The following is a 53,189-nucleotide window of genomic DNA, read 5'->3' on the forward strand; positions in this document are numbered from 1 at the left end:
TCCTCTGGCTCGCCTCGATCGTGTTCATCCCGTTCGCCACCAACCTCGTCTCGGCCATCGGCGGCGACCGCGGCGACGTGGATGCGGTCTACATCGGGAACATGGTCGTCGCGACCGTCGCCATGCTGCTCATCGAGCTGCATCTGCAGCGGCATCCGACGCTGCTCCGTGAGGACGCGCGGGGCAGCATCGACCTGCTCCGCGGGCTGACGCCCGCGCTGCTGCTGGTCGTGGCGCTCGTGCTCGCCGTGCTGGTCCCGACGGTCGGGCTGTTCTGGCTGCTGGTGCTCTTCCTCGGTAGGCCGCTGCACGCGCTGCTGGTGCTGGTGTTCCGGGCGCGGGGTTCACAGAGCGGTCGGTGAGGGCTACCGTCGGCGCCACGACTAGGCAGGAGAACCGATGCGTCCCAAGTTTCTGATCATCCTCGTGATCGCCGGCATCGCGTACGTCCTCGGCGCGCGCGCCGGGCGTGAGCGCTACGAGCAGATCACCACGGCCGTCACCTCGTTCTGGAACGACCCCAACGTGAAGAAGGCGCGCCACGAGGCCAAGAAGAACGTCGACAAGGCCCGCAAAGCAGCCCAGAAAAAGCTCCGCTAGCGCGCGCCGCCGCGCCGCCGCGCCGCTAGCGCGCGCCGCCAGCGCCCGCGCTTCGTGCAAAACGTGCGGTCCCGCTCGCCGGAACCGCACGTTTCGCACGACTAGTGCGCGCCAGACTCGTGCGAAAGACGCGGTGCGGTCGCGCTGCACCGCACGTTTCGCACGACTCGTGCGCGCGGCGCGGCGCGCGCACGAGTCAGCGGTCGCGTTCGGTGTAGTCGCCCTGCTCTTCTTCGGTGGTCGCCTCCTGCACCTCGTCGGTGTCGGTGTAGCTGCCCTTGATGTCCGGGTCGGGGCCCACGCCCTCTTCCTCGGTGTACTGGCCGTGGACCGTACGCTCGGTCGGACCCTCGCCGTCCACCTCGGTGTACGTGCCCTCGAGGTCGTCCCGGTCGGCCGGTTCGCGCTCTGGCTGCTCGTTCGTGCTCATCCTGGCTCCTTCCGCCGACGGCACAGCAGACCTCGCTCACCGTCGGCACGCTGTCGTGAGGCAGAGCCTACGCCCGAGCAGGTTGTGCGGCTAGGGATGCGCGGCGCACGTTCGTGCAGCATCCGGCGCCGCCGACATCCCCGGGTCCACCGCGCACCCGGCGTGCACAGAACGGTAGACGACAAAACCTCATTCGGAGTAGTGTTCGCCCGTCACCAACGACGGGGTGGGCACCATGACGGACAGCACCACAGGAAGCGCCGACGGCGGGCTGCAGCAGCCCCACCACATCCTCGAGTTGCGCATCCACGGGATCAAGAACACGCCACCGGCCGAGATGCTCGGCGTCGACAAGGCCGACCTGCGCCAGTACCAGGGGGATGAGAACGGCGGCTTCTGGCTGCCGACCCGCCTGCCGGAACCAGACCCGGACGACGACACCCCGAACCCCGCCGTCCCTCCGCCGGATGTGCGGCGCGAGGCGTACTCGTGGGGCGCGATGGCCAGGTACGGCGGGGGAGCGCTCGTCATCATCGGCCAGTTCTTCGTGCAGATCGCGTGGCTGCTGCTGCTCCCGTTCGGGCTGACGAACAGCGCGTACTGGACCAGGCGCATCCCGAACCAGCGAGCGGGCGGCGAGTGGCGCGGAGGTGTGGGCGTGACCTCGCTGCGGGTCTTCGCGCTCGGCCTGACGCTGCTGTACGTGTGCGCGCTCGGCTCGGTGAGCCTCGACCTGATCGGCACCCAGTGCCTCGGCGGCGCCGCCTGTCCCGCGCTGCCGTCCGGCGTCGTCGACTTCCTCGCCTCCGAGTTCCTCGCCGAGCGCGGACGGCAGCTCGCCGTGCTCTCGCTCCTGCCCGTGGCCGGTGTGGTCGTGCTCTACCTCGTCTCGCACAGCGCGCGCACCCGCTACGAGGCCGGGATCTTCAACACCGTGCGGCGGATGCGCACGGCGGACACCCCCGGCCGCGCCACCGAGCGCAGGCCGCTCAGCGTCGAGGGCTTCTGGCAGCAGTCCCGCGTCGGCTCTCCGACCGAGTGGCTGCACCTGGCCGGTGCGCTCTGCCTGATCTCGCTGCTGCTCGTCTGGGATCGCGTGTTCGCCGGCGCGCCAGGCTGCGGTGAACTGCAGTCCTTCGGGCCGAGTGGATGCGTCTCCCGCCTCTTCGGGCCGGGCGGCGGCCTCTGGTACTTCACCGTCGCCGGCATCGTGTCGGCGGCCGGCCTGGTCTGGATCGTCGTGCGCATCGTGCGCTCCTCCGACACGATCAACCACTCCGGCGAACGCCTCGACGCGTTCCTGCGCGACGAGCAACGGCGCAGGGAGTCCGTCGCCGCGACGACGCTCGCCGTCTCGGTGGTGCTGTACCTGCTGGTGGGGGTCGCCCTCTTCCTCAACGGCGCTTACCACCGCTCCCCGTCGTTCGCGTTCCTCGGCCTGGTGTCCGCTCCTTCGATCATCCTCGGCGTGCTGGTCGCCATCTGCCTCTCGGCGCTCGGCTGGCGCCGCGGCGTGCCTCACATCCTCTCCATCGCGCTGATGACCGTCTCCGGGCTCACCTTCCTCATCGGGGTGTCGATGAACCCGGCGAGGCTCGGCGGGCAGCCAGGCGCACTCCAGTGGGTGTTCTACCTGATCGCGGGGCTGTTCCTCGTGGCGCAGCTCGTGCTCGTGGGGGTGTGGCCGCGCATCCACGGCACACGGGACCGGTTCCGCACGGAAGGGTGGGCCGGGATGGGTCCAGGCGTGTGGATGCTGCTGTCACTCGGCGCTGCGATGATCCTGTCCACCCTGCTCGTGCTCGGCGTGCAGAGCTGGCTCGGCAGCGGCACCCCGGCCTGTGGGTGCGCCGCCCCGGTCGGCCGCGCACTGGAAGCGCCGATCGCGTACAGCAACTTCGGCGACGTCATCCCGATGATCGCGGTGCTGCTCCTGCTGTTCGTGGCCGGCATGGTGGTGCTCCGGATGCTCTGGGTCCCCAAGCTGACCACCCCGCCCACTCCGGGCGGCACGCGCCCGCTGCTCGAACCAGTCGACGCTTACAAGGACGGCGTGATCGAACGGGGAAGGACCACGGACCGCCTCGCGATGAAGATGCTGCGCGCTCGCCGCTTCGCCGCCCTCTTCCACCGCGGCGAGCCGATCCTCGGGGTGCTGGCCGGGTTGCTCGCGGTCGGGTTCGTGGCGGCGCTCGCTGTGTCGAAGACGCAGTTCTTCGCGTGGATCGACGGGTTCGTCGCCCCGGCGCTCGGCCTGATCGCGGTGAGCGCGGTGGTGATGATCGCCGAGAATGCGATCACCACCAAAGAGCGCCCGATCGGGGTGATGTGGGACCTGATGTGCTTCCTCCCGCGGGCAGGGCATCCATTCGGTCCTCCCTGCTACGCCGAGCGGGTGGTGCCTGAGCTGCGCGACCGCGTCGTCGACTGGCTCACCCACGACCTGAAACCGCCGCCCGGTCTGACCGTCGCCGAGCAACTCGCCTGGAAGGAGGAGCAGGAGGAGGACGCGCTCGCCCGCGACCGGCCGTACCGGGTGATCCTCAGCGCGCACAGCCTCGGTGCCGTGCTTGCTGTCTCCTGCCTGTTCACGCTGCGCCCCGACCAGCAGGATGCGCTCCGCAACGTCGGCCTCCTCACCTACGGCACGCAGTTGCGCACCTACTTCGGGAGGTTCTTCCCCGAGCTGTTCGGTCCTGGCCCGCTCGGCACGCCCACCCAGCTCACGCCGTCGCTGCGCCGCGCCGACCCCTGGTACACGCAGGTGCAGGCCGACCACGGCGGCACCGATGTGCCGCCTCCGCCGCCGGACACCACCGACCCGACCCTGGTCGGCCTGCTGACGCAGCCGGACGGCGCGATCGCCTGGTTCAACCTGTGGCGCCGCACCGACTACCTCGGGTTCCCGGTCTACAGCCACCGCGCGAACCCGGTCGACGGCGGTGCGGACGAGTTCGGCCCCCCGCGCTACCTCGTGAAGGTCGCCACCCACCCCAACTACCAGGCCACCCCCCAGTACACCGCCAACCTCTCCCGCATGATCGCCCTCCTCTCCCGCTCCCGCTGACCCCCAGCAATCGAGCCCAGGGTTATTCACCGCAAAACCCGTTCTTAAGGTGAAAAAGCCTGGGCTCGATTGCTTCGAAACCGAGCAGTGTATGGTATTCGCAGCGACAGATCAGCCGTTCGAAGGAGAAACATGGTCAGCTTGCCCCGTGCATCCGAACTGAGCACCGAAGAGAAAGCCGCTCTCACCAGCGGGAAGAGCTTCTGGGAGTCCGAAGGCGTCGAGCGCGTCGGCATCCCGTCCATCTACCTCACCGACGGCCCGCACGGCGTGCGCAAGCAGGCGCAGGGCGGCGACCATCTCGGCATCGGCGACAGCGTTCCCGCCACCTGCTTCCCTCCCGCCGTCGCGCTCGGCTCGTCGTGGGATGCGGAACTCCTGGAACGGGTCGGCGCCGCGCTCGGCGAAGAGGCGAAGGCGGAGGGAGTCGGTGTGCTCCTCGGCCCCGGCATCAACATCAAGCGCTCTCCGCTCTGCGGCCGCAACTTCGAGTACCTGTCGGAAGACCCCATCCTGAGCGGTCGGCTGGGCGCCGCCCTCGTGAACGGCCTGCAGTCGCAGGGCGTCGGCGGCTCGCTCAAGCACTTCGCCGCGAACAACCAGGAGACAGACCGCTTGCGCGTCAGCGCCGACATCGACGAGCGCCCGCTGCGTGAGATCTACCTGCGCGGCTTCCAGCACGTCGTCCGCACCGCGAAGCCGTGGACCGTCATGTGCTCGTACAACCGCATCAACGGCGTCTACGCCAGCGAAGACCCGTGGCTGCTCACCCGCGTGCTCCGCGACGAGTGGGGCTTCGACGGCGTCGTCGTCTCCGACTGGGGCGCTGTCAACAACCGGGTGGATGCGCTGGTCGCCGGCCTCGACCTGGAGATGCCGTCGAGCGACGGCGTCACCGACGCGCAGCTCGTCGCCGCCGTCGGGGACGGCTCGCTGGACGAGTCCGTGCTCACCACCGCCGCCGACCGCGTCATCGACCTCGTGCAGAAGGCTGTCGACCACGCAGACCCCTCCGCGACCTACGACAGGGATGCGCACCACGCGCTCGCCCGCGAGGTGGCAGGGCGCAGCGTGGTGCTGCTCAAGAACGAGGGCGTGCTGCCGCTCGCTGCGGCCTCCGGGCGCAGCATCGCCGTGATCGGCGAGTTCGCGCGCACCCCGCGCTACCAGGGCGCCGGCTCGTCGCAGATCGTGCCGACGCGCCTCGACAACGCGCTGGACGAGATCCGCGCCATCGCGGGCGAAAGCGCCGTGACCTTCTCAGCCGGTTACGCGCTCGGCGACGCCGGCTCGGACGCCGGCTCGGACGCCGGCCCGGACGCCTCCGCGCTCACCGCCGAGGCCGTCGCCGCCGCGCAGGCCGCCGACGACGTGCTGGTCTTCCTCGGCCTCCCCGGCGAGGACGAGTCCGAGGGCTTCGACCGCGAGCACCTCGAACTGCCCGCCGCGCAGACCGCCCTCCTGGATGCGGTCATCGCGACCGGCGCGCGCGTCACCGTCGTCCTCTCCAACGGCGGGGTCGTCCGCGTCTCCGGCTGGGCGGACAGGGTGGCCGCGATCGTCGAAGGCTGGCTGCTCGGGCAGGCGGGCGGCGGCGCTGTCGCTGACGTGCTGTTCGGGGTGGTGAACCCGTCCGGGCGTCTGGCCGAGAGCATCCCACTGCGGCTGGAGGACACCGCGTCCTTCCTCAACTTCCCCGGCGAGAAGGGGCACGTGCGTTACGGCGAGGGCCTGTTCGTCGGCTACCGCGACTTCGACGCACGGGATGCGGACGTCAGCTTCCCGTTCGGTCACGGTCTCTCGTACACCTCGTTCGCCTTCTCCGGCCTGACGGTCGCCGCCGCCGAGGACGGCGACGGCATCGAGGTGTCTGTCGACGTCGTCAACACGGGAGACAGGGACGGCCGCGAGGTCGTGCAGGTCTACGTGTCCGTTCCCGGCTCGTCGGTGCAGCGCCCGGTGCGCGAGCTCAAGGGCTTCGCGAACGTCGCGGTGGGGGCCGGTGCGACCGAGCGGGCGACCGTGCGCATCCCGAACGAGGACCTGGCGTTCTACGACACGGCGCAGGAGCGCTGGACCGTGGAGGCCGGGGAGTACGAGGTCACGGTCGGGGCATCCTCGCGCGATCTGCGCGGTTCGGCGACGGTGACCCTCGCTGGTGACGCCGGGCTGCCGTTGCTCGCGTTCGACTCGACGATCGGCGAGTGGCTCGCCCACCCGATCGGAAGTCAGATCCTGATGGGCGCGCTCGCCCAGTCGGGCGGAGGCGCGGTCGCCGGGATGCTCGACGACCCCGGCCTGCGCCGCATGGCCGAGTCGATGCCGCTGAACCGCGTTGCCGCCTTCCCCGGCAGCCCGGTGACCGCCGAGCAGATCCAGCAGCTCGTGGCGGCGGCGAACGCGGCGACCGCGGCCAACCAGCCGGCGTAACCTACACCGCTGCCGTACCCGTCTGAACCCCCTTGCGAGAGCGAGGGGGTTCAGCGTTTGGTGGAGGGGAACCGAGGCGAGAGGAGCACCGGATGAGCGACACCAGCGGACTGCCCAACACCGACAGCGAGGGCGTGCCAGTGGAGGAGGACACGAGCCGCTTCGAGAGCGGGAACGGGAGCGGGAACAGCGCCGACGCCGACCGTGACGCGCAGACAGAGGAGCCCACCGAGACCGCGGACTCGCCCGGCGCGGGCGCGGGCGGCGACAGTGGCTCCGCCGACAGTGGCTCCGGCGACAGTGGCTCCGCCGACTCGGGCGCCCAAGCAGAGCCCGACCCCACCACCGGGACCGCCGCATCCACCGGCGTCGACGGCGCAGAACCGCCGCCCGCCGAACTCGACCCGGCGCAGAACCCCTCCAACCCCGACCTCGTCGACACCACAGAGGCCCCCGACTGACCCCACCCCCGCCCCCAGCAATCGAGCCCGCAATTAATCACGCTTTCGGCGACGTTTAGCGTGAATAACTGCGGGCTCGATTGCTGGGGCTCGATTGCTGGGGTCAGCGGGGGAGGCGCGTCCAGCGGTGGATGACCACGGCTCCGGCGACGCCGAGTGCAGCGGCGCAGAGCGCCCCGGCGAACACCAGGCCGACGCCGAGTCTGCTCAGCCCGGTGTCCGTGGCGAACTGGGGGCGCGTGGCGGCCAGCGCGAGCGCCGCCGCGAACAGGAACAGCATGAAGCTGGCGAGGTACCCGGTGAGCGCGTCGCTGCGGGCACGGAAACGGGTGCTGCGGTCGCTCAGTTCGCTCAGATCGCTCAGCTCGCTCATCGGGCCAGCAGCCCGTCGATGACGTCCGCGATGCCGACCCCGTCGTCGTCGGCGCGCCGCAGCAACTCGGCGTAGGCCTCCCCGGAGACGCCGATCAGTTCCTCGTCGCGCTCGGGGCTCACCCTCACCCGGTTCGGTACGGGCAACTGCAGCAGACGCCGCTCCCGCAGGAACACCAGATTGTCCGCGACCACGATCCCCATGCCGCCTTCGCGCTTCACCAGGGTGAGCCGTCCGCCCTCGACCGCGTCCATGAGTTCGGGGTAGCGCATCCCGCACATCTGCAGCAGGTCGGAGACGAACAGGAACTCGGGCAGCTTGTCGAGGTACTCCTGCAACACTGCGGCCCGCAGTCGCCGCAGCCCGGGACGCGGTTTGCCGCCCCCTGTACCGCCGACGAGGGTGAGGTGCCGTGCTGCCGTGGGTTTCGCCGCCATCGGTCAGAGCCCCAACGGCGAGAGCGTGTCGACGAGGAGCTTGCCGTACAGCGCGTCCAGCAGGGCCAGGCTCCCCAGCAACCCGCCGACGAGCACGACGCTCGCCACCGCGCACACCACCACGATGGAAACGAGTGGATGCGGTCCCCGCGGTGCGCGGACATCGTCGAGCATGGTCATGGCCGGTCTCCTCTGTGGTCTGAACCGTGGGTGGGGCCCGACCGGCCCCACCCACGAAGGACGCCGACACACCCGGTTCGGACGCCCGTGAGAGACCGCTGAGGCGAGCACCTCGCGCGATGGGATGTCTCTCACGAGATGAGACGCGGCTCTGTCGAGATCCTGACGCGGGAGCGGGAGAAAATTTCAGGGAGCGGCGGGGGATGAGCCCGAGCGATCAGCGCGTGCGATCAGCGCGTGCGAACAGCCCGAGCGATCACCGCGTGCGAACAGCCCGAGCGGTCAAGGCCGCTGCTGCCGGGAGAGGTACAGCCACGCGGCGCCGATCGCCAGCCCGACGATGCACAGAGCGACGCCCGTCACCAGCACGGGCGAGCTTCCGCCGACGCGCGGCAGGACGAGGCCGAGGACGAAAGCGACCACGCCGACGTTGATGAGCACGGCCGCCACCCAGCCGAGAGTCGTGCGCAGCGTCGCTTTCACGTTCGTATCGTAGGCCAGGGCAGCGCCGGCCTGGCGGGGGCGCGCATCCCGAGTGCGGCGATTCGCGGCGCGGGCGCCCGGGTTCAGGCTTCGCCCTGATTGCCTGTCGCGCCCGGAGCCGGTTCGAGGGCTTCGTTGATGAGCGACGCGACCAGCATCTTCCAGTCCGACCCCTCGTGCAGCGTCTCGACGTGGCCCGGCGGGATCGCGCCGAAGACGGGCTCGTGCTCCTCGCCCTCTCTGGAGACCCTGATCAGCACGCCGAGTTCGGCGTGGGAGTCGTCGAGCACGACCCACCGTCCTGGCGCCTGCTTCTCCACGTGGAAGATGCGGCTGCGGTACGGGAATCGCGTGCTGGACATTTCGAGCTCACTGGCGGACATGGCGTGCCCCTCTCGTCGGATGCCTCAGGCAGCATCCAACGCCCGCGCGGCCCGCGGCGCAAGAGTTTTGTACCAGCGGACGTATGTTTGGTGCCATGACCGAAACCGTCCACAACCTCGACGACGCCATCGCAGCCATCGCAGAGCACTGGCAGCCGCACCGGCTGACGAGCGTCAACGACTACGACGTGAAGGTCGTGAAGCTGCTCGGCGAGTTCGTCTGGCACACCCACCCGGACACCGACGAGCTGTTCCTCGTGCTCTCCGGCAGGCTCACCATCCAGCTCCGCGACGGGGATGTGCACCTCGGCCCGAACGACGTGTTCGTCGTGCCGCGCGGGGTCGAGCACTGCCCGCTCGCCGACGAGGAGGTGCGCGCTGTGCTGTTCGAGCCGAAGGGCACGGTGAACACCGGGGACGCCGGCGGCGAGCGGACGAGCCCGCTGCGGGAGCTGCCGCTCTAGCTCGCGGGGTCGTACATGAACTCGCGGAGCTCCTGCGAGCACCGGCACGACACCGCGATCCGCCTGGCCCACTCCACGGCGTCCTCGCGCGTCGCCAGTTCCAGCACGGTGAAGCCGCCGGTGAGGCTGCTGCCGGGGTAGAGCTCTGTGCTCACGGAGCCGTCCGCGGAGACCAGCACGGGACCGACGTCTTCCGCGATCCCGCCGCCGAACACGTAGACACCCGCGGCCTTGGCCTGCTCGATGACGGCGTGGGAGTCGGCCGCGACCGTCGGCAACTCGTCGGCGGTGACCTGCATCGCGTCACCGGGGAAGGAGATGAGGTATTTGGTCATGCGTCGATGGTGCTCCCGGACGGGCCGGGCGGCAAGTGGGGCCGGGCGGCAAGAGGGGCCGGGCGGCAAGCGGGCCGCTACAGCCCGCCCGTCACCCGGATGGTCGTCCCCGTCGCGTACGACGCGTCAGGCGAGAGCAGCCACGCCACCGCGCCGGCGACCTCCTCCGGCTGGCCGCCGCGACCGAGCGGAACGGTCGGCGCGACGATGTCCGGCCGGCCGGGCTCCGGGTGGAAGTCGGTCCAGATCGTCCCCGGCGCGACGCCGTTGACCCGGATGCCGAGCGAGGCGACCTCTTTGGAGAGGCCGACGGTGACCGCATCCACTGCCGCCTTCGCCGCCGCGTAGTGGATGTACCTGCCTGGGCTGCCGAGGTAGGCGGAGGCCGACGAGATGTTCACGATCGCGCCCCCGTCGGCGCCGGGTGCGCTCATCGCGCGCACGGCGTGCTTCGCGCAGATCAGCACGCCCACCAGGTCGACGTCGATGTCGCGCCTCACCGCCGCGATGTCCGCGTCGGCCAGCGGCCCGAAGGCGCTCGCCGACCCGGCGTTGTTCACGAGTCCTGTCACCGTGCCAAGCTCGGCGGCGGCCGCGAAGACGGCCTCGACCTGGGCTTCGTCCGTGGTGTCGACCGCGCAGGTGATCGCGCGCCGGCCGGATGCGCGCACCGCCGCGGCGACCGCCTCCGCGGCGGAGGCGTCGCTGCGGTAGCAGACAACGATGTCGTGACCGTCGGCGGCGAGGCGGCGGCTGATCGCGGCGCCGATGCCGCGACTCGCCCCGGTGACGACGGTGAGAGGGGCGGCGGTGCTGGACGGGTCGGCGGTGCTGGGTGCGGCGGCGGACATGCTTTCAGAGTATTGCGTCGAGGTTCTCCAGCAGCGCGGCCGGGTCGTCGAACACGGCGAACGCTCCGGCGTCGGTGAGTTCCCGCGCGCCGACGCCGCCGCTGAGCACGCCGACCGAACGCACGTGCGCGCGCGCCGCCGCGGTCAGATCCCACACCGAGTCGCCGACCATGATCGCGTCGGACGGCGTCGCGCCCGCCCGGTCGAGGGCGACCTCCAGGATGCCCGGGTCGGGCTTGGCCGTCTGCACGTCGTCGCTGGAGGTGGTGGCGTGGATCGCATCCGGAGCGTCGATGGTGTCGAGCAGCAGCTCCAGCTCGTCGTCCGGTGCGGAGGTCGCGAGCACCACGGCGATCCCGCGGGACGCGATGGCGCGCAGCAGCTCCTGCACCCTGTCGAAAGCGCGCAGCCGCGGCGCAAGCTCGTTGTAGTAGCGGGAGTGCAGGTCGGAGGCGTCGCGCATCCACTGGTCGTCGTGGTCGCCCGCCACAGAGCGGAGCAGGCGGTCGGAGTCCTGCCCGATGGAGCGGTGGATGCGCCAGGCGTCGGTGGGCGATCCCAGCTCGGCGAGCGCACGCTGCCAGGCGTCGACGTGCAGGAAGTTGGAGTCGACGAGCGTTCCATCGATGTCGAAGAGCACTGCGGTGACGGTCATGATCCCTGTCTACTCGCCGCTGGACGGCGCACAAGCCCGGGCGTGCTCCGCCGTCAGGCAGGCAGGCGCTCGCGTGCGGTGCGCAACCGCTTCTGCAGGCCGGGCACCGCATCCGTTGGGAGTGCGTCGAGCTCGAACCACTCGACCGCCTCGCTCTCGTCGCTGACGATCGGCACCGCATCCCGTGCCGTCTCCGCGGCGAACAGCAGATCCAGGTGGATGTCGCACCCGTTGAAGCGCTCGCCGAGCTGCTGCGCCTGCAGGTCCACGGCATCGTCCGACAGCATCCGGAACGACTCCAGCCCGCTCTCCTCGCTCACCTCGCGCGCGGCCGCCGCCGCGATGTCCGCATCCCCCTGCTCGAGGTGGCCGCCGAACTGCACCCAGAACCGCCCTTTGCGGTGGAACGCCAGCAGCACGCGCGTGCGCTCCTGGTCGAACACGACGCAGCTCGCGGTGACGTGCACGGGGCCGCCCTTGAACAGCAACTCTTCCCCGCCCCGGATGCGCGTGGCCACCGAGTCGAACAGCGTCCGCTCCGGCCGCCCGAACCAGGGCGGCGCCGTGGTGAAAAACGTGGTGGCAGTCTCGCGGTCCACGGTCCTCCTCGGTGCGACGCTCTCTGGGGCGGCTCTCGGTTGCCTCCGAGAGTAGCGCTCCGCGCGCCCCGCCGATACAGTTCCGCCGCCTCGGATGGCAGGGGGTGAGGAAGCCACGGGGCGGCGAAACTATGGCGTTCGGCGACGCCACTCCGACGCTACGCGCCGCCCGCATCCACACCACCCGCTTGACGCGGCCACGAGATACCAGTAACTGTCGCGCGCACCGGGCGTGTCGCGACAGTTACTGGTATCTCGTGGCCTCGAACGTGCTCAGCCACACCGTGGGTTCACCCTGGGCGTCGAGCCAGGCGACGAGCGTCGCGACTGCGGCCGTTGCCAGACCGCGGCCCCTCCCTTCCGGTTTGAGCGCGTAGAACACCTCGAAGCCGTGCTCGCCGTGGCCGAAGCCAGCGGTCCCCAGCGCGACACCGTGCTCGTCGAGCACGTACCGGATACCCGAACCGGCCTCCGCGCGCTCCACGTTACGTGTCGCGCGGCTTCGAGCCTGCTCCTCGGTGAGGTCGGCCGGGTACAGGGTCCACGTGGGCACGTCCGGCACCCTGGCGAGTTCCAGCTCGATCGCCCAGTCGTCCGGCTTCAGCTTCCGCAGCACCACACCAGGTCGCGACTCGACCTCGAACACCTCGGGAAACGCATCCACAAGCCCAACGGTAGCGGCCGCGAACCGTCGGCGACGGCCGCGCAGCGCTCGTCGCGCGCGACCGTCGCCGGCAAACTCGCCCGCGCTACACCGCGGCCAGGGACGGAACCTCCGCGACCGCTCGCGTGCGGGCGGACTCGTACGCGCCGAGGATGATCCCCAGCACCTCGATGCCCTCCTTCTGCGTGTGGATGGGGCGGGTGCCGTTCAGGATGCTCGTGGCGAAGTGGCCGAGTTCCTCGCCGAACTGGTCGACGGGGTCCAGGGCGAGCACCACCGGTTCGCTGCCGCGCAGGTGGTAGCTGAGCGTCGTCCCGTCGCTGGTGAGGCTGCCGAGCGAGCCGACGGCCGAGAAGCGCTCTGTGCTGTCCGCCGCGTCGTATGCCCAGCTCGTGACGACGGTGCCGATCACCCCGTTGTCGAACCGGACCACCACGGTCGCCGAGTCCTCGCCCTCCATGAAGCCGAGGCGGTGCGTCGCGAGCATCGCCGTCACCTCCACGGGCGCGCCGCCCGCGAGGTGCAGCAGCAGATAGGTGGGGTGGTATCCGGTGTCGATGAGTTCGCCGCCGCCGCTTGTGGCCGCGTGGGCGCGCCAGCCCATCGTGGACGGGTCGAAGTCGTTGTAGAAGCTGTCGGTGGTGCGCACCTCGTAGACCGTGCCGAGCGTGCCGGACTCGATCAGCTCTTTCGCGGCTGCCACGGCGGGGAGGAAGAGCTGGTTGTGGGCGCACATCAGCGTCACCCCGGCCTCCGACACCGCCTCGGAGACCTCGCGGGCCTCCTCGGGGGTGAGGCAGAGCGGCTTCTCGCACAGGATGTGCTTGCCGGCGCGGGCGGCCGCGACGATCGCGTCCTTGTGCAGGTGGTGCGGCAGGCAGATGTCGACGGCGTCGATGTCGGCGTCGGCGAGCATGTCGCGGTAGTCCGCGAAGATGACGGCGCCGGTGTCGCCTGCGCGCGCCTCCGCGTTCTCGCGCACGGGGTCGGCGACGGCGGCGAACGTGATCGTGTCCGGGTTGAGTGCGTAGCCGGCGACGTGCGCGCCTGCGATGCCGCCCGCGCCGATCAGGCCGATGCGGACGGTGGATGCGTTGCTGGAAGTCATGATGAGTCCTTCTGGAAAGTGGGTCGAAAAAGTGTGCGGGGTCGCCGAAGCGACAGTGAACGAGTGGATGCGCGGGGCCGGCTCAGCCCGCGCTGCGCACCGCGCGCCCGGCGACCGGAACCGCGGCGCCGCTCGCAGCGGACGCGTTCGACGCCGCGACGATCCGCGTCAGCGCCAGCGCGTGGTCGAGGATGGCGTCCGCCGTCGTGCCGGTGCGGATGCGTTCCACCCACTCCGCGAATGCGCCGTCGAGCGCATCCGGGATGGGCAGCTCCTGCCACCCGTCGCCGTACGTGCCGCCGGTGACCAGCAGCTTCTCGCCACCGAACCCGTAGATCGCCACGCCCTCTGTGCCGCGCAGTTCGATCGTGAACTGGCCGGGCGCCGAGGCGACGCTTGCTTCGAACACCCCGAGCGCTCCGCCGGGGAACGACGCCGTCACGACCGCGTTGTCCTCGACCGGATGACCGGTGACCGACCCGTACACCGCGCTCACCGCGAGCGGTTCGGCACGGTGGAACAGCCTGGTGAGGTATGCCGGGTGGCAGCCCAGGTCGGTGAGCGCCCCGCCGATCGCCTCCGCGGGGTTGCCGAACCGGTCCGGCAGCCATCCGGCCACCCAGCCGTCGTGCGCCAGCCGCACGCGCGAGTGCGTGAGCGTGCCGAGCGCGCCGGAGTCGACGATGGCGGTGAGCGCCTGCGTGTATCCGTCGTAAAGGCGGGGCAGCGAGACCACCAGAGCGACACCGGCTGCTTCGGCGGCGGCGACGATGTCCTCCGCCTCGTCGGCGGTGGGGGCGAGAACCTTCTCCGTGAAGATGTGCTTGCCGGCTGCCGCCGCGCGCAGCATCACGTCGTGGTGCTGGTCGGTGGAGGTGGTGATGGTGACCGCATCCAGGGTGTCGCGGGCGAGCAGCTCGTCGAGGTCGGCGACGAACTCCACGCCGAACGTTTCGGCGGCGGCGCGGCCGCGTGCTTCGTCGTCGTCCCAGACGGCGACGAGCTGCGTGTCCGGATGCTGTTGCGCGGCTTCCGCGTAGTCTCCGGCGTGCACGTGCCAGAAGCCGATCGCGGCGACGGTGAGGGGTTGGGGCATTGCAGTAGGCCTCCCTGCCTGTATTCGTTGCGCGCGAACGCATCCAGCCTAGCCAGTTCCGCCCGCTGTTCGTCAACTTTTGCCAGACACCGGGCGAAAGTCGTGGGCCGCGGTGACGGCGGCGCGCCGCGTTCGTTCACGAGGCGTTCAGACTGCGGTGGTGGGATGGGTCCCGTGAACACGCGAATCGCGGAGTACCCACGACCGGACCACTTCCTGGTCCACATCAGCGACACTCACCTCCTGGCGGGGGGTGAGAAGCTTTACGGCTCCGTCGACAGCACGCACCACCTCCGGTCGCTGCTCTCCGAGCTGGAAGCGTCCGGCGGGCGACCGGAGGCGATCGTCTTCACGGGCGACATCGCCGACAAGGGGCAACCGGATGCGTACGCCACCATCCGTGAGATCGTCGACCCTGTCGCGGCCCGGCTCGGCGCGCGGGTGGTCTGGGTGATGGGCAACCACGACGAGCGTGGAGCGTTCCGGTACGGCCTGCGCGACGAACTGCCCGCCGTCGAACCGGTCGACGACGTGTTCTGGTTCGGCGGCCTGCGCGTGATCGCCCTCGACTCGAGCGTGCCCGGCCACCACTACGGTGAGGTCACGGACGCGCAACTCGACTGGCTCGCCGCCGAACTCGCCTCCCCCGCGCCAGAGGGCACGATCCTCGCCATGCACCACCCGCCCGTCCCCAGCGTCCTCGACCTGGCGGTCTCCGTCGAGCTGCGCGACCAGTCCGGACTCGCCGAGGTGCTCGACGGCAGCGACGTGCGGAGCATCCTGGCCGGCCACCTGCACTACTCCTCGATGGCGACGTTCGCGGGCATCCCGGTGTCTGTCGCGTCGGCGAGCTGCTACACCCAAGACCTCAACGTGCCGGTCGGCGGCACCCGCGGACGCGACGGCGCCCGCGCGTTCAACCTCGTGCACGTGTACCCGACCACCGTGCTGCACTCCGTTGTTCCGCTCGGCTCACACCCCGCGCTCGACTACATCGACCCCGACGAGAGCGCTCGCCGCCTCGCCGCGGACGGCATCCGCATCCCGCCCGCACTGGTGGATGCGCGGGGCCAGGCCGCTTCGCGGGTCCAGGTGGATGGGGCGCAGCGCAACGACCCGTCGCCCACCACGCCGATCCAGGTCATGGCCTGACCGACGAGCGCGCGCCGTCTCCGTCTCAGTCCTCCGCACGCTCCCACGGCGCAGGGAACGGGAAGTAGCGCTCCAGGAAGTCGGTGACCGACCTGGTTCGCTCTTCCACGCTGATCTCCGGCTTCGAGCCGTCGTTGAGGCAGAACATGTCCTGGTCGCGGCGCTTGAGCAGCCGGCGCATCTTCTCGGACGCCTCGTGCAGCGTGGTCTCGATGTACTGCACCCTCGCCTGGGTCTGAACCACCGCTCGCCCGCTCATCAGCGCGAAGTAGTGGTAGAGCGAGTTCGTCACGGAGATGTCGGTGGCTGAGCGGAACGGGCTCGCCGCCGTGCGCGCGAAGTCGTCGGGGAACTCCCGCTCCATCTCGTTGAGCACGCTCACGCGCAGCGGAGCCGCGCAGTGCTCCAGGTGGCGGGTGGTGACCGCGCCGAAGCGCTCCCAGAGCAGCCGTCGGTTCACGCGGGCCGCGTTCTCGAATCCGCTGCGGGCAGGGTCGCTCTCGCCGAGGCCGATGCGCGTCCCCGCCTCCACGAACTTGGTCACGCCGCCAGGCGAGAAGAACAGGTCGGGGGAGATCGGACGGCCGATGAACATGTCGTCGTTCGAGTACAGGAAGTGCTCTGCGATCCCCGGGATGTGGTGGAGCTGGCTCTCGACGGCGTGCGAGTTGTGCGTCGGCAGCGTGGAGGTGTCGACGAAGAAGTCCTCGCTGCGCATGATGTGCACGTTCGGGTGCGGCACCAGCCACTCCGGCAGCGGCGAGTCCGTCGCGATGTAGATGTTGCGCACCCACGGCGCGAACATGTGCACGCTGCGCATCGCGTACTTGAGCTCGTCGATCTGCCGGTAGCGCGCCTCGTTGTCGTCGCCGTCGCCGACCACGTATGCGGCCTGCTGCGCCGCCCGCTTCCGCTGGAACTCGGCGCTCGACCCGTCGACCCAGGAGAACACGATGTCGATGTCGAACGCGATGTCGCTCGCCAGCGGGTCGAACATGTGCTCCAGCGTGCGCCAGGTGCGGCCGTAGAGTTCCACGGCCGCCTCGATCGCCTCGTTGCGCGGGAGGCGGGTGCGCATCAGGGCGTTGGGGCGCGGCGCTTCGATCTCCTCGTCGCCGAACCGCCAGAACTCGAGTTGCATGGCGGTGTCCGCGCCGTAGCGCAGGCGGCCGATCGGTTCGAGGCGCGGGCGGTAGACGCGGAGGACGGATGCCTTCCTGCTGGAGAGCCTGCCATCGGCGATCAGCGCATCCACACCGTCCACATCCACGGGCCTGGCGTAGAAGGGCTCGTCGGCGAACGCGGTCGCGAGCGCGGTGGTGACTTCCTTGCGGCGGCGGCGGTCGACCGCGATCACCCGGCGGTCGTCGTCGCCGCGCACCAGCAGGTGCTCGATGCCGGCAGCATCCAGTGCATCCCGCACCGCCAGCAGGTCTTCCACCATGGATTCACGCGGCGTGAACGGGCCGGACACGAGGGTGAGGACGCCCTTGCGCATCACCACATCGCCTCGGCGCAGAGTGGGGATGCTCGTGCGGGAGTCGCCGGAGACGACGACGGGTTCTGGCTGGTCGGACAGGGCTGGAGACGGGTGTTCTGCCATATGGTTGCCACTCTATGTCGTCCGGCGCGAAGTTCCAGTGCCAGGGATGCTCCGGGTTGCGCCGACGGGCAGGGGTGCGCGATCGCATATCGACTTTGGCGGGTCCGGTCAATCCCCCTGGTCGGGAAAGTTTTCTGCGCCGGGAATAGTGGACAATGGCGGTATGGGAAAACTGGTCTATGGCTCCGGACAGGAGTACGACCTCGACGATCGCGTGCTGAGTCACGTCAAGCTCGCCATCGTGGCGAAGCTTCGTCGACACGAGAGCTTTCTCCTCAACTGGGACGTGCCCGTCGAGCAGGGCTCCGGACGCGTCTCGCTCTGGATCAGCCGTGAGGTGCCGCTGTCCTTCCAGTTCAGCGGCAGCCGTCCTCCCGCGATCAACCCGCAGTGGCTCGAGGCGCTCATGCACACCTCGCAGCGAACCGGCGGGATGGTCGTGATGAGCGAGGACACGGTGGAGCAGCACCTCCCGGCGTGAGGCCGGGTGCGCGTGGCTTCTGGTCAGTCGCGGGCGGCCCGCAATGCCTTCTCCGCATCTCGGAGCGCTGACTGCGCCTGCGTGATCCTGCGGCGCAGCTCGCGCTCTGCCGCCCGTGATTCCGCGAGTTCGTCCTGGGTGCGTTCGAGTCGGCGGGCGAGCGCATCCCGTTCGGCTTCGAGGTCGGTGCGCCTGTCCACTTCCCCGTCGAGTTCGTCGTCGAGGGCGTCGGCGTCGGTTCGCGCGCGTTCCAGGGCCTTCTCCGCTGTCCGGATGCGGCGCTCCCTCTCCCTGCGCTCGCTCGCGGACTCGGCGGGCTCGGCGGCGGATGCGGCGCCGCGCTTGGACGGGGTTGCGGACGGAGACGTCGCCGTTCGCGGCGCGCGCGCCGGCGGCGGCGCATCCACGTCGACGGGGAGTGCGACCGCATCCGACACGTCCACCTGATCGACGCCGGTCGACTCCAGCGACCGCACCAGCAGCCCGCTGCGCACGGCGGCCGCCGCTGCCGCGTCGATGACGGCGGCCTGCAGGGTGTCCTCCACTTCGCGCAGCACGGCGGCGCTCGCGGCCCCCGCCGTGCGGGTCGCCTTCTGCAGGAGACGCTGCCGCTCGCCGGTGAGTTCGCGGATCGCGGCGCGGTCCCGCTCGGCGAACGCCTCCCGCATCCGGTCGCCGACCTCCAGGATCGCGTCGACAACATCCGGATGCTCGCGCACCAGTGCGTTCACGGCCGCCGCAGACGCCGACGGCTTCCTGAGCCCGCGGATCTCCGCCGCCAGCGGCTTGCCGGCTCTGCCCGCCGCAGCGTTCCGCGACGCGGTGAACTCGGCCGCTGGCAGGGCGTACAGCTCGTCGGCCACCTCGCGCAGGTCCATGCCGTGAGTGTACGACGCCGCGCCCTCTCGGTCAGTGGTTGCGGAGGGCGCTGATCAGTTCCTTCTTGTTCTTCCTGGAGTATCCGCTGAGGCCCAGCTCCTTGGCGCGCTTCTTGAGGTCGGGAACGGTCCAGTCGTCGTACGACCCAGACTCGCCGCCCTTCTTCCCCACCGACGAGCGTCCGCGCGCCGCGGCGGCGTTGGAGATACGTGCCGACTTCTCTTTCGAGTTGCCCTCCGTGCGGAGTTCTTCGTACAGCTTCTGGTCTTTCAGTTCCGGTTCGCTGCGCCCTGGCATCGGCGGCTCCTTCCGTTCGCCCGGCACGGTACGCCGTTGTCCGCGGACGTGGAACCGGGGGAAGCGCAGGAGAACGCGCGCGCCACGCCGTGCGCATCTCCGTCCGGAAGGAGAACCCGGCTGGATGCGCGGTCGACTCCGTCCGGAAGGAGAAGCCGGCTGGATGCGCGGTCGACTCCGTCCGGAAGGAGAACCCGGGTGGATGCGCGGCCATCTCCGTTCGGAAGGAGAAGCCGGGTGGATGCGCGGTTGATCTCCGTTCGGAAGGAGCCGCAGTCAGGGGCGGGTGGGGCCGCTGGCGGCGCGCACCTGCGCGAGCAGGCTCGCTGCGACCGTGTCGAAGGCCTCGGTGTCGCCGGTGGCGCGGGAGAGCAGGACGGCTCCCTCGGAGGCGGCGAGCAGCAGGGTGGCGAACCGGGGCGCGTCTTCGGCGGAGAGGCCGCCACGGAGGAGGAGGGCGGCCAGGTGGTCCTGCCAGGTGCGGAACGCCGTCGCCGTGCGAGTGCGGAGGTCGGCGGAGTCCGTGTCGACCGTGACCGCGACCAGCGCGCATCCCGCCGCGAAGCCGGAGCGGGTGAGCAGGAGGCGCCAGGAGTCGAGGAACAGCTCGGCCACCCGCTCGGCCGATTCGCCCGCGCGCTGGTCGAGCAGGGTCACCGCGTTCTCCGCCGAGCGGTCGATCGCCGCAGCGACGAGCTCGTCCTTGCCTCCGGGGAAGTGGTGGTAGATGGAGCCGCGCGGGGTCCCGGTGAGGTCGATCACGCTGGAGAACGACGTGCCGGCGACGCCGCGGGTGGCGAGAAGGCGGATCGCTCCATCGACCATCCTCGTGCGCACATCGGTGGTCACGGGCACTCCCTCCTTGACTATGACGCTCGTCATAATCTATCGTCTATGCACACCATCATAATTTCGCGAGGAGCATCCCATGCCCATGATCGACGTCTACACACCAGCCGACCTCTTCCCCGCCGACGCGGATGAGCAGCTCGGCCACGAACTCACCCACGCCGTGCTCCGGGCGGAAGGCGTCGCCCAGCCCGGCCCGTTCCACCTCGACAACACCGCCGCGTTCATCCACCGGCTGCCCGGCACGGCCGTCTCGACCGCGAACACGCCGTCGGCGCGCACCGTGCGCATCCAGGTCATCACCCCGCCCGGTTCCCTCGACCGCGACGGCCAGAAGCAGCTCGTGCGCGAGGCGACGGAGATCGCCACCCGGTTCGCTGGCGACGAGACGCAGGCGGCGCGCACCTGGGTCATCCTGCAGGAGGCGGCCGAGGGCGGCTGGGGACTCGCGGGCACCGCGTTCGGCGTCGAGGAGTTCACCGCCCTGGCGAAGGCCGCGGCAGCCGCGCGCGGCTGACCGGACCCGCGTCCAGAACGGAGAAGGGCCCCGGATGCACGTGCATCCGGGGCCCTTTGACGTCCGAGTCGTTCTAAACGGAGCGCCGACCACTGATCATGCGTACCAGCCACACGATGATGGCGAACACCAGGAGGATGATTCCCACCCAGAGCAGCCAGTTGAGGGCCTGCACGAATCCGCCGGTGAACAGGAGCACGATCGCGACGATCGCGATCACGATGAGCAGAATGTTCATTTTCCGTTACCTGCTTTCTTTTCCGGTCGACCATGACGACGACCGGCGCCCACACTAGACCGGGTATCGCAGAGTGTGAAGTCCCTCTGTCGAACTAACCGCGCGGATCGGTTCCGGCGAGCTCAGGTGCGGGGCGCGCGCGACGCCTTCACCGCAGCGAAGTACTCGGATGCGGGCCGCAGCCAGATCAGGATGGTCGCCACGATCGCAGCGATCACCTGGATGCCGCCGATGAAATAGAGGGTCGCGAGGTTCAGGAACGAGATCACGGTGAGAACCGTCAGCACGATGCGCGCCCAGTTGCGGCCGCGTCGCATGAAGACGGCGAACAGCACGAACACGAGCGCCCAGAAGATCAGAGTCACGATCGCCCACACGATGCCGAAGGTGACCGCGGCGTCCGCGAGCGAGTTCGCGTCGAGTTTGGTGCCGTTGGTCTGCGCGTTCTTCAGGCTGTCGGTGACCTGCTGGAGGATGATCGCGCGGTTCGCCGACACCGAGATGGCGGTGGCGATGCCGCTGATGACGCTGAGCACGGCAGCGGCGATGTACAGCCAGAACGCGATCGTCACCTGCTGCGGCGGCCTAGTGGGAGCGGCGACGGGTGCTGCGGGCGGCGTCGCGCCGTACGCGGGGAAACCGCCGGTCGCGGACGCGGGCGGGTAGCCGGGCGCTGCGGACGGCGCCGCGAACGCTGGCGGCTCCGGCGCGGAGGGCGCGGCGGGCGCCGAGGGCGCGACAGGCGGCTCCGGCGCGGCGGGCGGCGGGGTGACGGGCTCCGCGGCGGCCGGGGGCTCGGTCGGCTCAGTGGGCGGAACGGGCGGGACGGCCCCTCCGGCGTCCGGCACAGGGGGAACGTTACCGCCGGTGGGCTGTTCCGGCTTGCTGTCGTCGTTGGGAATAGTCATGCCGCGACCCTACTGCGGGACAGACCGCCGTGACTACTCCCCGGCAGGCGCAGCAGGCGCGGCGGCCGGGGCGGAGAGCGCTGGCGCGCCGGTCACGCTGGCGTCGGCGTGCCGTCGAGGTCGGCGAGCGCGGCCGTCGCCGGGCCTTCGAGCACGGTGCCGTCCGGAGCGAACCGCGAGCCGTGGAGCGGGCAGTCCCAGGACCGTTCGGCGTCGTTCCACCTCACCACGCCGCCCAGATGGGTGCAGACCGCCGAGAGCGCACAGGTCGCGCCGTCCACCGTCGAGACCGCCACCGGCACCGCACCGCGATGACCGACGACGCCCGTTCCTTCGGCGGGAGGGGGTGCATCCACCGGGAGCTGCTGCCCCGTCTCCGCACCGGCCCACTTCGTCAGCGCCGCCTTGCCGACGCCCGCGCCGAACGCTGCGCCCGTGGCGATGTCGATCGGATGCGTGACCCTGTGGTGCAGCACGCGCGCCCACTCGATGGTCTCGCCGGTGAGATCGGCCGTGAGGCTGAGCGCGGCGGCGACCGCGTTGGTCATGCCCCACTTGTTGTAGCCGGTCGCGAGGAACACCCGGCCACGGCCGCGCGGCAGCCAGCCGACGAACGGCACCTGGTTGGCCGACCGGTAGTCCTGGGCGGACCACCAGTGCGTGCGGACCGCGCCTGGGAAGGTCGTCTCGGTCCAGGCGGTGAGGTCGGCGACCAGCTCGGCGGGGGAGTCGGCGCGCCCCGAGATGTGACCATTACCGCCGACCACGAGCAGTTCGCCGTCCGGCGTGGTCGCTGTCCTGAGCGAACGCGCCGGCGACTCCGCCGACAGGTACATCCCGCGCGGAAGCTCGCCGGGCACCCGGAACGCCGCGACATAGGAGCGCAGCGGCTCCGTCTTGGCGAAGTACAGGCCGCGATCGAGGATCGGCGTGCCGCTCGCGAGGATGACGTTGGCGGCGCGCGTGGTCCCCGAGGTGCTGGTCACCACGGCAGGCTCGGACGCCGACACCGCTGACACGCGTTCGCCCTCCACGATCACGCCGCCGAGCGCGCGCAGGTCGGCGGCCAGGGAGGCGAGCAGCGGCAGCGGGTCGAGCTGTGCCTGCGCAGGCAGTCGCAGGGCGGCCTCGACGGCGAACGGCAGCTCGCAGCCGCGTTCCTCCGTCGCGCCCAGCCCGGCGATGCGTGCGGCGGCGAGCTCGGCGTCGAGCCGGTCGCGGCCATCCAGCGTCGTGGCGTACGTGTAAGCGTCTCGCACCTCGTACGGGATGCCCCGCGCATCCAGGTAGTCGAGCAGCCAGCCCTGTCCTGCCGTGTTCGCGTCCACGTACGCGCACATCACCCTGTCCGTGGTGTGACGGCGCATCTGCGACAGCGTCGTGCCCTGCAGCAGGCTCACCTTGCCGGTGGTGTTGCCGGTGGTCACGGCGCCGACCGTGCGGGCTTCGAGCACGGCGACGCGCATCCCGTGCCTGGCCAGCATGAACGCGGTGCTGAGCCCGGTGAGCCCGGCGCCGACGACCACCGCGTCGTACTCGGCGTGCGGCTGGAACGGGTCGGTCGGGATCGGGTCGGCGAGGTCGAGCCAGAGCGAGGTCATGTCGAGCCGGGTCAGGTCAGTTCAGGGAGTCGAAGTCGAACCAGAAGGCGTCGTCGTCGTCCGACCCGCCGTCGCCGGGGTCGCGCGGGATCGTCGCCGTCTCGATCCTGACTTTCGTCTGACTGGTGACGAACACCTCGCTCGGCGGCCTGCTCGATTGCGTTATCTGCACGAAGTCCCCATCGGAGCGGCTGGCCTTCACGACGTTGCTCTTCAGCTCTTCAACGGGAGCGCGGTCGACAAAGGTGAACCGAAGGTCGTCGATGTAGACGTGGAACACCTGCATACCCTCTCCCGTATCCTCTGCTGTCTCGTCGCGATAGTACGCGGCCATTCGGGATGCACCAGTGCAACGGACGAACTTTCAGCACCCGTCCGTGCGGTGCATCACAGAAGGTCCAGATCCAGACCGTCTGATTCTTCGGTGCCGCTGGTCACGAATCCCGCCTTGCTTCCGAGCGCGGCCACCTTCCGTTCGAGGGACTCGACGAATCCGTCGTCGACCAGTTCCTCGATGCCCGGCGCGTTCTCGGCGAGGATCTGGCTCGCCGGACCGAGGACAAGCATCACCTCGGTCACGTTTCCCGCCTCCGCCACAGCGGGGGCCGACACCTCGGCGGCCGTGCGATTCGACGCCAAGGCTGCGGCATAACGCAACAGCACGTCGGCGATCGCGTCACCGGTCAGCAAGGACCCGCTCGCGTAGTGGATGCGTTTCATGAACCATCCATACCGCCTCAGGGGAGGAGGTCAAGGGCCTTGAGGATTGTGGAGGCCTGGACGTCCCGGCCGGGCAGGGCCCGTCGGGTGCGTCGGGGGCGCTACCATGACCCCCGTGATCACCTCAGCGTCCGACCCGGACCCGGCTGTCGTCGCGCGGCTGCGCGCGGCCGGCTGCGTGTTCGCGGAGGACGAGGCGCTCCTCATCGCCGAGGCGGCGTCGAGTCCGGAGGAGCTGGAAGACCTCGTCGCCAAGCGCACGTCCGGCCTGCCGCTGGAGCCGCTGATCGGCTGGGCCGAGTTCTGCGGGCTGCGCATCCGCGTCGCGCCTGGAGTGTTCGTGCCGCGACATCGCACAGAGTTCCTCGTGGAGCAGGCCGTGGCGCTCGCCGCTCCGGATGCGGTGGTGCTCGATCTGTGCTGCGGCGCCGGTGCGATCGGGGTGGCGATCGCATCCAGGGTCGGCGCTGGCGTGGAACTGGTCGCGTGCGACGTGGAGCCCGCTGCTGTGCGCTGTGCGCGTCAGAACATCGAGCCTGCTGGAAGCGTCTACGAGGGCGACCTGTACGACGCTCTTCCCGCATCCCTGCGCGGCCGGGTGGATGTGCTCGCCGTGAACGCCCCGTACGTCCCGACGGACGCGATCGCGCTCATGCCCCCTGAGGCGCGCCTCTACGAACCGGCGGTCGCCCTCGACGGGGGAGGCGACGGCCTGGACGTGCAGCGCCGCGTCGCCGCGGGAGCAGTCGACTGGCTCGCGCCGGGTGGCTCGCTGCTGATCGAGACGAGCGGTGAGCAGGCGGCGGAGACGGCAGCCCTGTTCGAGCGGGAGGGCTTGAGCGTCCGGGTCGCGACCTCGGACGAGTTCGACACCACGGTCGTGATCGCCACCGCGTGACCTCTCTTCCACACCAACGAGTGGTCCCGAATTGCCGTAAGCGCAGGCGGGGACACGGCGCGTCGGGACCACTCATTCCTCGCGCCCGCCGTTGATGTCTAGCCCGGCTAGGCATATCGTGTGCGGCATGACCTCCACCGCAGCGGCCACCTCCGTCGCCACCCGCCCTGTCGCCGCCGATCGGGTGCGGCAGGTCGCGGTGCTCGTCGCCGCCGTGCTCGCGCTGGTCGGAGCGTTCGTCGGCTCGGGAGCGGCGGGCGGAACCCCGATCGCGAAGGCCGCCGGCGGCGCGCTCAGCGCGGACGCCACGATGCTCTCGCCGGCGGGACCGGCCTTCGCCATCTGGACGGTCATCTATCTCGGCCTCGTCGGCTACGCGATCTGGCAGGCGTTCCCGTCGCAGGCGGCGAAGCCGCGACAGCGCAGCGTCGGCTACTGGATGCTCGCCTCCCTGCTCCTCAACGCCGCCTGGATACTCAGCGTCCAGTTCGGGATGCTCGCTCTCTCCGCCGTCCTCATCGCGGCGCTGCTCGTGGTGCTGATCGTGGCGTTCGTGCTGCTTCAGCGCATCCACGGCGGGTCGACGGCCGACGCGATCCTGTTCGACGGGACGACGGGCCTCTACCTCGGCTGGGTGATGGTGGCGACCGTAGCGAACGTGACGAGCCTGCTCGTCGTGGCCGGATTCGACGGTTTCGGCTGGAGCCAGCACGCCTGGGGGATCGCGCTGGTCGTGGTTGCGGCGATCCTCGGCGCCGCGCTCGCGATCTGGGACAGGGGGCGCCTGACGCCCGCCATCGCCAGCGCGTGGGGCCTCGCCTGGATCGGGGTGTCCCGCCTGACGGGCACGCTCGTCTCCGCCCCCGTCGCCATCGCGGCCATCGCCGCAGCGGTGGTGCTGCTGATGATCGCGCTCGCCGTGCGGGTGGGCGGTCGGGGGAGGACCCCGGCGAGGTCGTGGACTTCGGCGAGACCGTGACTCCGGCTAGATCGTGACTCCGACTAGATCGTGATCCAGCCTGCCGCGAGCGCCACGATGGCCGCGACGGCCAGCAGCACGGCGACCACGCACAGCACGGCCTCGAACGGACGGAACACGCGCAGCCCCCTCTCCCGCCTCGCCGCGACGAACAGCAGCGTGCCCGGCGCATAGATGATGAACGTCAACAGCAGATAGCCCGGCCCGGCCGCGACGATCAGGAACAGTGTGTAGACGGTCGCGATGATCGCCACCGTCAGGCCGCGCCTGCTGCGCCCGCCGGGGTCGTCGCCCGCGCGGGTCTCGAGCTTGAGCGCATAGCCGGCTGTCAGCACGTACGGGATGAGGGCGAGCGAGCTGCACAGGCTCAGCATGAACTGGAAGGCGTTCTCCGAGAACAGGGTCACCACGAGCAGCGCCTGCACCAGCAGCGTCGTCAGCACCAGCGCAGCCACCGGGACGTTCCGCTTGCTGACCGCGGCGAGGAACCGAGGGGCGTCCTCGTTCCTTGCCGAGGTGAACAGCACCTCCGACGCCATCAGAGTCCAGGACAGGTATGCGCCGAGCACCGAGACGACGAGGCCGACGCTGATGAGCGTGTACCCCCACGGCCCGACGATCACCTGCAGCACGCTGGCGACCGAAGGCTCCCGCATCCCGCCGATCTCCGCCCGCGGGGCGACGCCGAACGACAGCACCGTGATCAGCACGAACAGGCACAGCACGCTGAGGAAGCCGAGCAGTGTCGCGCGCCCGACGTCGCGGCGGCTCTTCGCATACCGGGAGTAGACAGACGCGCCCTCGACGCCGAGGAACACGAACACCGTGAGCAGCATCGTCTGCTGGATCTGCCCGAACAGCGACGACACGTCCGGGCTGCCGGTGCCCCACAGGTTGAGGGTGAACGTGTGCCAGTTGAAGCCGACGGCCACGACGATCACCAGGAACACCACCAGCGGCACCACCTTGGCGACAGCGACGATGGTGTTGATGAACGCCGCCTGCGGCACCCCGCGCCTGATCAGCAGGAAGAACCCCCACACGCCCACCGTCGACACGGCGACGGCGAGCACGGTGTTCCCCGCGCCGAACGCGGGGAACAGGGCGCCGATGGTCGAGCCGATCAGGACCCAGTACGTGACGTTCCCCGCGCATCCACTGGCCCAGTAGCCGAACGCGGAGAAGAACCCGACATAGTCGCCGAACCCTGCCTTGGCGTACGCGTAGATGCCGGAGTCGAGCGCGGGCTTGCGCACGGCCAGCCTCTGGAACACGAAGACGAGGGTGAGCATCCCCGCCCCGGCGATGGCCCAGGCGACGATCGCGCCGATCGCTCCTGTCGCACCGGCGAACGTTCCCGGCAGCGAGAACACGCCGGCCCCGACCATGGAGCCGACGACCATGCCCACGAGGACGAGAACGGGAAGCTTGCGCGTTTCAGTCACGTGCATACATATTACGTTTGTCGGCGCCCCCATCCCAACGGAGCCCGCGCGCCGGCCCCCGGCCCCCACGCGCCCCACGCCCCCCGCGCTCCCCCACGCCCGGAATCTCCTTCCGAACGGAGTCCTCGCGCCCGCGCGCCGGATTCTCCTTCCGAACGGAGCCCCGGACGGCGTGTCGTCCGCGACCTCCTGCATTGCGGCTGTGGCGCGTTGTCGCAGGAGACCCCGGTCGACACGCCGCCTGCCACTCCGTCCGGAAGGAGATCATGGTCGGTGAGGCTCCTCACTCCTTCCGAACGGAGCGGGTGCGGCCGGGGCCGTAGGCTGGGACGATGGGCGGAGTGGTGATCGGGTTCGCGATCATCGCGTTCGTGATCGCCGTCGGCTACGTGGCGGGGCGCGCGGGGATCGGCGGCCCGCAGGCCGCATTCGTGCTCAATAGGATCGCCTTCTTCGTCACCAACCCGGCCCTGCTGTTCGTCACCCTGGCGAAGGCCGACCTGCACGTGGTCTTCTCCGCCCAGCTCGTCGTCTCCGCGGTCGCAGCTCTCGCATCGGCCGGGCTGTTCGTGCTGCTGTCGCGGCTGTTCTTCAAACGGAAGGCGGCGGAGACCACCATCGGCGCGCTGGGAGCCGGGTACGTCAACGCCAACAACATCGGGCTGCCCGTCGCCGTGTATGTGCTCGGCAGCGCATCGTTCGTCGCGCCCGTGCTGCTGTTGCAGCTCATCGTGTTCGCGCCGATCGCTCTCACGGTGCTAGACGTCACCTCGCGCGGGTCGGTCTCTGTGCGGTCGATCCTCACCCAGCCGATCCGCAACCCGATGATCATCGCATCCGTGCTCGGCATCCTCGTAGACCTCAGCGGGATCACACTCCCGGATGCGGTCTTCCAGCCGTTCGTGCTGCTCGGCGGTGCCGCGGTGCCGCTGGTGCTGATGGCGTTCGGCATGTCGCTGCACGGCTCCCGGCCCCTCAACGCCGACCACGGACGCGTCGAAATCCTCACGGCCTCCGTCATCAAGGCGGCGGTCATGCCGCTGATCGCGTTCCTCGTCGCCTGGCTCGGCTTCGGGATGCACGGGCACGCGCTGTTCGCGGCGGTCGCGCTCGCCGCGTTGCCCACCGCGCAGAACGTCTACAACTTCGCCGCCCGCTACGAGCGCGGGATGCCCGTGGCGCGCGACATAGTGCTGCTCACGACGCTGTTCGCGGTGCCGGCGCTGCTCCTGATCGCGGCGCTGCTCGCATAACGCGGCCGCCGCACCCGCCCGCGCACGAGCCGCCCGTGCCGCCCCTCCGCGCGAGTCGCGCCGCGCGCGCACGGTTCGTGCGGAACGTGCGCTCCGCGCTGCCGCGACCGCGCTTTTCGCACGAGTCGAGCGTGTCGCCCTCCGCGCGAGTCGCGCCGCCCGCCCGCGCACGAGTCGTGCGGAACGTGCGCTCCGCGTTGCCGCGACCGCGCTTTTCGCACGAGTCGAGCGTGTCGCCCTCCGCACGAGTCGCCCCGCCCGCGCACGAGTCGCCCCGCCCGCGCACGAGTCGCCCCGCCCGCGCACGAGTCGTGCGGAACGTGCGCTCCGCGCCGCCGTGACCGCGCTTTTCGCACGAGTCGCCCCGCCCGACCGCGCACGAGTCGTGCGGAATGTGCGCTCCGCGCCGCCGCGACCGCGCTTTTCGCACGAGTCGAGCGAGTCGCACTCCGCGCGAGTCGCCGCGCCCGCCCGCGCACGAGTCGAGCGAGTCGTGCGGATGCGGGCCAGCCCGGCGCGCGACGCCGCGCGGCGGCGTCAGCCGCGGTCGAGCGAGTGCAGGTACTCCGCGTTGCCGCGGATCGCCGCCTCGTACCGCAGCAGGTCCTCGGTGCGGATGTGGTCGACCGCCAGTTCCATCAGCGACGCCACCGCCGCGTCGCTGCGTCCGGCAGCGTGCAGCGACAGCGCGTGCCACATGCGCACCGACTCCGACTTCGGGTACAGCGCGAGTGCCTGGTCGAGCGCTGCCAGCGACTCGTCGTACCGGCCCAGGTTGCGCAGCGTGCTGCCGTACTGGAGGAGGCAGCGGCGCAGCGTGTCGCCGGTGAGGCCCGCATCCATCGCCTGCTCGTAGTAGCCGAGCGCCGTCTCCTCCTCGCCCGCCGTGTCGTACGATCCGCCCACGTCGTAGAGAACGTAGGCGTTGCCGGGGTTCTCGGCCAGCACCTCGAGGAAGGCGTCGATGGTCGGCTGCATGTTCTGCCGGTCGCGTCGGTCGAAGATGTCGCGCAGACGCTGCTCGAGGTGCGGGGTGACGTGGGCGACCATCGGAGTTCCTGTTCCTGTCGGGTTGAGGCCACGATACCCGCGGGATGCGCGGCCCCGGTCAGCCGCGCGCGAGCAGCCCGAGAAGCGGTCCGGGCACCCGTTCGGCGGGCACGGCGAGCACCAGCGCGCGGCCGTAGTGCTCCTTGCGGCCGGAGGTTGTGCCGAGGAACCGGTGCAACTGCTGCTCGACCGTCCGCAGCCGTTGCGCCGGCTGTTGCTGGAACATCCGGAACAGCCGCAGATCCCCCTCCTCGTCGAGCACCGCCTCGACGCCGGCCGGCCCGAGCGCCAGGATGAGTTCCCCTTCGAGATCCGGACGGCACACGTGCACATCCGTGGCGCGCATCCCCGCTATCTCGAAGTACCGCACCTCGGCCGCGTCGCAGAGCCCGCGCAGTGCGACGCCGAGCCCGTCGGGGCCGAGCAGGCCGACGAAGCGGCGGACGCTCATCGCGCCGCCCATCGGGAGCACAGCCCAGCCTTCCGCCGCCAGGTCGCGTCCCTGCGTTTCGGCCAGCGCCTCCACGGCCGCGCGGTCGCTCGCGCCCTCGACGAGGACGGCGACGCGGACGGCGGCCGGGGGTGCAGGGGCGGCGGCGTCCCTGGCCGCCCACGCCGCGACGGCGTGCTCGAAGGTACGCACCTCTGCGCGGTTCCCGCTCTGCGAGCGGCGGACGCTCGACGGCTCCGACACGCAGCCATTCTGGCACCGGGTCGACGCCGCTGTCCGGGGGCCGCCCCGGCTGGGCTCGGATGCGCCACGGCTGCCTGCGGCCGCTGCCCCGCTTGCAGGCCGGGGCTTGCGGCCCGGGCCGGGCCCCCTGTCGCATCGGGGAGGGCGCGGGTACGGTGCGTGCAACAGACCACCATCGAGAGGACAACGATGAAATTCATCATCTTCCTGGCAGGAGCGGCCGTCGGCTTCGTGCTCGGTTCGCGTTCCGGCCGCAAGACTTACGACACCATCAAGCGCCAGGTCAGTGGCTTCACCCACTCAGAACCCGTCCAGCAGGTGAAGGACGCCGCAGGCGACCTCGCCAGCAAAGCCGCGAGCGAACTGGGCGACAGGGTGAGCGACGCCGTCGACAAGGCGAGCGGCAAGCTCGACGACCTCACCGGCAAGAGCACCAGCTAGAGCGGCGTCACGCCCCGAGCGGAGGGTCGGCCAGCAGGCCGACCCGCTCCGCGAGGTACGCCTCCAACGGAACGGCCGCATCCGGAGTCGCGGCGTTCCACCGCACGAACGCCCGCCCGTCGCGCACGAAGACGGGACCAGTGGGTGCGCGCAGACCGTCCGCATCCACCTCGATGACCTCGGCGTCGTAGTTCACGGTCTCCCCGGCAGGGAAATGCCCGCGCTGCGCTGCCGCCCGGTATGCGCGCCGCGTCTCGGCCGACAGCGACTGGTACGCGGGCCTGCCCGGTTCGGTCGCCCGCACGATCGAGCCCGTCGCCCGCAGCACCCCGTCGCGGTCGAGCAGCAGCACGCCCAGCCGCCACACCCGGCCGACCGGGCGCAGCACAGGCTCCCTGGTGATGAGCATCCGGCGTTGCCGCGGGACGAACACGGCCAGCGCCTCGTCGCGGGCGCCAGCAGCGGTAAGCCGCCCCACTGCATCGGCGAGAGCCAAGTGGATGCGCGCGACAGCGTCCGCGTCCGCGTCCGCGCCTTCCCGCGCCCCGCCGTCCTGCCCTGCGTCTCCTGCCTCGCTCACGCAACGAGGATACCCAGCGCACTCAGCCCAGAGGCCAGAGCTCCCGCACCTCGATCCGCCCGAACCGCGCCATCGGATGACGCGAGGCCAGGTCGACGGCGTCGTCCATCGAGTCGCAGTCGATGACGTCGTACCCGGCCACCCACTCCTTCGCCTCGCTGAACGGCCCGTCCACCACGTCGAGGCGCCCGTGCCGAACCCGAACGGTCTTCGCCTCCTCGATGGGCCGCAGACGATCCCCGTCCGCGTCCCGGCCGCGTGCATCCACCTCGGCGATCCACTCGCCGATGTTGTCCTCGCTCTCGCGGTACGGCTCGCCGTCGAGTGCGGTCTGAATCAAAAACAAATAGCGCATTCCGTGCCTCCTGAAGGGTGACGTTACGGTAATACGTCGAACGGGCCGTCGTGGTTTCGACTAAGCCCGAATGCGTCCGGCGATCACGCCCTCACGCCCGCACCCTCGCACCCGCACCCTCACGCCGTCAGCGCGTGCGCATCCCGTGTCGCATCCACCGCGTCCTCCAGACGGATGGAGAACGCGTTGTCGTCGCGCACCAGCAGCAGCTCGACGCCGTGCGCGTGCCGCAGCACCACGAGGGCGGAGGTGTCTGTCTCGAGCACGCGTTCCACCTGGCGGAGGAAGATGCGCGCCATCTCGTCGCTCACCCGGAACTCGCGACCGAGGGCGTGCACGATGTAGCCGGGGGCTGCCGCCGGGCGGGCTTCCAGGTGGGTCTCCGCGCGGAAGCGGTCGCACGCGTGCTGGTCAGCGTGGGAAATCGTCATGGTTCCTCCGTCGGGTCGGATCACGAACGGTAGACCGTTCCCCGAGGGGGTACAGGGGTTGCGCGAGGAGGTCAGTCATGCATCCGGGCGGCGAGGGAGGGGATGAGCGCAGAATAGGGCCATGAAGACTTTCACCCTGCCGAACACCACCGTCGAAACCTCGAACATCATCCTCGGCCTCATGCGGATCACGCCGCTGGACGACGAGCAGATTCGCACCCTGGTGCGCTCGGCTCGGGATGCCGGCATCACCATGTTCGACCACGCCGACATCTACGGCGACGTGCGCCACGGCTGCGAGACGCGGTTCGGCGACGCGGGCGCGATCCCCGCCTCGGAGCGCGACCAGGTGCAGATCCAGTCGAAGGTGGGCATCAGGGACGGCTACTTCGATTTCTCCCGCGAGCACATCCTGACCACGGTCGACGAATCGCTGGCCGCGCTCAAGACCGACTACCTCGACCTGCTGCTCCTGCACCGCCCGGACACCCTGGTCGAGCCGGATGAGGTCGCTGCGGCGTTCGACGAGCTGTTCGAGTCCGGCAAGGTCCGCAACTTCGGTGTCTCCAACCAGACGCCGGGGCAGGTCGAGCTGCTGAAGCGTTCCGTCCGTCAGCCGATCGTGGTCAACCAGGTGCAGCTCAGCATCACCCACTCGCCGATCATCGCGCAGGGCATAGCGGCGAACATGGCCGCCCTCGACCAGTCCATCGACCGAGACAACGGCATCCTCGACTACAGCCGCCTCAACGGCATCACGCTGCAGGCCTGGTCGCCGTTCCAGAAGGGCTTCTTCGACGGCGTGTTCCTCGGCGACCGCGAGAACTACCGCGAACTGAACGACGTGATCGACGCGCTCGCCGCGAAGTACGACGTCCAGCCCGCCGCGATCGCCGTCGCCTGGATCACCCGTCACCCCGCCAACATCCAGGTCGTCCTCGGCACCACGAACATCCACCACCTGCTCGACTCCGCGGCCGGCAGCGATGTGCCCCTCACCCGCGAGGAGTGGTACCGCCTCTTCACCACCGCGGGCCACATCCTCCCGTAGCGCGCCGTCCGCGCCGCCCGCTCCGCCCGCCCCGCCGCAATCGAGCCCAGGGTTCTTCACGGTATTCGACCCGCATACCGTGAAAAAGCCTGGGCTCGATCGCGTCGGACGTGGGAGGATCGGGGCGTGACCGGGCGAACGATGCTTCTGGACAGTGCCTCCCTGTATTTCCGCGGGTTCTACGGGGTTCCGGATACGGTGCGCGCTCCCGACGGCACACCGGTGAACGCCGTGCGGGGGTTCCTCGACATCATCGCCAAGCTCGTCACCGACTTCGGGCCGGACGAACTCGTGGCGTGCTGGGACGACGACTGGCGTCCGCGGTGGCGGGTGGACCTCATCCCGAGCTACAAGGCGCACCGTGTCGCCGAGGAGAATCCGGGCGGCGTGGATGTGGAGGAGACGCCGGAGGCGCTGGTGCGGCAGGTCCCGATCATCCGGGAGGTGCTCGGCGCCATCGGCATCCCCATCGTCGGTGCGGCGCAGCACGAGGCGGATGACGTGATCGGCACGCTCGCGACCGGGGCGTCGCATCCCGTGGATGTCGTCACCGGCGACCGCGACCTGTTCCAGCTCGTCGACGACGCCGCCGATGTGCGCGTCATCTACACCGCGCGCGGCATGAGCAACCTGGAGACGCTGACCGAGTCCGTCGTCGTCGGAAAGTACGGTGTGCGGCCGCAGCAGTACGCCGACTTCGCCGTGATGCGCGGCGACAGCTCGGACGGACTGCCGGGCGTCGCCGGCATCGGCGAGAAGACGGCGACCGCGCTCCTCACCGAATACGGCGACCTCGACGGCATCCTTGCCGCCGCAGCCGACCCGGACAGCACGATGAAGGCGCCGATGCGCGCCAGATTCGAAGCGGCGTCCGCCTATCTGGAGGTCGCGCCGCGCGTGGTCGAAGTGGTGCGCGACCTCGACCTGCCGACAGTGGATGCGCGCATCCCGACCCCCGACGACGACCGGCGCGCGAGGCTCAGCGACCTCGGGGAGAAGTGGGGCCTCGGCGGTTCGCTCGACCGCGTCCTGCTGGCTCTCAAGAAGGACCGCTAGGCTCAGGGGTAGCGTCCGGCGATTTTCTGGCCGTTTCTTCGCAGCGATCCGCTGCCGAACGGACACTCACCGCACTATCCCGCCCCTCAGGTTCCGCGCTGCAACTGCCGCCGACCGCATCCAGGGGCTCCCAACTCGCGCGCACCGCCGAACGGTTCGCGCAGCAACGTCCGCGTCTCGAAAGGCGTGGTCGACGGGTCGCATCGCGTGGCCCGCAACACGAATAAAGGAATGACGATATGGCCACCGGCACCGTCAAATGGTTCAACTCCGAAAAGGGATTCGGGTTCATCGCACCCGATGACGGAACGAAGGATGTCTTCGCGCACCACAGCGCGATCGTCGGCGGCGACGCCGGCCACCGCAACCTCGAAGAGAACCAGAAGGTCGAGTTCGACACCGCCAACGGCCCCAAGGGCCCGCAGGCGGAGAACATTCGCGCCCTCTAGGGATCGCTTTGTCTGACGGGCAGGGTGGCTGAGCCGCCCTGCCCGTTTCTTGTGCCAGGGCCGCGTGCGCTACTGGTCGCCGGGCTCCCAGCGCCACAGCTCCCGCTGAGCCAGCAGCGCCAGTTCGCGGAGCACGTCGAGATCCGTCTCCGACTCCGTCGGGTCGCGGGCCGTGCGGCCGAACACGCAGATCGCGCCGATCCGGGTGCCGTCCGGCGCCTCCACGGGATACCCGGCATAGAACCGCAGGTGTGCGGGACCGGTGACCATCGCGTTCTCCGAGAAGCGAGGGTCGTCTTCGGCGTTCGGGACCACCATGCCGTCGTCGGTGGCGATCGTGTAGATGCACACCGACTCCTCCAGAGGGAACTCGGTCAGCGCCGTCCCGCTCGACGCGAGATGCCACTGCTTCTCGTCGTCCAGCACGGAGAACAGGGCGATGTCCGACTGCAGGGTGCGCCTGGCAGTGCCGATGAGTCCGTCGAGGCGCGCATCCGGGGATCGTTCGTGCAGGCGAAGCCGGTTGATCGCATCCACCCGGTCGGTGGCGGGCGCCGGCGGGATGGTGGCGACGGAGTCGGCGAGGCCCGGCGCGATGACGTCCGCGATCTGGCGCGCCCAGAAGAGGTAGTCGGCCGGGGTGCGGTGCCCGGCGCTCGCGTTGTGCGGGGGCGCGCCCAGCGGGATGAAGACGGTCCCCTCGGACGCCCGGCTCACCTCGGCTGCGCGGCGGTTGAGCTCGGTGGCGGTGCGCTGCACGATGTCGCCGTACTCATTGTCGTACGGACGCACGGAGCGGATGGGCTGGCAGCCGAGCCAGACGATGGTCGCGTCTGTGCGCGACCGGATGCGGCCGAGCACCGCGCGCATCCTGGCCTCCCAGCGTTCCGGAGCGACCCTGTGCAGCGCGTCCGTCATGGTGACGCTGACGACGATCGCCGCATACCGGGACAGGTCGGCGTCGTCGAGCAGCGCGCCCACGGTGCGCACGCCGGTATCGGTCGCAGGGATCACGTCGACCACGGCGCCGCGTCCGGTGGTCGCCGCTACGGCCCTGGCGAGCGCGCCCGGCAGAGCGAGATCGTGGCTGCCGACGCCCCAGCCTGCGGCGGGGCCGGAGCCGACGACGAGGATCCGGATGCTGTCGCGCCCTGCCGCGTACGCCTGCGGCGCATCCATCGGCCGGATCGTGCGAGACCTGGCGGAGGCGACGCGCCACAACCACACCCGCGACGCCAGGTTGCGAAGCGGTGGGGGAAGCGAATCGACCTGCACTCTCCGACGGTAGCCCGCTAATGCATGTGTTGCGAGCGGGTGGGCGCCGACACGCTGGCGGTCAGAGGGCCTCTGGCAGGCGGTCGAGCGTCATCGACCACCCGGCGTGACAGTCGATGCCGCTCCAGTACGCCACCTGCTCGGCCGTCAAGTGCGGCGGAAGCGCCTGGTGCAGGCGCAGCTCGGTGCGGTCGCCGGGCAGCGGGATGAGGTCGACCGTGACTCGCGGGACGTCCACGGCATCGCGGTCTGCCGCATCCACGGGTAGCTCCGGCCAGCCGCCGACCGCACCCCAGTCGAAGACGATGCGCTCGCCGGGGAGCAGTTCGCGGTAGACGCCGCCCGTCACGTAGCTGGTGTTCTCGTCGATCACCATGCGCTGCCGCCACGCCCCGCCGACACTCGGGTCGACCTCGATCGGCTCGTCGACGGGGCCGTTCCCGCTGAAGAACCAGCCGAGAAGCTCCGGATCGGTCCACGCCTGGAAGACCCGCCCGGGGGTCGCATTCAGTGTCCGCACCACCGTGAAGCCGTCGTCCGCGTCGCCGTTCGTTTCGCTCACCGTTCCTCCTCCGTCGCGCACGATCTTCCCACGCCTCCGGGATGCGGGACAGGGCGGACGATAGGGTGAACGCGACCCCTTCCCGGCTCGAAAGGCTTCGACGTGTCCGATCTTCGCCCGATCGCCGCAGCACCCACCATCCTCCGCACATCGTTCTGGCTGTGGATCGCCAGCGCGGCGGTGTCGTTCCTGTCCGGGATCGTCGGGGTTGTCGCGGCCGTGCAGGCTGGAGCATCCGGTTCCTCCGCGACGGCCGTGATGGCCGGAGCTGTGGTCGGCGCCATCATCAGCGCGGGACTTCGGGTCGTCATCGCGGTCTTCATGGTGAAGGGCGTCAATTGGGCGCGGATCATCCTCACGATCCTCGGCGGCCTGACCGCCCTCACATCCCTGCCGTCGCTGTTCACCGGTGACCTGCTCGGGATACTCGTGCTCGCACTCACTGTCGCAGCCGGGATCATGATGTGGTCGCCCGCCGCGAGCGCCTACCTGCGCCGCCGCTACTGACGCTGCGAAGAATCTCAGAAACGGTTTCGTCACGAATCCCGCGCTGAGCGGTCTTATCTGCTGAGCCCAATCGGGGGAGTCGGCTCCTGGCCCATTCGGGTTTGGGTCAGCGAGGGACCGGTGCATCGGGCGATGGTCCTTCGTCGAGGTGCCGACGGGGGTGGAGTCGGCGCCTCGGCTACCGCGTTTCCCGGCCCACAGAAAATGACTGCATTCCTGAGAGTTCGATGAAACGGAACACCTCGGCGTCATAGTCGGGTCCGAACGCGGTCTTTTGTAGCGAGTCTGGCGATCTCGCCCCTCCCGAAAAGGAGGCGAGCGCCGGAGGAGGCGCTCACCCGAACGCCGTCGTATCCGCAGTTCCTAGAACCCGAGCCGTACCCGAACGCCCCGCCCGCGGGGACCTGCTTACCCGAGCATTCGTGCGCACGCAGCGCAGCACGTTCGGCGCGCCTTCGCGCAGCCGTGCCGTCGCGCCATCGAGCGCGCCGGACGCCCGATGGCGCAGCAATACAGCAGGACAGCAATACAGCAGGACCACCCGAACCCGAAAGCCCGAAAGGAACCGAGACATGCTCGGTCGCCCCAGAACGACACCCAGCGACGCGCCCCCTGCGCCGCGCCGCCGTGCCCGGCATCGCGCCGACGGCCGCAACTGGTTCTTCGCCCGCCGTCGCACCACGAAGATCGCGGCGACCGTGGCCGCGGCGGCCATCGCTCTGTCGTCCCTGACCATCCTCACCCCCACCACGACCGCCGAGGCGACGACCCCCGGCACCCCAGGGGTCACCCAGCCGGGCACGGTGGTCTTCAACGAGGACTTCGAGAACAACCCGGCGGCCACAGCCGTCAACTACTCGACCTACGTCGGCTCCACCCCGGCCGGAGAGACGTACACCGGCTCACCCAAGTGGATCAACGGAGCACGCTGCAACGGGGTCATCCTGAACTACGCGAACGCGACGACGCCCGCGTGGGCGCAGTCGGGATCGTCGGCCTCGAACTCGGGCACGAACGGACTGTGCTCCGACTCCTCCGGTGTGGAGAGCTACCAGTTCCTGAGGATGCTCGCGCTCGCCATGGGTCAGCAGTTCACCCCCGCGTCGCCCACGACGGACCACGTGGTCAGCTCGTACACCGAGTGTCAGTCGAGCAGCACCGCCGGCGGCACCTGCGACACCCTTCCGACCGGTTCCGCCGTCGCGAGCGGCAGCGTCATGTTCAAGACGGTCCAGCCCATCACGACCATCCCCGGCCACTACTACGTTTTCGGCGTCAACACCGCGTATATGAACTGCGGGACCGGGTCGGCCGACCCCGGCTATCAGTTCGCGACCGTCGACCCGGTCACCGGCGCACTGACCAACATCGGCCAGCCGCTCAACGGTTGCCAGGCGACCACGAACCCGAACGTCACGGCGTACACCCAGAACGTCACCAGCGCGGTCGGCGGGGTGTTCGGCACGGTGACCAAGACGGTCAAGCTCAACTCGATGACGACCAACCAGGCGTTCCAGGCCACCGGAACGAGCATGGGCCTGGAGATGTACAACACCAACGGCACCACGAACGGCAACGACGGCGCCTTCGACAACGTGCGGCTGGTGGATGTGACGCCGCAGCTCGACAAGTCGTTCACCCCTGCTCTCGTCGCCCCCGGACAGAAGTCGACGGTCACTCTCACCGTGACCAACACGTCCGAACTGAATGCGAAGAACGACTGGACCATCGCAGACACACTCCCTGCCGGCCTGGTGATCGCGCCCACTCCCGCCGTTGGCGGGACCTGCGCGCAGGTGACCGGCGCGGCATTCGTCACCACAGCCGTCGCGGGGGCGGGCGCCTTCGCGGCGACCGGCGGCGACCTTGCCGCTGGGCAGGCGTCCTGCACCATCACCTTCGATGTGACCGCCGCGGCAGAGGGCACGTACACGAACGGTCCGGGCAACATCGTCTCCAACCTGAATCCGCCCGCGAACGCCGTGCTCGTGGTCCGCGCCCCGCGGATCACGTTGACGAAGGCGCTCGGCGCCCCGCGCGAGACGGCGACCGATCAGTTCACGGTCGCGTTGAAGACGGGTGGCGCATCCGGGACCGTGGTGGGCAGCCAGACCAACTCGACCACGACCGGCACGGGCGCAACGGTGACGCCGGGCAGCGGCACGACCGGCGCGTATGTGGCGACGGCCGGGACCGCTTACACGCTGACGGAGGCGGCGTCCGGCTCGACGGCGCTGGCCAACTACACCAGCACGATCACCTGCACGGACAGCTTCGGGCTTCAGACCGGTCTGCCGAACGGCGCCGCATACAGCCCGGCGTCTCCGCCATCGATCACTCCGGTCGCCGGCGCGAACATCGCCTGCGTCATCACGAACACGGCGCAGCCGATCATGTCGTGGAACAAGGTGGTCGACAAGGGCGCTGGCACGACGGTCAACCCGGGTGACACGCTGAAGTACACCATTTCCGTCACGAACTCCGGCTCGGTGGCGAACCCGTCGTTCTCGGCCTTCGACGACCTGACGAACGTGGTGAACAACGCCACGTTCAACACCGGCTCGATCGCGATCGCTCCGGCGGGGACGGGCACCGCGACCTACGACGCAACCTCGAAACATCTCACCTGGACGGGCCCGGTCGCCGCGAACTCGACGGTGACCGTGTCGTACACGGTCACCGTGAACGCCGGAGCGTTCGGGCAACTGAAGAACGCGTTCATCGACAAGTCCGTCGTCAACCCGATCGGCGCGAGCCTGCAGTGGCGGAAGATCGACGCGACCGCGGCGAAGAACGTGCTCTCCGGTGCGTCCTGGACGCTGACGGCGCAGCCGTCCGGCACCCCGATCACGATCGCAGACTGCGTGTCCGCGCCGTGCACGGGCGCAGACACCGACCCGGTGGGCGGCCAGTTCTTCGTCAAGGGTCTGATCCCTGGCGCGTATCAGCTCGTGGAGACCAAGGCCCCTGTCGGGTACGTCCTGAACTCCACCCCGATCGCCGTGACGGTCTCCGCCACGACACAGACCACGGTCCTCGCGGATGTGGTCAACCAGCAGCAATCGGTGCCGACGATCCCGTTGACCGGTGGTCTCGGCACCGACTATCTCGTGATCACGGGGGGCGGCCTGCTGGCCATCATGGCCGGTCTCGGTCTCTGGCAGTTCCTCCGGCGGAGGCGTCTGACATGACACTCCCGCATCCCTTGCACCCGCACACCCCACACAACCTCCCGCCGCAGCTCGCGGTGGATTCGAAAGGAAACGACAGCATGTCCGCAATCACTCGGAACCGGGGGCGCGCAGCGCTCGCGGTCGCGACGGCGCTCTCGCTCGGAGTGCTCGGAGCGTTGGCTTCCGGCGCTGCCGCGAATGCCGCGCCGATCAACACCTCCTCGCAGGGCCAGATCATCGTTCACAAGTTCACGAACCCCGGCAACGGCACGATGAACCCGGACGGGACCGGCACCGCCCCGACGACCGCGCCCATCGCGGGCGTCGTGTTCCAGTACTGCACGATCAGCGGCATCAACCTGCTCGACGGCACGAACACGGGCTGGAACCAGATCAACGCGATCACCGCCGCGCAGAAGCAGGCGTCCGCCGGTGCGGGCGTGACCACCCTCGGGTCGTACACCCTCACCGGATGCACGTCCCTGCCCGCCACCGACGCCACCGGGACCGCGGCATCCGTTGCGACCCTTCCGCTCGGTGCGTATTTCGTGCGCGAGATCTCGGCGCCGTCGAACGTCGTCGCTCCCGCTGCTCCGTTCATCGTGACCCTGCCGACCCCGCAGAACAACACGACGCTGAACGGCAACTGGGTCTACAACGTCAACGTGTACCCGAAGAACACCACCGCGCAGGGTCCGGCGAAGAACGTCGTCAACCAGACCACGGACGGTGTCGCCCTCGGCGCTCCGATCGAGTACCAGGTGACCCAGTTGATCCCCGCGCTCGCGACCGGTCAGACATACACGAAGTTCATCATGACCGACACTCTGGATGCGAAGCTCACCCCGGTCACCACCTACCCGGTGACCGTGAAGGCCGGCGCGACCACGTTCGTCTCCGGCACCGACTACAACGCGGTGTGGTCCGGTCAGACCCTGACCGTCACGTTCACGACCGCAGGCCTGGCGAAGCTGCAGGCCGGTCAGAACGTGGTGTTCGACTTCGAGGCGAAGGCGAACGCGGCGGGCACCATCACGAACCAGGCGTTCGCCAACCTGAACGACTTCACCCTCACCCCCGGCACGCCGAACGGCCCGAACGGATCCCCGTCGACCACGATCACCAGCCGCTGGGGCGACCTGACCGTTCAGAAGGTCAACGCCGCGAACACCTCCGACGGTCTCGCGGGCGCCCAGTTCCAGGTCTACATGGGCACCACCGACCAGCAGGCCTCCTGCACCGCCAGCATCACCGGCCTCACCCAGGTCACCGCGCCCGGCACCAGCAACCCGTATGTGGTCACCTCCGGGGCCAACGGAACGGTCACCATCCCCGGCCTGTGGGTGGGCGACACACAGATGACGACCGCCGCCGACGGCACCGTGTCGAACACGACCGTCGCCGGTCACGACCTCACCCAGCGCTGCTACGTGCTCCAGGAGATCGTCGCCCCCACCGGCTACGTCCTGCCCTCCGGCACCGCAGCGCTGACCCCGGTCATCGTCAAGGCCGGTGCCAACGGCACCACGCCGATCGCCACCATCACGAACACGCAGCAGGGCGTCCCGTCGCTGCCGTTCACCGGCTCCAGCATCCAGCTCGCGATGACCATCGGCGGCATCGCCCTCGTCGTCATCGCGCTCGGCGGCCTGCTCCTGGTCAGCCGCCGCCGCGCCCGTAAGAACGAGGCGTAACACAGACCGAGCGGGTGGCGGGCGTTTCCCCACCCCGCCACCCGCTCACCACACCGAACACCCCCGAGCCATGAACGAGCACCCGACCACACGCCGCCACCGTGCACGCCGCAACCGTGCCCGTCGCTGGCGGCCGAGCATCCTCCTGATCGCGACCGCTGTGGCCGCCTTCGCCGGCGCCACGGTCCTGGCATACTCGCCGGCCGCATCCTGGATCTCCTCGTACAACCAGTCGCTGATCGTCAGCCACTACACCGAGGACGTCCGCGACACCCGGCCGTCCCCTGCCGAACAACTCGCCGAAGCCCGCGCATACAACCAGGCGCTGTCCTCCGGCGCCCTGGTCGCGGCCAACAGCAACGTCCCCACCGGCAACGGCACCAGCAGCGACCAGCACTTCGACTACGAGAAGCTGCTCTCCACCCCGAACGGCACGATGGCGCGCATCCAGGTCCCCTCCATCGGCGTCGACCTGCCCATCTACCACGGCACCAGCGACGCAACCCTCGCCAAAGGCGCGGGCCACCTGGAGGGCACATCGCTCCCGGTCGGCGGGGTCGACACCCACGCCGTGATCACCGCCCACCGCGGCCTCGCGGACGCCACCATGTTCACCAACCTCGACAGGGTGAAACCGGGCGACACCTTCATCATCACCACGTTCGGCAAAGTCCTCACCTACCGGGTCGTCGACACCCGCGTCGTCGACCCGTCCGACACCGCAACCCTCCGCCAAGAGGCCGGACGCGACCTGGTCACCCTCATCACCTGCACTCCGCTCGGCATCAACACCCAGCGCATCCTCGTCACCGGCGAACGGGTGCTGCCCACCCCGGACAAAGACGTCGCCGCCGCCGCGAAACCGCCCGTCAGCGTCACCTTCCCCTGGTGGCTGGTCGTCTACCTCACCGCCGTCGCCCTGATCGGCCTCTACGTCTGGTGGGCAGGCCGAGTCACGCCTCCGGCTGGGCGACGTCGCGTTCGGCGTTCTCCGTGAACATCCGGCGGGCGCGTCTGCCGGGCCGCAACGGCTCATCGCAGGTGGCGAACGGCGTTCCGGCATTGCGATCGGACTCGAGCTCCTCGACCCGGAGCCGCACCGCTCTCGAGATGAACTCCGACCAGGTCTCGATCCGATCGTCGACGGCAGTGTGACGGTACGCCGCTCGAGCTCTGTCGCGCTCCGAACGCGTCATGTAGAAACTGACGCTCACCACCTGGTCGTGTGTGTGCGGCGGATCGTGCTGGGGAGTGGTCACACAGTAAGGGACCGAACGGAGCGCGATTCATGACGGCATCATCCGAAACGCGGGGGATCGGTGCGCTCGGCGCGCCTGCCGAGGAACCCGGCGATGCGGAGCGGCCCGCCATGGGTGGATGATGACTCAACGACCACGGGGAGTCACGATGACCAAGGTGCGGCTGGAGGCGTTCAGCGACGGAGTTCTGGCGGTGGCGATCACGCTGCTCGTCCTGGATCTGCACGTCGACCCCGGCAAGGGCGGAAGCCTCGGCGAGCAACTTCTCGCATCCTGGCCGTCGTTCGCCGCCTACGTGGTGAGCTTCCTCGTCATCGGCGTCATCTGGGTCAACCACCATGCGATCTTCGGCCTCGCGACGACGGTCGACCGGGTGCTGCTGTTCTGGAACCTCATCCTGCTGATGTTCGTCACCGCCGTCCCGTTCACGACGTCGACGCTCGCCGGTGCACTCGCCGAGGCGAGCGCGGGAGACACCAGGGTCGCTGCGGTGCTCTACGGCGGGGTGGCGACGGGCTTCGCGATCGCCTTCACCTTCGTCTACGGCCGGATCACCCTCACGCTGGTCCGGGCCGGTTCGATGCAGCCGCAACGCCGACGGAGCGCCCTGATGCGTTTCGGGGCGGGGACGCTGTTCTATCCGCTGCTCACGGTCGTCGGCGTCCTCTACGCGCCCGCCATGCTCGTCGGGTTCGCCGCGCTCAGCGTGTACTACCTGTTCAACCAGACCGGCACTCAGGAGTCAGGCCGGCCCACGATCAACCGGAGCGACCCGTCGAACGACGGCTGAGTGCGCAGGCGACCGTGCCTCGCGTCCCACGCGCCGCTGCCGAGGTCGGCGCGGAGGGTGCGTTCGAACCGGTCGTGGACGGCTCGGTCCACGAAGCTCCAGGCCGAGTTCGCGAGCCGAGCGCCTGGGTCGAGGAGTGCCTCCGGTCTTCCGTAGTACGCCTCGGAGAAGCCGTCGGTGCACGCCAGCGGGATCGGGAGCGCGGTGACGGTCACGGTCCCGCCGAGGGCAGAGCGGATGTCCGTGATGGACGGGTAGCGCCGTGCCTCCGTTGCGATGACCTCCGACGCGTACTCGTTCAGCCAGGAGGTTCGCAGCGCATCCGGATCGCAGGTCAGGATCACGACCGGCCCGATCGTGACCCGTCGCGCCTCACCCAAACCCGCCTGAAGGTCGCGCCACTGGTGGACCGTGAACGAGGCGAGGGATGCGTCGAAGGCGCCGTCGGGGAACGGGAGCTGCTCGGCGACGGCGTCGATCGCCGGTGCAGAGCCGCGTGGCCGCTGTGCTCGCATCGCGGCGCTGGGCTCGACAGCGGTGACGTCGAGTTCGGACGGCTCGTACGAGCCGGCGCCGGCCCCGATGTTCAGCAGCGTGGCCGCGTCGCCCAGAGCATACTGGATCGCCGCGACGAAGGCGGGTTCTGGTCGCCGGTAGCGGGCGTAATCGATGCCGATGCTTCCGTAGTCGGCGTCACCGGCGCTGCCGTCTTCGCTCCGCGGACCTGTTCTGAGCTTCTCTTCGGACATGCGACCACTTTCGTCCAGGAGACGGGACGGCGCCATTGGCCTGCAGGTCAGTGCCCGCAAGAATCACGCCAACGGTGCCGTGCGCGATCCTAGGCCGCTCTCGCGTATGCGAGCTTGCTCCCCGGCGCGTTGACGATGTCGCGGAGGCGTCTGCGCGCCCGGTATGCGAGGGAGCGGGCGGCTTCCGTCGTGATGCCGAGTGCGGCTGCCGTCTCTGCCGAGCTGTTGCCCTCGACGTCGCTCAGCCAGAGCACCGTCCTCCACTGCTCGGGGAGCAGCGCGAACGCGTCGCGGAGGGACAGGACCTCGTCGTGGTCGGCGAAGCGAGCCGGGGTGGCGAGGAGTTCGGCATCCACGAGGTCGGTCTCGCGAGCGGCCTGTCGCTTCGCGCCCCAGTTGTTCACGACGGCACGGAGGGTCTGACGGAGGTATCCGGCGAAACTGGTGGTCGGGCCGGACTCGTTCCGCAGCGCAGCGAGGATGCGCGTGAACGCTTCGGCGGCGACGTCGTCCGGGTCGAAGGCGGAGGTGAGGCTGCGCGCGGTCGCGAACGCGAACCGGCGATACCGTCGCCAGAGTTCCGCGAAGGCGGCCATGTCGCCGGAACGGGCGGCGCTGAGGAGGTCGGGCTCGCTGAGCATTTCGGGCTCGCTGAGCGTGTGAAGAGAGGTGTCGCTGGTGGCGTGTGCGTTGATCATCCGGGTATTGCCCGAGCGGAAACGCACGTGGATCGGGTTCCACGGATTCGGGGCGTTCTCGGGCACTTCCAGCCTGCTCGGCGAGCCACTCCGGCATCAGGCGGAAACTACCTGTCCGCTACGCGACGACTACCTGTCTTCGGTCGTCCCTTCTGCGTCGAGGTGGTCGCGGACCCACCCGGCGAGTTGGACGCGGGAGGAGAGCCCCAGCTTGTTCAGGATGCGTTGCACGTGTCCCTCCGCGGTGCGCACGGCGACGACCAGCGTGGTGGCGATCTCCTTGTTGCTGCGTCCGGCCGCGACCAGCCGCGCGACCTCCCGTTCCCGCTTGGTGAGGTCGGCGTCGGTGTCAACGCGTGTGGGAGCCGCTGCAGCCGAGCCGTCGACCCCGAGCACCCAGTCGAGCCCGGCGGCGGGTGACGCATCCCTGCCCTTCTCGTAGTCGACGGCGAAGTCGCGCTCAGGGAGGGCGTCCCTGATGCGTCGTTCGTACGCATCCCTCGGGGTCGTCGGCAGCCCGATGTCGTCACGCCGCACCCCGGTGGCCGACCAGATGGAGTCCGCGATCCCGATGCAGCGGGCCGCGTCGCCCGCGCGCCCGGTGTCGAACGAGGCGGCCGCGACCGCTTCCACGGTGTGCGCGGTCAGCGCGGACGGCGAGAGCCGCCTGCGCATCCTGAGCGACGTGGTGGCGAAGTGGAGCGCCTCCTCGGCGTCGTGGCGTTCGATCGCGTCCACGGCGAGCCCGAACAGCAGGTAGGCCCTGTCGTACATCTCGCCGGTCTGCTCGCTGCGACTCAGGATGGTGTCCCGCAGCTCGGCCGCCCGCTCGGTGTTCCCGAGACGGTCGTGCAGCAGCGCGAGCCGGATGTGCGCTCCCGTCCTGGTCAGCATGAGCAGGTTCTGCGCGCCGTACGCCACGGCCCGTTCCAGAAGCGCGGCGGCGGCAGGTCCATCCGGCATGAGCACCCCGACACCCGCATCGACCGACCTCGCCGTCCACTCGTCGCCGACGGCTTCCGCCTCGATGGTCAGCCGCCTCAGCTCGTCGGCGACCGCGTCCAGCCCCAGCCGGGAACCGACGATGTAGTCGTGCAGCAGCCGGGCGCTCAGCCGGAGGGGATGCGTGCCCGTCGTGGCAGACAGGGCGCGGTCGAGCAGCTTCTCCAGGTCTCTGGCGCGTCCCCGGGCGAGCCAGAAGACGCGCCACATCGGGATGAGCAGCCCGAACGCTGCGTCCGGGTCGCCGTCCGGCCCGAGTGCCAGATCGATGGCGACGCGGATGTTCGGCATCTCGAGCTCGTGACGCGCTATCCAGTCGAACTGCCGAGGACTGAACCAGTCCTGCTCCGCGGTGTCGAGGAACGCCGTGCACCACTGGCTGAGCAGTCGTTCGGCTGCCTCGATCTCGCCCTCTGCCCTGGCCTGCTCGATCCCGAACTCGCGAATCGCGAAAAGCATCGAGTATCGCGTGTGCGGCAGTCCTGGCGTCTTGGAGATGATCGACTTGTCCACGAGCGCCCGCAGCAGCTCCAGAGCGTCGGCGCGCCCGTCGCTGGATGCCGCGACGGTCTCGGCCGCCGCGATGTCGAAGCCGCCGGGGAACACCGCCAGGTGTCGCCACAACCGCCGCTCGTCCTCTGTGCACAGCTCGTAGCTCCACTCGATCGAGGCGTACAGCGTGCGCTGCCGAGCCGAGGGGATGCGTGCGGCGCCTCCCAGCAGCCGGAACGGCTCTTCCAGCCGCTGCAGGATGTCGGCGAGAGACAGGATGCGTGTCCATGCCGCCGCGAGCTCGATGGCGAGGGGGAGCCCGTCGAGCTGCCCGCAGATCTCGAAAAGCGTGGAGCGGCCGTCGCCGGGGTCGAATCCGGGGTCGAGCGCTCGCGCCCTGGACACGAACAGGTCGACGGCCGGGCTCACCCCCGTGTCGTCCGCTTCGACGCGGAGAGGAGTGACGGGGTAGATCCGCTCGGCGTCGAGCGCCAACGGCTCGCGGCTCGTCGTCAGCAGGACGACATCGGGGCAGCGCGCGACGATCGTCGCCGCGATCGTCGCGCAGGCCTCGATCACCTGCTCGCAGTTGTCGATCACCAACAGGATGCGGTGCTCCCCGAGGCGGCGGACGACCGCATCCAGGCTGGCGTCGCCCACCCGCAGCGCAACGCTCAGGAACTCGATCGTCTGCTCGAGGGAGCCGGACGCGGACAGGTCGACGAAGCACACGCCGTCCGGGAACGCGCGCCGCGCCTCCACAGCGACCCGGATGGCCAGTCTGGTCTTGCCGACGCCGCCGGGGCCGCAGATGGTGACCAGCCTGGCGGACCCCAGGAGCGCCCGGAGCTCGCTGATCTCGTCGCGGCGCCCGACGAACGACGACACCTCCGGCGGCGGCGGCGTCAGCGAAGCGACCGCATCGCTCGTCATGGTCGGGAACCCGGCGTTCTCATGACTCTCATCATGCCCCGTTCCGGCTCGCGCGGACGGCTAGGCGAACGACTCCAGCTCCAGCAGGTCGTCGATCGTCTGCCGCCGCCGGATGAGGCGCACGGCCCCGCCGTCCACCAGCACCTCCGGCGCGAGGGGGCGCGAGTTGTAGGTGGACGACATGCTCGCCCCGTATGCCCCGGCGTCGCGGAACACGACCAGGTCGCCGACCTCGACGGCGGGCAGCGGGATCGTCAGCACCTCGCCGCCCTCCGCCTGCGTGAAGACGTCGCCGGACTCGCACAGCGGCCCGGCCAGCACGGTCTCGGTCGTCCCGGTCTCGGTCGTCCCGGTCTGGGTCGTCCCGGTCTGGGTCCCGCGCTCGACGCCGTCGGGGCCGACCATGGTCACGCGATGAGCGGCGCCGTACAGCGCCGGCCGCATCAGGTCGTTGAAGCCCGCATCCACCAGCACGAACCGGTTGGCGCCCACCCGCTTGAACGCGCGCACCTCGGCGACGAGCACGCCGGACGACGCCACCAGGAACCGCCCTGGCTCGATCTCCAGCCGCACCGGATGCCCGAGGTGCGCAGCCAGGCGCCCGCGGGCGGCGTCCCACAGCCGGAAGTACTCGTCGGTGTCGAGTTCCCGCTCGTCGTCGGCGTACGGGACGGGCAGGCCGCCGCCCGCCGAGATCGCCGGCAGATCTCGCCCGGAGGCGATCACCAGCTCGACCATCGCGTCCGCCACCCTGGCGAGGTGCGCGAAGTCGGCCCCCGACCCGATGTGCATGTGCAGCCCCGCGAGTTCGAGCCCGTGGCGGTCGACGATCGCGAGGCTGTCGGCCAGCTCCTCGTGCCAGATCCCGTGCTTGCTGAACGCGCCGCCCGTGTTCGTCTTGCGGCTGTGCCCGTGACCGAAACCGGGGTTGACCCTGATCCAGACGCGATGCCCAGGCGACGCCTGCCCGAGCTGTTCGAGCATCTGCGGCGACCCGCAGTTCACCGTGACCCTGTCGCGCACCACGCGCTCCAGGGTGGGTCGGTCGAGCAGGTCGGCGGTGAAGACCACGGGGTCTTCGGCAGCAGCAGTGCCCATCGGGTACCCCGCCCGACGCGCGCGTTCGAGCTCGCCGGCGGAGACCGCATCCACCTGCACCCCCTCCTCCCGCATCAGCGACAGGATGTGGATGTTCGAGCACGCCTTCTGCGCGAACCGGATCGTGTCGAACGAGCGCAGCGCCGCGATCCTGCTCCGGATGCTCGCGGCGTCGTACACCCACACGGGCGTCCCGAACTCGGCGGCGATCGCGGCGAACCCTTCGAGGCCGGCCACCCCTGCCCGGTCAGCCATCGACCAGGAACTCCTCGAACCGCACGGTCCGCTCGGCGACGAAGTCCTCGTCCACCACCACCCCGAGCCCTGCCCCGCGCGGCACCTGCACGACGCCGTCGACAGCGAGAATCGGGTCGACCAGCACGTCTCTGGCGTAGTACTTGTCCGAGCCGGACACGTCGGACGGCAGCACGAAACCGGGAAGGCTCGACAGCGCCAGGTTGGCCGCGCGCCCCACCCCGAACTCGTGCATCCCGCCGCACCACACCGGGATGCCCGACGCATACGCCACATCGTGCGCCTCCAGCGACGGCGTGAGCCCGCCCATCCGCGACGCCTTGATGTTCAGGATGCGCCCCGCGTCCAGGCGAAGCGCCGTGCGGAGGTCCGCGACGGTCTCCACCGACTCGTCCAGGCAGATCGGCGACGCGACGCGCGCCTGCAGCCTGGCGTGCGCGAGCAGGTCGCGCGGCTCGAACGGCTGCTCGATCATCGTCAGCCCGAAATCGTCCAGGGCGATCAGCGCATCCAGATGTTCGGGGAGCTCCCGGTAGACGCCGTTCGCGTCGACGTGCAGGTCGAGCTCGGGGAACTCCTCCCGCACGGCACGCACGGGCTCGACGTCCCAGCCTGGCGCGATCTTCAGCTTCACCCGGCCGTAGCCGGCGTCGAGCTGCAGCCGCACCTGGTCCAGCAGGTCGTGGATGCTCGGCTCGATGCCCAGAGACACCCCGGCCACCACCTCGGTGCGCGTCCCGCCGAGCGACGCGGCAAGACTCTGGCCGGTCAGCGCTGAGTAGAGGGCCCAGGCGGCCGCATCCACGCCCGCCTTGGCGAAGTTGTTGCCTCGCACCTTCGCCCAGTGCTGCGCCGCCTCGGCCGGTGAGGTCCACGACCGGCCGAGCAGGCCGGGGAGCAGGTAGCTGGTCGCGATGGCCCAGCAGGTGTCGACGGTCTCGGCGCCGTAGAACGGGTCGCTCGGCGACGCGATCTCGCCCCACGCCTCCGCACCGGACTCGTCCACGAGCCGCACCAGCAGGTGCTCGAGGTGCTTCTTCCGATGCGAACTCGTCTGGAACGCGTGGACGAGGGGAAGCTCGACCCGGCTGATGGATGCGGCGACGACGCGCACTAGTCCTCCACGTACAGGCCGAGCTGCTCGCCGAGCCGGTCTCTTTCGAGGAGCCGGCGCCCGGCCCCTTTGGCGCTTGCGGTGGTCAGGGTGGTGAGGATGTGGATCACGAGAGCGACCGAGGTCGGCGAGTTCGCGAACGACGCGCTCGCCGTGTCGACCACCAGGCACTCGTCCGCGATGGCGACGAGCGGCGCATCCGGAGCGTCGGTGATCACCACGAGGGTGCCTCCCGCCTGCTTGAACACCTCGGCCATGTCGATCGTGTACTTGCGGTAGCGGGCGAGCGAGAACGCCACGAGCACGTCGCTGGTGCGCACGTCGCTGAGCACGTCGAGCGGGCGCACGATCGTTCCGTCGATGAGCGTGACGTTGGCGAGTCCGGCGCTGAGGTCCATCGCCAGCAGCGATGCGTAGGTGAACGATTTGGCGGCGCCGAGCACGAAACGGCGGCGGGCGGCGACGATGAGCGCCGCGATCCGCTCGAACGCCGGGTCGTCCCTCGCCCAGTCGAGCGCGTGCGAGAGCTGCTCGCGTTCCTGCTCGACCACGCGACGCTTGAGCACCAGCGCCGATCTGCGCTGCACGCGGGCGTCGTACCGCTCGTGCGGACTGTTGAGTTCCGATGGATTCACAGTTCACCTTCCGAAGCCGTAGACAGCAGTATCACAGGAGATTCCTCCGCAGCTCGTCACCCGCCGAGCGCATGATCGCGAGCACCCGGTCGCGTGCGTCGGAGCCGCGCTGCCAGTTGGCGAGCACGGCGTACGCGACCCTCCGGTCCGGCGTCATCACGAGCCCGGCGTCTGCCCGCACGGTGGAGATGGTTCCTGTCTTGTTCCAGAGCCACGCATCGCGATCGAAGAAGTAGTGCGCGAGCGGATCGAGGCCGAACGCGGAGGCCACCATCGACAGATCCATGCCGGCGCCGAGCCAGCGCTGCAGCGTCTCGGCGGAGGCCGGGCTGAGGTCGGCGGCCTGCGCCGTCCTGGTGACGAAACGCACGAGTTCGTCGGCGTTCGCGTGGGAGAGCGTCCGTGGAGCGCCCGGTGGCAGCGGCCAGCGGACGACATCGTCGAGGCCGGAGTGTTCGTAGCCGAGTGCGCGTGCGTGCTCCTGCACGGTGGGAAGGCCGATCACCCTGCAGAGCGTGTTCGTGGCGGCGTTGTCGCTGACGGCTCCGATCAGCGCGGCCACGTCGTAGAGCGACAGCGTGTCCGCCTGCAGCAGATACCAGAGCCCGGAGTTGTCCATCCACTCCGATGGGCGCCGTGTGACGCGGTCTTCGAGGGAGCGGGTGCCCGCATCCACCTCGGCGAGCAGCCGGTGCAGCAGGAACACCTTGCCGACGCTGGCGGTGTCGAGGACGAGGTCGGGCCTGTGGCGGAACAGTGTCTCACCCGAGTCGATGTCGACAGCGAGCGCCGAGAACCGGAGTCCTGGCACTTCGCGTTCGAGCTCGCCGAACGGCACGCTCACGAGGCTGCGATCCCGGTGACGTGCGCGCGTAGCTGCTCGCCGATGGCGTGCATGGCGCGCAGCACCGGTGCGCGCAGATCGTCGGCGGAGTCCTTCCAGTTCGCCGCCACGGCATAGGCGACGGCCGCGGCCGGCCCGGCGAGGTGGCCGATCTCGATGCGGGCGAAGGAGGTGCTTCCCGTCTTGTGGCGCAGCACCATGCCCTGGTACTCGTCGTCGACGTGAGCGAGAGGGTCGAGGAGGAGTGCATCGGCGACCATCGACGTGTCGACGTCCGCCGCGAGCCAGTCCAGCACGCGCGCGCTCACGGCGGGTGAGACCACGTCGCCGGAGCCGAGCAGGCGCATGAGCTGCGCGAGCTCCGCCCCCGTGCCGTACGACGGCGTCCACGGCAGGTCGGGGGTGCGCTCATTGCGGATGAAGTCGTGCAGCGACGTGTCGGAGAAGCCGAGCGACGGCGCCACCGCGCGCACGCTGTCGAGTCCGCACAGCCACAGGAGGGCGTTGGTCGCGAGGTTGTCGCTGACCGCTCCGACGAGCAGGGCCGCGTCGAGGACTGTCACGCGCTGGTCGCGCATCCGGTAGAGCAGCCCGGAATCGGCGACGCGATGCTCCTCGGGGATCTCGATGCGCTGGTCGGGGTCGAGCTCGCCCGCCTCCAGTCTGCGAGCCACCTCGATCAGCAGGAACACTTTGCCGATGCTCGCCGTCTCGCAGACGACGTGGGGCTCGCGGATCGCGAGCGTGCTTCCTGTCCGGGCATCGATCACGCTGACCGACCACCGCACCCGCTGGTCGAGCGACGGGAGCGCGACGGCCATCAGAGCGATCCTCCGACAGTCAGCCGGACAGGTTCGCCCTCGCGGGCGACGAGCGCGCCGTCGACGTTGAGCGGGATGCTCAGCGCGTCAGGATCGTGCCCGAAGCCCTGCTCCCACAGCACGGGCACGCCGAGGCTCGGCAGTAGTTCCTCCGCGAGCGCCCGCACCGCGTCGAGGTCGCCGCAGTTGTTCCACGACCCGAGGACGATCCCGGAGGCGTCCGCCAGCCGTCCGGCGCGGCCGAGCTGCACGAGGAAGCCGTCAAGCCTGTACGTCTCCTCGTCGACGTCTTCGAGGAAGAGGATGCCGCCGGGACGGTCGAGCGATTCCGGCGCGCCCATCGCACCGGCGAGCAGGCTGAGGTTGCCGCCCGTGAACCGTCCCTCCGCGACCCCGGGCACGAGCACGGAGGTCTTCTGGCCGACGATCTCTCGACCGCCCCACGGCTCGAGCAACCAGCGGCGCACATCGTCGCGCACGAACTCCGAGTCGCGGAACACATCGTTCCCGACCATCGGGCAGAACAGCGTCGGAACGTTCAGGTTGACCCGGAACGCCTCGTGCAGGGCCGTGATGTCGGACGAACCGGTGAGGAGCTTCGGGCGTCCGTCACGACGGAGCGCTGCATCCCGCAACTGCCCCCAGTCGAGCCCGTCGAGCAGCCGCATCGCGCCATAGCCGCCCCGGATGCACACCACGGCGTCCGCGTCGGGGTCGAGCCACGCATCCACCAGGTCTTGCCGTC

General features: G+C 69.9%; 61 protein-coding genes (2 of these 61 running past the window's edge). 21 read left to right on the forward strand and 40 right to left on the reverse strand.

Annotation, left to right across the window (positions count from 1 at the left end):
• Together ACYVGI_RS14480 and ACYVGI_RS14485 are read left to right on the forward strand one after the other, a co-directional pair.
• Positions 1–362, forward strand: partial view of a TMEM175 family protein gene (locus ACYVGI_RS14480; protein ID WP_460633293.1) — the 3' portion only. Its footprint begins 271 nt before the window's first position; 362 of the gene's 633 nt are visible here — the last part of the coding sequence; its start codon lies beyond the left edge, outside the window; the stop codon is at positions 360–362.
• 37 nt (positions 363–399) lie between these two features.
• Positions 400–600 carry a hypothetical protein gene (locus ACYVGI_RS14485; RefSeq protein WP_460633294.1) on the forward strand — a complete coding sequence of 67 codons (201 nt, stop codon included), beginning with the start codon at positions 400–402 and terminating at the stop codon, positions 598–600.
• A gap of 196 nt (positions 601–796) precedes the next feature.
• Here ACYVGI_RS14485 and ACYVGI_RS14490 read toward each other — a convergent pair whose 3' ends face one another.
• Positions 797–1,030, reverse strand: coding sequence for a hypothetical protein (locus ACYVGI_RS14490; RefSeq protein ID WP_460633295.1), 234 nt, complete (start codon positions 1,028–1,030; stop codon positions 797–799).
• Positions 1,031–1,265: 235 nt separating this feature from the next.
• Between ACYVGI_RS14490 and ACYVGI_RS14495 the strand changes: the two genes are divergently transcribed.
• The 3 genes from ACYVGI_RS14495 (at position 1,266) to ACYVGI_RS14505 (ending at position 6,988) form a co-directional block, all read left to right on the forward strand.
• The gene (locus tag ACYVGI_RS14495; RefSeq protein ID WP_460633296.1) at positions 1,266–4,097 is read left to right on the forward strand and encodes a hypothetical protein; all 2,832 of its coding nucleotides are present in this window, start codon (positions 1,266–1,268) and stop codon (positions 4,095–4,097) included.
• 132 nt (positions 4,098–4,229) lie between these two features.
• Positions 4,230–6,527 (forward strand): glycoside hydrolase family 3 C-terminal domain-containing protein, encoded by a 2,298-nt coding sequence (locus ACYVGI_RS14500; protein WP_460633297.1) that lies wholly within the window; start codon positions 4,230–4,232, stop codon positions 6,525–6,527.
• Between the two features lie 92 nt (positions 6,528–6,619).
• A complete protein-coding gene (locus ACYVGI_RS14505) occupies positions 6,620–6,988 on the forward strand; it encodes a hypothetical protein (protein WP_460633298.1) in 369 nt (122 codons plus the stop codon).
• A 103-nt stretch (positions 6,989–7,091) separates the two neighbouring features.
• Here the strand turns inward: ACYVGI_RS14505 and ACYVGI_RS14510 are convergent, their stop codons facing one another.
• The 5 genes from ACYVGI_RS14510 to ACYVGI_RS14530 all read right to left on the reverse strand — a co-directional run bounded on the left by ACYVGI_RS14510 (position 7,092) and on the right by ACYVGI_RS14530 (position 8,823).
• Positions 7,092–7,361 (reverse strand): hypothetical protein, encoded by a 270-nt coding sequence (locus ACYVGI_RS14510; RefSeq protein ID WP_460633299.1) that lies wholly within the window; start codon positions 7,359–7,361, stop codon positions 7,092–7,094.
• Complete coding sequence (locus tag ACYVGI_RS14515) at positions 7,358–7,798, reverse strand: hypothetical protein (protein ID WP_460633300.1); 441 nt, start codon at positions 7,796–7,798, stop codon at positions 7,358–7,360. Before ACYVGI_RS14515 ends, ACYVGI_RS14510 begins: the two co-directional genes overlap by 4 nt.
• Positions 7,799–7,801: 3 nt before the next feature.
• Positions 7,802–7,978 carry a hypothetical protein gene (locus ACYVGI_RS14520; protein WP_460633301.1) on the reverse strand — a complete coding sequence of 59 codons (177 nt, stop codon included), beginning with the start codon at positions 7,976–7,978 and terminating at the stop codon, positions 7,802–7,804.
• A gap of 282 nt (positions 7,979–8,260) precedes the next feature.
• Positions 8,261–8,461 (reverse strand): hypothetical protein, encoded by a 201-nt coding sequence (locus ACYVGI_RS14525; RefSeq protein ID WP_460633302.1) that lies wholly within the window; start codon positions 8,459–8,461, stop codon positions 8,261–8,263.
• An 83-nt stretch (positions 8,462–8,544) separates the two neighbouring features.
• Positions 8,545–8,823, reverse strand: a complete 279-nt coding sequence (locus tag ACYVGI_RS14530; protein ID WP_235500541.1) for a hypothetical protein — start codon at positions 8,821–8,823, stop codon at positions 8,545–8,547.
• 116 nt (positions 8,824–8,939) lie between these two features.
• Here ACYVGI_RS14530 and ACYVGI_RS14535 point away from each other — a divergent pair, with 116 nt between their 5' ends.
• Positions 8,940–9,308 (forward strand): cupin domain-containing protein, encoded by a 369-nt coding sequence (locus ACYVGI_RS14535; protein WP_460633303.1) that lies wholly within the window; start codon positions 8,940–8,942, stop codon positions 9,306–9,308.
• On the opposite strand, the gene ACYVGI_RS14540 is transcribed toward ACYVGI_RS14535, so the two are convergent.
• The 7 genes from ACYVGI_RS14540 to ACYVGI_RS14570 form a co-directional block, all read right to left on the reverse strand.
• The gene (locus tag ACYVGI_RS14540) at positions 9,305–9,643 is read right to left on the reverse strand and encodes a YciI family protein (protein WP_460633304.1); all 339 of its coding nucleotides are present in this window, start codon (positions 9,641–9,643) and stop codon (positions 9,305–9,307) included. The two genes, ACYVGI_RS14535 and ACYVGI_RS14540, sit on opposite strands and share 4 nt — an antisense overlap.
• 77 nt (positions 9,644–9,720) lie before the next feature.
• Positions 9,721–10,494 (reverse strand): SDR family oxidoreductase, encoded by a 774-nt coding sequence (locus tag ACYVGI_RS14545; RefSeq protein ID WP_460633305.1) that lies wholly within the window; start codon positions 10,492–10,494, stop codon positions 9,721–9,723.
• A gap of 4 nt (positions 10,495–10,498) precedes the next feature.
• Complete coding sequence (locus ACYVGI_RS14550; RefSeq protein WP_460633306.1) at positions 10,499–11,149, reverse strand: HAD family hydrolase; 651 nt, start codon at positions 11,147–11,149, stop codon at positions 10,499–10,501.
• A 53-nt stretch (positions 11,150–11,202) separates the two neighbouring features.
• On the reverse strand, positions 11,203–11,748 hold the full coding sequence (locus ACYVGI_RS14555) for an NUDIX hydrolase (protein WP_460633307.1): 546 nt from the start codon (positions 11,746–11,748) through the stop codon (positions 11,203–11,205).
• Positions 11,749–11,992: 244 nt separating this feature from the next.
• Complete coding sequence (locus ACYVGI_RS14560; protein WP_460633308.1) at positions 11,993–12,412, reverse strand: GNAT family N-acetyltransferase; 420 nt, start codon at positions 12,410–12,412, stop codon at positions 11,993–11,995.
• An 85-nt stretch (positions 12,413–12,497) separates the two neighbouring features.
• Positions 12,498–13,520: a Gfo/Idh/MocA family protein gene (locus ACYVGI_RS14565; protein WP_460633309.1), complete on the reverse strand. Its 1,023-nt coding sequence runs from the start codon at positions 13,518–13,520 to the stop codon at positions 12,498–12,500.
• Positions 13,521–13,602: 82 nt separating this feature from the next.
• Entirely contained in the window at positions 13,603–14,616 is a 1,014-nt protein-coding gene (locus tag ACYVGI_RS14570; protein ID WP_460633310.1) for a Gfo/Idh/MocA family protein, read from the reverse strand.
• A 165-nt stretch (positions 14,617–14,781) separates the two neighbouring features.
• On the opposite strand from ACYVGI_RS14570, the gene ACYVGI_RS14575 reads away from it, so the two are divergent.
• Complete coding sequence (locus tag ACYVGI_RS14575) at positions 14,782–15,768, forward strand: phosphodiesterase (RefSeq protein ID WP_460633311.1); 987 nt, start codon at positions 14,782–14,784, stop codon at positions 15,766–15,768.
• A gap of 25 nt (positions 15,769–15,793) precedes the next feature.
• Here the strand turns inward: ACYVGI_RS14575 and ACYVGI_RS14580 are convergent, their stop codons facing one another.
• On the reverse strand, positions 15,794–17,371 hold the full coding sequence (locus tag ACYVGI_RS14580) for a stealth family protein (RefSeq protein WP_460633312.1): 1,578 nt from the start codon (positions 17,369–17,371) through the stop codon (positions 15,794–15,796).
• Positions 17,372–17,534: 163 nt separating this feature from the next.
• Between ACYVGI_RS14580 and ACYVGI_RS14585 the strand changes: the two genes are divergently transcribed.
• Positions 17,535–17,852 (forward strand): DUF7882 family protein, encoded by a 318-nt coding sequence (locus ACYVGI_RS14585; protein ID WP_460633313.1) that lies wholly within the window; start codon positions 17,535–17,537, stop codon positions 17,850–17,852.
• Positions 17,853–17,875: 23 nt separating this feature from the next.
• Here ACYVGI_RS14585 and ACYVGI_RS14590 read toward each other — a convergent pair whose 3' ends face one another.
• From ACYVGI_RS14590 to ACYVGI_RS14600, 3 genes are all read right to left on the reverse strand, one after another.
• Positions 17,876–18,730: a hypothetical protein gene (locus ACYVGI_RS14590; RefSeq protein WP_460633314.1), complete on the reverse strand. Its 855-nt coding sequence runs from the start codon at positions 18,728–18,730 to the stop codon at positions 17,876–17,878.
• A gap of 31 nt (positions 18,731–18,761) precedes the next feature.
• A complete protein-coding gene (locus tag ACYVGI_RS14595) occupies positions 18,762–19,028 on the reverse strand; it encodes a DUF7218 family protein (protein ID WP_460633315.1) in 267 nt (88 codons plus the stop codon).
• Positions 19,029–19,304: 276 nt separating this feature from the next.
• A complete protein-coding gene (locus tag ACYVGI_RS14600) occupies positions 19,305–19,877 on the reverse strand; it encodes a TetR/AcrR family transcriptional regulator (protein ID WP_460633316.1) in 573 nt (190 codons plus the stop codon).
• Between the two features lie 79 nt (positions 19,878–19,956).
• On the opposite strand from ACYVGI_RS14600, the gene ACYVGI_RS14605 reads away from it, so the two are divergent.
• On the forward strand, positions 19,957–20,394 hold the full coding sequence (locus ACYVGI_RS14605) for a tautomerase family protein (RefSeq protein WP_460633317.1): 438 nt from the start codon (positions 19,957–19,959) through the stop codon (positions 20,392–20,394).
• 73 nt (positions 20,395–20,467) lie between these two features.
• Here ACYVGI_RS14605 and ACYVGI_RS14610 read toward each other — a convergent pair whose 3' ends face one another.
• The 5 genes from ACYVGI_RS14610 to ACYVGI_RS14630 form a co-directional block, all read right to left on the reverse strand.
• The gene (locus ACYVGI_RS14610) at positions 20,468–20,632 is read right to left on the reverse strand and encodes a DUF4175 domain-containing protein (protein ID WP_143465476.1); all 165 of its coding nucleotides are present in this window, start codon (positions 20,630–20,632) and stop codon (positions 20,468–20,470) included.
• Between the two features lie 122 nt (positions 20,633–20,754).
• Complete coding sequence (locus ACYVGI_RS14615; protein WP_460633318.1) at positions 20,755–21,540, reverse strand: hypothetical protein; 786 nt, start codon at positions 21,538–21,540, stop codon at positions 20,755–20,757.
• 92 nt (positions 21,541–21,632) lie between these two features.
• Positions 21,633–23,141, reverse strand: coding sequence for an FAD-dependent oxidoreductase (locus tag ACYVGI_RS14620; protein ID WP_460633319.1), 1,509 nt, complete (start codon positions 23,139–23,141; stop codon positions 21,633–21,635).
• Between the two features lie 16 nt (positions 23,142–23,157).
• A complete protein-coding gene (locus ACYVGI_RS14625) occupies positions 23,158–23,427 on the reverse strand; it encodes a hypothetical protein (protein WP_460633320.1) in 270 nt (89 codons plus the stop codon).
• Between the two features lie 101 nt (positions 23,428–23,528).
• Complete coding sequence (locus ACYVGI_RS14630; protein WP_460633321.1) at positions 23,529–23,861, reverse strand: hypothetical protein; 333 nt, start codon at positions 23,859–23,861, stop codon at positions 23,529–23,531.
• A 106-nt stretch (positions 23,862–23,967) separates the two neighbouring features.
• Between ACYVGI_RS14630 and ACYVGI_RS14635 the strand changes: the two genes are divergently transcribed.
• Together ACYVGI_RS14635 and ACYVGI_RS14640 are read left to right on the forward strand one after the other, a co-directional pair.
• On the forward strand, positions 23,968–24,759 hold the full coding sequence (locus ACYVGI_RS14635) for a putative protein N(5)-glutamine methyltransferase (RefSeq protein ID WP_460633322.1): 792 nt from the start codon (positions 23,968–23,970) through the stop codon (positions 24,757–24,759).
• 127 nt (positions 24,760–24,886) lie between these two features.
• A complete protein-coding gene (locus ACYVGI_RS14640; protein WP_460633323.1) occupies positions 24,887–25,738 on the forward strand; it encodes a TspO/MBR family protein in 852 nt (283 codons plus the stop codon).
• A gap of 23 nt (positions 25,739–25,761) precedes the next feature.
• Here ACYVGI_RS14640 and ACYVGI_RS14645 read toward each other — a convergent pair whose 3' ends face one another.
• The gene (locus ACYVGI_RS14645; RefSeq protein WP_460633324.1) at positions 25,762–27,189 is read right to left on the reverse strand and encodes a basic amino acid/polyamine antiporter; all 1,428 of its coding nucleotides are present in this window, start codon (positions 27,187–27,189) and stop codon (positions 25,762–25,764) included.
• Between the two features lie 326 nt (positions 27,190–27,515).
• Here ACYVGI_RS14645 and ACYVGI_RS14650 point away from each other — a divergent pair, with 326 nt between their 5' ends.
• Complete coding sequence (locus tag ACYVGI_RS14650) at positions 27,516–28,436, forward strand: AEC family transporter (protein WP_460633325.1); 921 nt, start codon at positions 27,516–27,518, stop codon at positions 28,434–28,436.
• Between the two features lie 537 nt (positions 28,437–28,973).
• Here ACYVGI_RS14650 and ACYVGI_RS14655 read toward each other — a convergent pair.
• Positions 28,974–29,486, reverse strand: coding sequence for a tetratricopeptide repeat protein (locus ACYVGI_RS14655; RefSeq protein ID WP_055897550.1), 513 nt, complete (start codon positions 29,484–29,486; stop codon positions 28,974–28,976).
• 58 nt (positions 29,487–29,544) lie between these two features.
• The gene (locus ACYVGI_RS14660; RefSeq protein WP_460633326.1) at positions 29,545–30,180 is read right to left on the reverse strand and encodes a TOPRIM nucleotidyl transferase/hydrolase domain-containing protein; all 636 of its coding nucleotides are present in this window, start codon (positions 30,178–30,180) and stop codon (positions 29,545–29,547) included.
• A 189-nt stretch (positions 30,181–30,369) separates the two neighbouring features.
• Here ACYVGI_RS14660 and ACYVGI_RS14665 point away from each other — a divergent pair, with 189 nt between their 5' ends.
• Positions 30,370–30,621: a hypothetical protein gene (locus ACYVGI_RS14665; RefSeq protein ID WP_460633327.1), complete on the forward strand. Its 252-nt coding sequence runs from the start codon at positions 30,370–30,372 to the stop codon at positions 30,619–30,621.
• A 7-nt stretch (positions 30,622–30,628) separates the two neighbouring features.
• Here ACYVGI_RS14665 and ACYVGI_RS14670 read toward each other — a convergent pair whose 3' ends face one another.
• From ACYVGI_RS14670 to ACYVGI_RS14680, 3 genes are all read right to left on the reverse strand, one after another.
• A complete protein-coding gene (locus ACYVGI_RS14670; protein WP_460633328.1) occupies positions 30,629–31,201 on the reverse strand; it encodes a hypothetical protein in 573 nt (190 codons plus the stop codon).
• A gap of 22 nt (positions 31,202–31,223) precedes the next feature.
• Positions 31,224–31,556, reverse strand: a complete 333-nt coding sequence (locus ACYVGI_RS14675; RefSeq protein WP_460633329.1) for a YciI family protein — start codon at positions 31,554–31,556, stop codon at positions 31,224–31,226.
• Between the two features lie 119 nt (positions 31,557–31,675).
• Positions 31,676–31,987 (reverse strand): TetR family transcriptional regulator, encoded by a 312-nt coding sequence (locus tag ACYVGI_RS14680; protein ID WP_460633330.1) that lies wholly within the window; start codon positions 31,985–31,987, stop codon positions 31,676–31,678.
• A 121-nt stretch (positions 31,988–32,108) separates the two neighbouring features.
• On the opposite strand from ACYVGI_RS14680, the gene ACYVGI_RS14685 reads away from it, so the two are divergent.
• The 3 genes from ACYVGI_RS14685 (at position 32,109) to ACYVGI_RS14695 (ending at position 34,543) form a co-directional block, all read left to right on the forward strand.
• Positions 32,109–33,038 (forward strand): aldo/keto reductase, encoded by a 930-nt coding sequence (locus ACYVGI_RS14685; RefSeq protein WP_460633331.1) that lies wholly within the window; start codon positions 32,109–32,111, stop codon positions 33,036–33,038.
• A 141-nt stretch (positions 33,039–33,179) separates the two neighbouring features.
• Positions 33,180–34,094 (forward strand): 5'-3' exonuclease, encoded by a 915-nt coding sequence (locus ACYVGI_RS14690; RefSeq protein WP_460633414.1) that lies wholly within the window; start codon positions 33,180–33,182, stop codon positions 34,092–34,094.
• Positions 34,095–34,333: 239 nt separating this feature from the next.
• Positions 34,334–34,543, forward strand: coding sequence for a cold-shock protein (locus ACYVGI_RS14695; RefSeq protein ID WP_055897570.1), 210 nt, complete (start codon positions 34,334–34,336; stop codon positions 34,541–34,543).
• A 69-nt stretch (positions 34,544–34,612) separates the two neighbouring features.
• Here the strand turns inward: ACYVGI_RS14695 and ACYVGI_RS14700 are convergent, their stop codons facing one another.
• Entirely contained in the window at positions 34,613–35,818 is a 1,206-nt protein-coding gene (locus ACYVGI_RS14700) for a GDSL-type esterase/lipase family protein (protein WP_460633332.1), read from the reverse strand.
• A gap of 61 nt (positions 35,819–35,879) precedes the next feature.
• Positions 35,880–36,380, reverse strand: a complete 501-nt coding sequence (locus ACYVGI_RS14705; protein ID WP_460633333.1) for an SRPBCC family protein — start codon at positions 36,378–36,380, stop codon at positions 35,880–35,882.
• A gap of 102 nt (positions 36,381–36,482) precedes the next feature.
• Here ACYVGI_RS14705 and ACYVGI_RS14710 point away from each other — a divergent pair, with 102 nt between their 5' ends.
• The 4 genes from ACYVGI_RS14710 (at position 36,483) to ACYVGI_RS14725 (ending at position 42,751) form a co-directional block, all read left to right on the forward strand.
• Complete coding sequence (locus ACYVGI_RS14710) at positions 36,483–36,887, forward strand: hypothetical protein (protein WP_460633334.1); 405 nt, start codon at positions 36,483–36,485, stop codon at positions 36,885–36,887.
• Between the two features lie 572 nt (positions 36,888–37,459).
• Positions 37,460–40,078 (forward strand): DUF7933 domain-containing protein, encoded by a 2,619-nt coding sequence (locus tag ACYVGI_RS14715; RefSeq protein ID WP_460633335.1) that lies wholly within the window; start codon positions 37,460–37,462, stop codon positions 40,076–40,078.
• 80 nt (positions 40,079–40,158) lie between these two features.
• Positions 40,159–41,754: a SpaH/EbpB family LPXTG-anchored major pilin gene (locus ACYVGI_RS14720; RefSeq protein ID WP_460633336.1), complete on the forward strand. Its 1,596-nt coding sequence runs from the start codon at positions 40,159–40,161 to the stop codon at positions 41,752–41,754.
• A gap of 70 nt (positions 41,755–41,824) precedes the next feature.
• Positions 41,825–42,751 carry a class C sortase gene (locus ACYVGI_RS14725; protein ID WP_460633337.1) on the forward strand — a complete coding sequence of 309 codons (927 nt, stop codon included), beginning with the start codon at positions 41,825–41,827 and terminating at the stop codon, positions 42,749–42,751.
• On the opposite strand, the gene ACYVGI_RS14730 is transcribed toward ACYVGI_RS14725, so the two are convergent.
• The gene (locus tag ACYVGI_RS14730) at positions 42,708–43,013 is read right to left on the reverse strand and encodes a hypothetical protein (protein WP_460633338.1); all 306 of its coding nucleotides are present in this window, start codon (positions 43,011–43,013) and stop codon (positions 42,708–42,710) included. The genes ACYVGI_RS14725 and ACYVGI_RS14730 overlap by 44 nt on opposite strands.
• Positions 43,014–43,161: 148 nt before the next feature.
• On the opposite strand from ACYVGI_RS14730, the gene ACYVGI_RS14735 reads away from it, so the two are divergent.
• Entirely contained in the window at positions 43,162–43,803 is a 642-nt protein-coding gene (locus tag ACYVGI_RS14735; protein ID WP_460633339.1) for a TMEM175 family protein, read from the forward strand.
• Here ACYVGI_RS14735 and ACYVGI_RS14740 read toward each other — a convergent pair.
• The 9 genes from ACYVGI_RS14740 to ACYVGI_RS14780 all read right to left on the reverse strand — a co-directional run.
• Positions 43,749–44,552 carry a class I SAM-dependent methyltransferase gene (locus ACYVGI_RS14740; RefSeq protein ID WP_460633340.1) on the reverse strand — a complete coding sequence of 268 codons (804 nt, stop codon included), beginning with the start codon at positions 44,550–44,552 and terminating at the stop codon, positions 43,749–43,751. The two genes, ACYVGI_RS14735 and ACYVGI_RS14740, sit on opposite strands and share 55 nt — an antisense overlap.
• A gap of 89 nt (positions 44,553–44,641) precedes the next feature.
• On the reverse strand, positions 44,642–45,250 hold the full coding sequence (locus ACYVGI_RS14745) for an RNA polymerase sigma factor (protein ID WP_460633341.1): 609 nt from the start codon (positions 45,248–45,250) through the stop codon (positions 44,642–44,644).
• Positions 45,251–45,379: 129 nt separating this feature from the next.
• Complete coding sequence (locus ACYVGI_RS14750) at positions 45,380–47,677, reverse strand: ATP-binding protein (RefSeq protein WP_460633342.1); 2,298 nt, start codon at positions 47,675–47,677, stop codon at positions 45,380–45,382.
• A 60-nt stretch (positions 47,678–47,737) separates the two neighbouring features.
• A complete protein-coding gene (lysA, locus tag ACYVGI_RS14755; RefSeq protein ID WP_460633343.1) occupies positions 47,738–49,030 on the reverse strand; it encodes a diaminopimelate decarboxylase in 1,293 nt (430 codons plus the stop codon).
• Positions 49,023–50,144 carry an o-succinylbenzoate synthase gene (gene menC, locus ACYVGI_RS14760; protein WP_460633344.1) on the reverse strand — a complete coding sequence of 374 codons (1,122 nt, stop codon included), beginning with the start codon at positions 50,142–50,144 and terminating at the stop codon, positions 49,023–49,025. The genes lysA and menC overlap by 8 nt, the downstream gene beginning before the upstream one ends.
• Positions 50,144–50,779, reverse strand: a complete 636-nt coding sequence (locus ACYVGI_RS14765) for a MurR/RpiR family transcriptional regulator (RefSeq protein WP_460633345.1) — start codon at positions 50,777–50,779, stop codon at positions 50,144–50,146. Before ACYVGI_RS14765 ends, menC begins: the two co-directional genes overlap by 1 nt.
• 31 nt (positions 50,780–50,810) lie before the next feature.
• On the reverse strand, positions 50,811–51,617 hold the full coding sequence (locus tag ACYVGI_RS14770; protein WP_460633346.1) for a serine hydrolase: 807 nt from the start codon (positions 51,615–51,617) through the stop codon (positions 50,811–50,813).
• 2 nt (positions 51,618–51,619) lie between these two features.
• Positions 51,620–52,444, reverse strand: coding sequence for a serine hydrolase (locus ACYVGI_RS14775; protein WP_460633347.1), 825 nt, complete (start codon positions 52,442–52,444; stop codon positions 51,620–51,622).
• Positions 52,444–53,189 carry the 3' portion of a S66 peptidase family protein gene (locus ACYVGI_RS14780; protein ID WP_460633348.1) on the reverse strand. 226 nt of this gene lie beyond the right edge of the window, so only the last 746 of its 972 coding nucleotides appear in the window; the start codon falls outside the window, past its right edge; the stop codon is at positions 52,444–52,446. Before ACYVGI_RS14780 ends, ACYVGI_RS14775 begins: the two co-directional genes overlap by 1 nt.

Source organism: Leifsonia lichenia, from assembly GCF_054780215.1.

What these genes read in the sequence shown, in the direction of transcription:
- ACYVGI_RS14485 (WP_460633294.1), top strand. Translation starts at nt 400, where the DNA reads ATGCGTCCCAAGTTTCTGATCATCCTCGTGATCGCCGGCATCGCGTAC.
- ACYVGI_RS14490 (WP_460633295.1), bottom strand. Translation starts at nt 1,030, where the DNA reads ATGAGCACGAACGAGCAGCCAGAGCGCGAACCGGCCGACCGGGACGAC.
- ACYVGI_RS14495 (WP_460633296.1), top strand. Translation starts at nt 1,266, where the DNA reads ATGACGGACAGCACCACAGGAAGCGCCGACGGCGGGCTGCAGCAGCCC.
- ACYVGI_RS14500 (WP_460633297.1), top strand. Translation starts at nt 4,230, where the DNA reads ATGGTCAGCTTGCCCCGTGCATCCGAACTGAGCACCGAAGAGAAAGCC.
- ACYVGI_RS14505 (WP_460633298.1), top strand. Translation starts at nt 6,620, where the DNA reads ATGAGCGACACCAGCGGACTGCCCAACACCGACAGCGAGGGCGTGCCA.
- ACYVGI_RS14510 (WP_460633299.1), bottom strand. Translation starts at nt 7,361, where the DNA reads ATGAGCGAGCTGAGCGATCTGAGCGAACTGAGCGACCGCAGCACCCGT.
- ACYVGI_RS14515 (WP_460633300.1), bottom strand. Translation starts at nt 7,798, where the DNA reads ATGGCGGCGAAACCCACGGCAGCACGGCACCTCACCCTCGTCGGCGGT.
- ACYVGI_RS14520 (WP_460633301.1), bottom strand. Translation starts at nt 7,978, where the DNA reads ATGACCATGCTCGACGATGTCCGCGCACCGCGGGGACCGCATCCACTC.
- ACYVGI_RS14530 (WP_235500541.1), bottom strand. Translation starts at nt 8,823, where the DNA reads ATGTCCAGCACGCGATTCCCGTACCGCAGCCGCATCTTCCACGTGGAG.
- ACYVGI_RS14535 (WP_460633303.1), top strand. Translation starts at nt 8,940, where the DNA reads ATGACCGAAACCGTCCACAACCTCGACGACGCCATCGCAGCCATCGCA.
- ACYVGI_RS14540 (WP_460633304.1), bottom strand. Translation starts at nt 9,643, where the DNA reads ATGACCAAATACCTCATCTCCTTCCCCGGTGACGCGATGCAGGTCACC.
- ACYVGI_RS14545 (WP_460633305.1), bottom strand. Translation starts at nt 10,494, where the DNA reads ATGTCCGCCGCCGCACCCAGCACCGCCGACCCGTCCAGCACCGCCGCC.
- ACYVGI_RS14550 (WP_460633306.1), bottom strand. Translation starts at nt 11,149, where the DNA reads ATGACCGTCACCGCAGTGCTCTTCGACATCGATGGAACGCTCGTCGAC.
- ACYVGI_RS14565 (WP_460633309.1), bottom strand. Translation starts at nt 13,520, where the DNA reads ATGACTTCCAGCAACGCATCCACCGTCCGCATCGGCCTGATCGGCGCG.
- ACYVGI_RS14570 (WP_460633310.1), bottom strand. Translation starts at nt 14,616, where the DNA reads ATGCCCCAACCCCTCACCGTCGCCGCGATCGGCTTCTGGCACGTGCAC.
- ACYVGI_RS14575 (WP_460633311.1), top strand. Translation starts at nt 14,782, where the DNA reads ATGGGTCCCGTGAACACGCGAATCGCGGAGTACCCACGACCGGACCAC.
- ACYVGI_RS14580 (WP_460633312.1), bottom strand. Translation starts at nt 17,371, where the DNA reads ATGGCAGAACACCCGTCTCCAGCCCTGTCCGACCAGCCAGAACCCGTC.
- ACYVGI_RS14585 (WP_460633313.1), top strand. Translation starts at nt 17,535, where the DNA reads ATGGGAAAACTGGTCTATGGCTCCGGACAGGAGTACGACCTCGACGAT.
- ACYVGI_RS14590 (WP_460633314.1), bottom strand. Translation starts at nt 18,730, where the DNA reads ATGGACCTGCGCGAGGTGGCCGACGAGCTGTACGCCCTGCCAGCGGCC.
- ACYVGI_RS14595 (WP_460633315.1), bottom strand. Translation starts at nt 19,028, where the DNA reads ATGCCAGGGCGCAGCGAACCGGAACTGAAAGACCAGAAGCTGTACGAA.
- ACYVGI_RS14605 (WP_460633317.1), top strand. Translation starts at nt 19,957, where the DNA reads ATGCCCATGATCGACGTCTACACACCAGCCGACCTCTTCCCCGCCGAC.
- ACYVGI_RS14610 (WP_143465476.1), bottom strand. Translation starts at nt 20,632, where the DNA reads ATGAACATTCTGCTCATCGTGATCGCGATCGTCGCGATCGTGCTCCTG.
- ACYVGI_RS14615 (WP_460633318.1), bottom strand. Translation starts at nt 21,540, where the DNA reads ATGACTATTCCCAACGACGACAGCAAGCCGGAACAGCCCACCGGCGGT.
- ACYVGI_RS14620 (WP_460633319.1), bottom strand. Translation starts at nt 23,141, where the DNA reads ATGACCTCGCTCTGGCTCGACCTCGCCGACCCGATCCCGACCGACCCG.
- ACYVGI_RS14625 (WP_460633320.1), bottom strand. Translation starts at nt 23,427, where the DNA reads ATGCAGGTGTTCCACGTCTACATCGACGACCTTCGGTTCACCTTTGTC.
- ACYVGI_RS14630 (WP_460633321.1), bottom strand. Translation starts at nt 23,861, where the DNA reads ATGAAACGCATCCACTACGCGAGCGGGTCCTTGCTGACCGGTGACGCG.
- ACYVGI_RS14635 (WP_460633322.1), top strand. Translation starts at nt 23,968, where the DNA reads ATGACCCCCGTGATCACCTCAGCGTCCGACCCGGACCCGGCTGTCGTC.
- ACYVGI_RS14640 (WP_460633323.1), top strand. Translation starts at nt 24,887, where the DNA reads ATGACCTCCACCGCAGCGGCCACCTCCGTCGCCACCCGCCCTGTCGCC.
- ACYVGI_RS14645 (WP_460633324.1), bottom strand. Translation starts at nt 27,189, where the DNA reads ATGCACGTGACTGAAACGCGCAAGCTTCCCGTTCTCGTCCTCGTGGGC.
- ACYVGI_RS14650 (WP_460633325.1), top strand. Translation starts at nt 27,516, where the DNA reads ATGGGCGGAGTGGTGATCGGGTTCGCGATCATCGCGTTCGTGATCGCC.
- ACYVGI_RS14655 (WP_055897550.1), bottom strand. Translation starts at nt 29,486, where the DNA reads ATGGTCGCCCACGTCACCCCGCACCTCGAGCAGCGTCTGCGCGACATC.
- ACYVGI_RS14665 (WP_460633327.1), top strand. Translation starts at nt 30,370, where the DNA reads ATGAAATTCATCATCTTCCTGGCAGGAGCGGCCGTCGGCTTCGTGCTC.
- ACYVGI_RS14675 (WP_460633329.1), bottom strand. Translation starts at nt 31,556, where the DNA reads ATGCGCTATTTGTTTTTGATTCAGACCGCACTCGACGGCGAGCCGTAC.
- ACYVGI_RS14680 (WP_460633330.1), bottom strand. Translation starts at nt 31,987, where the DNA reads ATGACGATTTCCCACGCTGACCAGCACGCGTGCGACCGCTTCCGCGCG.
- ACYVGI_RS14685 (WP_460633331.1), top strand. Translation starts at nt 32,109, where the DNA reads ATGAAGACTTTCACCCTGCCGAACACCACCGTCGAAACCTCGAACATC.
- ACYVGI_RS14690 (WP_460633414.1), top strand. Translation starts at nt 33,180, where the DNA reads ATGCTTCTGGACAGTGCCTCCCTGTATTTCCGCGGGTTCTACGGGGTT.
- ACYVGI_RS14695 (WP_055897570.1), top strand. Translation starts at nt 34,334, where the DNA reads ATGGCCACCGGCACCGTCAAATGGTTCAACTCCGAAAAGGGATTCGGG.
- ACYVGI_RS14715 (WP_460633335.1), top strand. Translation starts at nt 37,460, where the DNA reads ATGCTCGGTCGCCCCAGAACGACACCCAGCGACGCGCCCCCTGCGCCG.
- ACYVGI_RS14720 (WP_460633336.1), top strand. Translation starts at nt 40,159, where the DNA reads ATGTCCGCAATCACTCGGAACCGGGGGCGCGCAGCGCTCGCGGTCGCG.
- ACYVGI_RS14725 (WP_460633337.1), top strand. Translation starts at nt 41,825, where the DNA reads ATGAACGAGCACCCGACCACACGCCGCCACCGTGCACGCCGCAACCGT.
- ACYVGI_RS14735 (WP_460633339.1), top strand. Translation starts at nt 43,162, where the DNA reads ATGACCAAGGTGCGGCTGGAGGCGTTCAGCGACGGAGTTCTGGCGGTG.
- ACYVGI_RS14740 (WP_460633340.1), bottom strand. Translation starts at nt 44,552, where the DNA reads ATGTCCGAAGAGAAGCTCAGAACAGGTCCGCGGAGCGAAGACGGCAGC.
- ACYVGI_RS14745 (WP_460633341.1), bottom strand. Translation starts at nt 45,250, where the DNA reads ATGATCAACGCACACGCCACCAGCGACACCTCTCTTCACACGCTCAGC.
- ACYVGI_RS14750 (WP_460633342.1), bottom strand. Translation starts at nt 47,677, where the DNA reads ATGACGAGCGATGCGGTCGCTTCGCTGACGCCGCCGCCGCCGGAGGTG.
- lysA (WP_460633343.1), bottom strand. Translation starts at nt 49,030, where the DNA reads ATGGCTGACCGGGCAGGGGTGGCCGGCCTCGAAGGGTTCGCCGCGATC.
- ACYVGI_RS14775 (WP_460633347.1), bottom strand. Translation starts at nt 52,444, where the DNA reads ATGGCCGTCGCGCTCCCGTCGCTCGACCAGCGGGTGCGGTGGTCGGTC.